Origin of the sequence: Stenotrophomonas sp. CCNWLW57, from assembly GCF_037203925.1 — a bacterium.
GTDB lineage: Bacteria > Pseudomonadota > Gammaproteobacteria > Xanthomonadales > Xanthomonadaceae > Stenotrophomonas > Stenotrophomonas rhizophila_A.
The window spans coordinates 165,504-219,594 of the sequence record NZ_JBBCBJ010000004.1 but is presented as its reverse complement, the minus strand read 5'-3'; the positions used below and the strand labels follow the sequence as shown (position 1 = coordinate 219,594).

General features: G+C 66.9%; 64 protein-coding genes (1 of these 64 running past the window's edge). 45 read left to right on the top strand and 19 right to left on the bottom strand.

The genetic code is table 11. The features are described from left to right. Window positions 1-492, bottom strand: the 5' portion of a protein-coding gene (locus tag V9K91_RS11495) for a type 1 glutamine amidotransferase domain-containing protein (RefSeq protein ID WP_306989546.1). 51 nt of this gene lie to the left of the window's left edge; 492 of the gene's 543 nt are visible here — the first part of the coding sequence; it begins with the start codon at window positions 490-492; its stop codon lies off the left edge, out of view. A 166-nt stretch (window positions 493-658) separates the two neighbouring features. Next, window positions 659-1,126, bottom strand: coding sequence for an SET domain-containing protein-lysine N-methyltransferase (locus V9K91_RS11490; protein WP_068854575.1), 468 nt, complete (start codon window positions 1,124-1,126; stop codon window positions 659-661). Between the two features lie 174 nt (window positions 1,127-1,300). Here V9K91_RS11490 and V9K91_RS11485 point away from each other — a divergent pair, with 174 nt between their 5' ends. The 5 genes from V9K91_RS11485 to V9K91_RS11465 all read left to right on the top strand — a co-directional run bounded on the left by V9K91_RS11485 (window position 1,301) and on the right by V9K91_RS11465 (window position 6,586). After that, on the top strand, window positions 1,301-1,753 hold the full coding sequence (locus V9K91_RS11485) for an SUF system Fe-S cluster assembly regulator (protein ID WP_068849911.1): 453 nt from the start codon (window positions 1,301-1,303) through the stop codon (window positions 1,751-1,753). Between the two features lie 16 nt (window positions 1,754-1,769). Then, window positions 1,770-3,245 (top strand): Fe-S cluster assembly protein SufB, encoded by a 1,476-nt coding sequence (gene sufB, locus V9K91_RS11480; RefSeq protein WP_210131767.1) that lies wholly within the window; start codon window positions 1,770-1,772, stop codon window positions 3,243-3,245. A gap of 61 nt (window positions 3,246-3,306) precedes the next feature. Continuing rightward, window positions 3,307-4,071, top strand: a complete 765-nt coding sequence (gene sufC, locus V9K91_RS11475) for a Fe-S cluster assembly ATPase SufC (protein WP_095363797.1) — start codon at window positions 3,307-3,309, stop codon at window positions 4,069-4,071. Next, a complete protein-coding gene (gene sufD / locus V9K91_RS11470) occupies window positions 4,071-5,333 on the top strand; it encodes a Fe-S cluster assembly protein SufD (RefSeq protein WP_095363761.1) in 1,263 nt (420 codons plus the stop codon). Before sufC ends, sufD begins: the two co-directional genes overlap by 1 nt. After that, entirely contained in the window at window positions 5,330-6,586 is a 1,257-nt protein-coding gene (locus V9K91_RS11465; protein WP_093533355.1) for a cysteine desulfurase, read from the top strand. Before sufD ends, V9K91_RS11465 begins: the two co-directional genes overlap by 4 nt. 444 nt (window positions 6,587-7,030) lie before the next feature. Here the strand turns inward: V9K91_RS11465 and V9K91_RS11460 are convergent, their stop codons facing one another. The 6 genes from V9K91_RS11460 to V9K91_RS11435 form a co-directional block, all read right to left on the bottom strand. Then, window positions 7,031-7,396, bottom strand: a complete 366-nt coding sequence (locus V9K91_RS11460) for a hypothetical protein (protein ID WP_141236251.1) — start codon at window positions 7,394-7,396, stop codon at window positions 7,031-7,033. Between the two features lie 269 nt (window positions 7,397-7,665). Beyond that, window positions 7,666-8,232: a hypothetical protein gene (locus V9K91_RS11455; RefSeq protein WP_095363757.1), complete on the bottom strand. Its 567-nt coding sequence runs from the start codon at window positions 8,230-8,232 to the stop codon at window positions 7,666-7,668. Then, window positions 8,229-8,753 (bottom strand): hypothetical protein, encoded by a 525-nt coding sequence (locus V9K91_RS11450; RefSeq protein WP_141236250.1) that lies wholly within the window; start codon window positions 8,751-8,753, stop codon window positions 8,229-8,231. The genes V9K91_RS11455 and V9K91_RS11450 overlap by 4 nt, the downstream gene beginning before the upstream one ends. 250 nt (window positions 8,754-9,003) lie before the next feature. After that, on the bottom strand, window positions 9,004-9,480 hold the full coding sequence (locus V9K91_RS11445; RefSeq protein ID WP_176472649.1) for a DUF4265 domain-containing protein: 477 nt from the start codon (window positions 9,478-9,480) through the stop codon (window positions 9,004-9,006). A 61-nt stretch (window positions 9,481-9,541) separates the two neighbouring features. After that, window positions 9,542-9,817, bottom strand: a complete 276-nt coding sequence (locus V9K91_RS11440; protein WP_176472648.1) for a hypothetical protein — start codon at window positions 9,815-9,817, stop codon at window positions 9,542-9,544. Between the two features lie 484 nt (window positions 9,818-10,301). Then, entirely contained in the window at window positions 10,302-10,703 is a 402-nt protein-coding gene (locus V9K91_RS11435) for a hypothetical protein (protein ID WP_141236249.1), read from the bottom strand. 84 nt (window positions 10,704-10,787) lie between these two features. Between V9K91_RS11435 and V9K91_RS11430 the strand changes: the two genes are divergently transcribed. After that, window positions 10,788-11,582 carry an energy transducer TonB gene (locus V9K91_RS11430; protein ID WP_095363753.1) on the top strand — a complete coding sequence of 265 codons (795 nt, stop codon included), beginning with the start codon at window positions 10,788-10,790 and terminating at the stop codon, window positions 11,580-11,582. Between the two features lie 17 nt (window positions 11,583-11,599). Here the strand turns inward: V9K91_RS11430 and V9K91_RS11425 are convergent, their stop codons facing one another. Then, complete coding sequence (locus V9K91_RS11425) at window positions 11,600-12,025, bottom strand: hypothetical protein (protein WP_095363752.1); 426 nt, start codon at window positions 12,023-12,025, stop codon at window positions 11,600-11,602. Between the two features lie 121 nt (window positions 12,026-12,146). On the opposite strand from V9K91_RS11425, the gene V9K91_RS11420 reads away from it, so the two are divergent. From V9K91_RS11420 to V9K91_RS11365, 12 genes are all read left to right on the top strand, one after another. After that, window positions 12,147-12,683 carry a GNAT family N-acetyltransferase gene (locus V9K91_RS11420; protein ID WP_095363751.1) on the top strand — a complete coding sequence of 179 codons (537 nt, stop codon included), beginning with the start codon at window positions 12,147-12,149 and terminating at the stop codon, window positions 12,681-12,683. Then, window positions 12,680-13,012, top strand: a complete 333-nt coding sequence (locus V9K91_RS11415) for a non-heme iron oxygenase ferredoxin subunit (RefSeq protein ID WP_068849893.1) — start codon at window positions 12,680-12,682, stop codon at window positions 13,010-13,012. Before V9K91_RS11420 ends, V9K91_RS11415 begins: the two co-directional genes overlap by 4 nt. A gap of 139 nt (window positions 13,013-13,151) precedes the next feature. Continuing rightward, the gene (locus V9K91_RS11410; protein ID WP_176472646.1) at window positions 13,152-13,550 is read left to right on the top strand and encodes a hypothetical protein; all 399 of its coding nucleotides are present in this window, start codon (window positions 13,152-13,154) and stop codon (window positions 13,548-13,550) included. 151 nt (window positions 13,551-13,701) lie between these two features. Then, complete coding sequence (locus tag V9K91_RS11405) at window positions 13,702-16,023, top strand: catecholate siderophore receptor Fiu (RefSeq protein WP_336442871.1); 2,322 nt, start codon at window positions 13,702-13,704, stop codon at window positions 16,021-16,023. Between the two features lie 18 nt (window positions 16,024-16,041). Further along, a complete protein-coding gene (locus V9K91_RS11400; protein ID WP_336442872.1) occupies window positions 16,042-16,728 on the top strand; it encodes a Fe2+-dependent dioxygenase in 687 nt (228 codons plus the stop codon). Between the two features lie 94 nt (window positions 16,729-16,822). Then, on the top strand, window positions 16,823-17,251 hold the full coding sequence (locus V9K91_RS11395) for a hypothetical protein (protein WP_336442873.1): 429 nt from the start codon (window positions 16,823-16,825) through the stop codon (window positions 17,249-17,251). Window positions 17,252-17,399: 148 nt separating this feature from the next. Beyond that, complete coding sequence (locus V9K91_RS11390; protein WP_336442874.1) at window positions 17,400-19,832, top strand: TonB-dependent receptor; 2,433 nt, start codon at window positions 17,400-17,402, stop codon at window positions 19,830-19,832. 209 nt (window positions 19,833-20,041) lie between these two features. Further along, the gene (locus tag V9K91_RS11385; protein ID WP_095363795.1) at window positions 20,042-20,683 is read left to right on the top strand and encodes a PepSY-associated TM helix domain-containing protein; all 642 of its coding nucleotides are present in this window, start codon (window positions 20,042-20,044) and stop codon (window positions 20,681-20,683) included. A gap of 35 nt (window positions 20,684-20,718) precedes the next feature. Next, complete coding sequence (locus V9K91_RS11380) at window positions 20,719-21,237, top strand: DUF2271 domain-containing protein (RefSeq protein WP_210131782.1); 519 nt, start codon at window positions 20,719-20,721, stop codon at window positions 21,235-21,237. 54 nt (window positions 21,238-21,291) lie between these two features. Further along, window positions 21,292-22,098 (top strand): DUF4198 domain-containing protein, encoded by an 807-nt coding sequence (locus V9K91_RS11375; RefSeq protein WP_068849875.1) that lies wholly within the window; start codon window positions 21,292-21,294, stop codon window positions 22,096-22,098. A gap of 2 nt (window positions 22,099-22,100) precedes the next feature. Then, window positions 22,101-23,075 (top strand): FAD:protein FMN transferase, encoded by a 975-nt coding sequence (locus V9K91_RS11370; protein ID WP_095363746.1) that lies wholly within the window; start codon window positions 22,101-22,103, stop codon window positions 23,073-23,075. After that, complete coding sequence (locus V9K91_RS11365; RefSeq protein ID WP_306989570.1) at window positions 23,072-24,682, top strand: sulfite reductase flavoprotein subunit alpha; 1,611 nt, start codon at window positions 23,072-23,074, stop codon at window positions 24,680-24,682. Before V9K91_RS11370 ends, V9K91_RS11365 begins: the two co-directional genes overlap by 4 nt. Here the strand turns inward: V9K91_RS11365 and V9K91_RS11360 are convergent. The 4 genes from V9K91_RS11360 to V9K91_RS11345 all read right to left on the bottom strand — a co-directional run bounded on the left by V9K91_RS11360 (window position 24,676) and on the right by V9K91_RS11345 (window position 27,738). Beyond that, a complete protein-coding gene (locus V9K91_RS11360) occupies window positions 24,676-25,281 on the bottom strand; it encodes a HutD family protein (protein ID WP_306989572.1) in 606 nt (201 codons plus the stop codon). The two genes, V9K91_RS11365 and V9K91_RS11360, sit on opposite strands and share 7 nt — an antisense overlap. Before the next feature lie 14 nt (window positions 25,282-25,295). Continuing rightward, window positions 25,296-26,021: a murein L,D-transpeptidase catalytic domain family protein gene (locus V9K91_RS11355; RefSeq protein WP_306989575.1), complete on the bottom strand. Its 726-nt coding sequence runs from the start codon at window positions 26,019-26,021 to the stop codon at window positions 25,296-25,298. Window positions 26,022-26,046: 25 nt separating this feature from the next. Continuing rightward, window positions 26,047-27,102, bottom strand: a complete 1,056-nt coding sequence (locus V9K91_RS11350) for a L,D-transpeptidase (protein ID WP_336442875.1) — start codon at window positions 27,100-27,102, stop codon at window positions 26,047-26,049. Between the two features lie 345 nt (window positions 27,103-27,447). Then, the gene (locus tag V9K91_RS11345; RefSeq protein ID WP_083214255.1) at window positions 27,448-27,738 is read right to left on the bottom strand and encodes a helix-hairpin-helix domain-containing protein; all 291 of its coding nucleotides are present in this window, start codon (window positions 27,736-27,738) and stop codon (window positions 27,448-27,450) included. A 238-nt stretch (window positions 27,739-27,976) separates the two neighbouring features. Between V9K91_RS11345 and V9K91_RS11340 the strand changes: the two genes are divergently transcribed. The 4 genes from V9K91_RS11340 to murU all read left to right on the top strand — a co-directional run bounded on the left by V9K91_RS11340 (window position 27,977) and on the right by murU (window position 31,587). After that, window positions 27,977-29,470: a M20 family metallopeptidase gene (locus V9K91_RS11340; protein ID WP_093533374.1), complete on the top strand. Its 1,494-nt coding sequence runs from the start codon at window positions 27,977-27,979 to the stop codon at window positions 29,468-29,470. Between the two features lie 66 nt (window positions 29,471-29,536). After that, window positions 29,537-29,806: a GlsB/YeaQ/YmgE family stress response membrane protein gene (locus V9K91_RS11335; protein WP_095363741.1), complete on the top strand. Its 270-nt coding sequence runs from the start codon at window positions 29,537-29,539 to the stop codon at window positions 29,804-29,806. Between the two features lie 57 nt (window positions 29,807-29,863). After that, window positions 29,864-30,889 (top strand): phosphotransferase, encoded by a 1,026-nt coding sequence (locus V9K91_RS11330; protein WP_095363740.1) that lies wholly within the window; start codon window positions 29,864-29,866, stop codon window positions 30,887-30,889. Next, window positions 30,886-31,587, top strand: coding sequence for an N-acetylmuramate alpha-1-phosphate uridylyltransferase MurU (murU, locus tag V9K91_RS11325; RefSeq protein ID WP_095363739.1), 702 nt, complete (start codon window positions 30,886-30,888; stop codon window positions 31,585-31,587). The genes V9K91_RS11330 and murU overlap by 4 nt, the downstream gene beginning before the upstream one ends. Before the next feature lie 75 nt (window positions 31,588-31,662). Here murU and hda read toward each other — a convergent pair whose 3' ends face one another. From hda to V9K91_RS11310, 3 genes are read right to left on the bottom strand one after another with little or no spacing between them, the layout of a single operon-like run. Next, a complete protein-coding gene (gene hda / locus V9K91_RS11320) occupies window positions 31,663-32,373 on the bottom strand; it encodes a DnaA regulatory inactivator Hda (RefSeq protein WP_068849849.1) in 711 nt (236 codons plus the stop codon). Further along, window positions 32,370-33,539, bottom strand: a complete 1,170-nt coding sequence (locus V9K91_RS11315; RefSeq protein ID WP_095363738.1) for an AI-2E family transporter — start codon at window positions 33,537-33,539, stop codon at window positions 32,370-32,372. Before V9K91_RS11315 ends, hda begins: the two co-directional genes overlap by 4 nt. Further along, entirely contained in the window at window positions 33,536-34,660 is a 1,125-nt protein-coding gene (locus V9K91_RS11310; RefSeq protein ID WP_083214254.1) for a DUF2066 domain-containing protein, read from the bottom strand. The genes V9K91_RS11315 and V9K91_RS11310 overlap by 4 nt, the downstream gene beginning before the upstream one ends. Before the next feature lie 138 nt (window positions 34,661-34,798). Between V9K91_RS11310 and purM the strand changes: the two genes are divergently transcribed. The 6 genes from purM to V9K91_RS11280 all read left to right on the top strand — a co-directional run bounded on the left by purM (window position 34,799) and on the right by V9K91_RS11280 (window position 38,964). Beyond that, window positions 34,799-35,824: a phosphoribosylformylglycinamidine cyclo-ligase gene (purM, locus tag V9K91_RS11305; RefSeq protein WP_336442939.1), complete on the top strand. Its 1,026-nt coding sequence runs from the start codon at window positions 34,799-34,801 to the stop codon at window positions 35,822-35,824. A gap of 18 nt (window positions 35,825-35,842) precedes the next feature. Further along, complete coding sequence (locus tag V9K91_RS11300; RefSeq protein WP_336442876.1) at window positions 35,843-36,301, top strand: hypothetical protein; 459 nt, start codon at window positions 35,843-35,845, stop codon at window positions 36,299-36,301. Between the two features lie 9 nt (window positions 36,302-36,310). After that, a complete protein-coding gene (locus tag V9K91_RS11295; protein WP_184125082.1) occupies window positions 36,311-36,748 on the top strand; it encodes a hypothetical protein in 438 nt (145 codons plus the stop codon). Next, window positions 36,745-37,431, top strand: coding sequence for a phosphoribosylglycinamide formyltransferase (gene purN, locus V9K91_RS11290; RefSeq protein ID WP_336442877.1), 687 nt, complete (start codon window positions 36,745-36,747; stop codon window positions 37,429-37,431). Before V9K91_RS11295 ends, purN begins: the two co-directional genes overlap by 4 nt. Window positions 37,432-37,498: 67 nt before the next feature. Continuing rightward, the gene (locus V9K91_RS11285; RefSeq protein ID WP_336442878.1) at window positions 37,499-38,278 is read left to right on the top strand and encodes a DUF3108 domain-containing protein; all 780 of its coding nucleotides are present in this window, start codon (window positions 37,499-37,501) and stop codon (window positions 38,276-38,278) included. A gap of 2 nt (window positions 38,279-38,280) precedes the next feature. Then, window positions 38,281-38,964: a DUF3108 domain-containing protein gene (locus V9K91_RS11280; RefSeq protein WP_093533332.1), complete on the top strand. Its 684-nt coding sequence runs from the start codon at window positions 38,281-38,283 to the stop codon at window positions 38,962-38,964. A 95-nt stretch (window positions 38,965-39,059) separates the two neighbouring features. On the opposite strand, the gene V9K91_RS11275 is transcribed toward V9K91_RS11280, so the two are convergent. From V9K91_RS11275 to V9K91_RS11265, 3 genes are all read right to left on the bottom strand, one after another. Next, a complete protein-coding gene (locus V9K91_RS11275; RefSeq protein ID WP_068849825.1) occupies window positions 39,060-39,371 on the bottom strand; it encodes a hypothetical protein in 312 nt (103 codons plus the stop codon). After that, the gene (murA, locus tag V9K91_RS11270; protein WP_095363733.1) at window positions 39,368-40,639 is read right to left on the bottom strand and encodes a UDP-N-acetylglucosamine 1-carboxyvinyltransferase; all 1,272 of its coding nucleotides are present in this window, start codon (window positions 40,637-40,639) and stop codon (window positions 39,368-39,370) included. The genes V9K91_RS11275 and murA overlap by 4 nt, the downstream gene beginning before the upstream one ends. A 73-nt stretch (window positions 40,640-40,712) precedes the next feature. After that, the gene (locus V9K91_RS11265; protein ID WP_068849819.1) at window positions 40,713-40,946 is read right to left on the bottom strand and encodes a BolA family protein; all 234 of its coding nucleotides are present in this window, start codon (window positions 40,944-40,946) and stop codon (window positions 40,713-40,715) included. Between the two features lie 53 nt (window positions 40,947-40,999). Here V9K91_RS11265 and V9K91_RS11260 point away from each other — a divergent pair, with 53 nt between their 5' ends. From V9K91_RS11260 to V9K91_RS11180, 17 genes are all read left to right on the top strand, one after another. Continuing rightward, window positions 41,000-42,001 carry a KpsF/GutQ family sugar-phosphate isomerase gene (locus tag V9K91_RS11260; RefSeq protein WP_068849816.1) on the top strand — a complete coding sequence of 334 codons (1,002 nt, stop codon included), beginning with the start codon at window positions 41,000-41,002 and terminating at the stop codon, window positions 41,999-42,001. 41 nt (window positions 42,002-42,042) lie between these two features. Beyond that, window positions 42,043-42,591: an HAD hydrolase family protein gene (locus tag V9K91_RS11255; protein WP_093533331.1), complete on the top strand. Its 549-nt coding sequence runs from the start codon at window positions 42,043-42,045 to the stop codon at window positions 42,589-42,591. Then, complete coding sequence (gene lptC, locus V9K91_RS11250) at window positions 42,588-43,148, top strand: LPS export ABC transporter periplasmic protein LptC (RefSeq protein WP_068849811.1); 561 nt, start codon at window positions 42,588-42,590, stop codon at window positions 43,146-43,148. The genes V9K91_RS11255 and lptC overlap by 4 nt, the downstream gene beginning before the upstream one ends. Window positions 43,149-43,213: 65 nt before the next feature. After that, entirely contained in the window at window positions 43,214-43,774 is a 561-nt protein-coding gene (gene lptA, locus V9K91_RS11245) for a lipopolysaccharide transport periplasmic protein LptA (protein WP_068849808.1), read from the top strand. Beyond that, window positions 43,774-44,493 carry an LPS export ABC transporter ATP-binding protein gene (gene lptB, locus V9K91_RS11240; protein WP_068849805.1) on the top strand — a complete coding sequence of 240 codons (720 nt, stop codon included), beginning with the start codon at window positions 43,774-43,776 and terminating at the stop codon, window positions 44,491-44,493. Before lptA ends, lptB begins: the two co-directional genes overlap by 1 nt. Before the next feature lie 41 nt (window positions 44,494-44,534). Beyond that, entirely contained in the window at window positions 44,535-45,980 is a 1,446-nt protein-coding gene (locus V9K91_RS11235; protein WP_184125073.1) for an RNA polymerase factor sigma-54, read from the top strand. A gap of 56 nt (window positions 45,981-46,036) precedes the next feature. Next, entirely contained in the window at window positions 46,037-46,360 is a 324-nt protein-coding gene (gene raiA / locus V9K91_RS11230) for a ribosome-associated translation inhibitor RaiA (protein WP_068849799.1), read from the top strand. A gap of 21 nt (window positions 46,361-46,381) precedes the next feature. Then, window positions 46,382-46,834, top strand: a complete 453-nt coding sequence (locus tag V9K91_RS11225; protein WP_068849797.1) for a PTS sugar transporter subunit IIA — start codon at window positions 46,382-46,384, stop codon at window positions 46,832-46,834. Continuing rightward, window positions 46,831-47,781 carry an HPr(Ser) kinase/phosphatase gene (gene hprK / locus V9K91_RS11220; RefSeq protein ID WP_068849794.1) on the top strand — a complete coding sequence of 317 codons (951 nt, stop codon included), beginning with the start codon at window positions 46,831-46,833 and terminating at the stop codon, window positions 47,779-47,781. The genes V9K91_RS11225 and hprK overlap by 4 nt, the downstream gene beginning before the upstream one ends. Further along, entirely contained in the window at window positions 47,778-48,665 is an 888-nt protein-coding gene (gene rapZ, locus V9K91_RS11215) for an RNase adapter RapZ (RefSeq protein ID WP_320458748.1), read from the top strand. Before hprK ends, rapZ begins: the two co-directional genes overlap by 4 nt. Before the next feature lie 75 nt (window positions 48,666-48,740). Next, window positions 48,741-49,133 carry a PTS fructose IIA subunit family protein gene (locus V9K91_RS11210; protein WP_068849788.1) on the top strand — a complete coding sequence of 131 codons (393 nt, stop codon included), beginning with the start codon at window positions 48,741-48,743 and terminating at the stop codon, window positions 49,131-49,133. Continuing rightward, entirely contained in the window at window positions 49,126-49,395 is a 270-nt protein-coding gene (locus V9K91_RS11205) for an HPr family phosphocarrier protein (RefSeq protein WP_068849785.1), read from the top strand. The genes V9K91_RS11210 and V9K91_RS11205 overlap by 8 nt, the downstream gene beginning before the upstream one ends. Before the next feature lie 2 nt (window positions 49,396-49,397). Continuing rightward, window positions 49,398-51,167, top strand: a complete 1,770-nt coding sequence (ptsP, locus tag V9K91_RS11200; RefSeq protein ID WP_245357167.1) for a phosphoenolpyruvate--protein phosphotransferase — start codon at window positions 49,398-49,400, stop codon at window positions 51,165-51,167. A gap of 146 nt (window positions 51,168-51,313) precedes the next feature. Then, window positions 51,314-52,675 (top strand): magnesium transporter, encoded by a 1,362-nt coding sequence (gene mgtE, locus V9K91_RS11195; RefSeq protein ID WP_068849782.1) that lies wholly within the window; start codon window positions 51,314-51,316, stop codon window positions 52,673-52,675. Between the two features lie 13 nt (window positions 52,676-52,688). After that, the gene (locus V9K91_RS11190; protein ID WP_249833859.1) at window positions 52,689-52,955 is read left to right on the top strand and encodes a hypothetical protein; all 267 of its coding nucleotides are present in this window, start codon (window positions 52,689-52,691) and stop codon (window positions 52,953-52,955) included. A gap of 67 nt (window positions 52,956-53,022) precedes the next feature. Then, window positions 53,023-53,823 carry an alpha/beta hydrolase-fold protein gene (locus V9K91_RS11185; RefSeq protein ID WP_336442879.1) on the top strand — a complete coding sequence of 267 codons (801 nt, stop codon included), beginning with the start codon at window positions 53,023-53,025 and terminating at the stop codon, window positions 53,821-53,823. A gap of 37 nt (window positions 53,824-53,860) precedes the next feature. Next, window positions 53,861-54,091: hypothetical protein (locus V9K91_RS11180; RefSeq protein WP_337308188.1), on the top strand; the 231-nt coding region annotated here is incomplete at its 3' end.

Genomic DNA, 54,091 nt, shown 5'->3' with positions numbered 1-54,091 from the left:
CGGCTTCCGGCTGGTGATCACGCCGTTGTCCACCACCACTTCCGCGTCGGTCCACTGCGCGCCCGCATTGCCAAGATCGCTTTTCAGCGACGGCCACGAGGTCACCTTGCGACCCTTGGCCAGGCCGGATTCCACCAGCAGCCAGGGACCGTGGCAGATCGCCGCGACCGGCTTCCCGGCCGCCGCAAACGCCTTGATGAACGCCACTGCCGGCGCCTGGGTGCGCAGCGTGTCGGGGTTGATCACCCCGCCCGGCAGCACCAGCGCGTCGTAGCTGGCGGCGTCGGCGCCGTCGAGCGACTGGTCCACCGGCACGCTGTCGCCCCAGTCCTTGTCCTTCCAACCCCGGATCTGGCTGGCGTCACCCGGTGCGATGACCGACACCTTGGCGCCCCAGGATTCCAGGAGGCGCTTGGGTTCCTGCAGCTCGGACTGCTCGAATCCATCGGTGGCGAGCAGGGCAACGCGCTTGCCGTTGAGGTCATGTGCCATGTGGGGGCTCCTTGAAAAAGTGAGCCCCTACCATGCAGATCCGCGCATTGGCGGAGAGTGACTGGCATGTGGACGTCGCGTGGCCGGTAGGTACCGACCGTTGGTCGGTACGCAATGTCACCCGACCAACGGTCGGGTGCTACCGCGGTAAAGCGCCGCAGGCGCTTTACCGCTTGGGCTGCAGCATCGTCCCGGTGCACTTCTTCGACCCGCAGCGGCATTCCCAGATCTTCTTCAGGCGTGCGGTGTGGCGCTCGGCCAGGGTGATGCCGTAGTTGTAGGTCAGCTCGTCGCCCGGCTTGATGTCCTTGATCGCCTCGATGAACACCTTGTCCTCGCGGCGGTTGTCGCCCTCGGCTTCCTCGATCACGGCCTCGCAGTTGGGGTCGCAGCTGTGATTCAGCCAGCGCGCATCGTTGCCCTTGTAGTTGGCATCGATGACGTAATCGTCGTTCAAGGTGAACAGGAAGGTGTGACCGCTTTCCACATCCCCGGTATCATCCGCATCCACGTCGGCGTGGCTGCGCAGCAGCCCCTTGTACTGGATCACCCGCTCGCCCTTCTTGAGCGGCGCCAGCGCGAACACGCCATTGCCGTGAATGGTCGACTTGCGGGCTTGGATCTTCTTGGGCATGTGGCTGGCCATTACGTTGGGATGGTCGATTCTCGCTTAATCTTTGTGATTGCCCAACCACGTCTGCACCGCGCCCCTGCTGGCGCCCCGCCTTGAGCACCTGAACAGGACGGGTTGGATGCCCGGGCATAAAAGCGTACAATTTCAGTCCGCTTTATGGTTCTGCCCTCCCCCATGCTCCGCGTCACCAAGCTCACCGATTACGCCACCGTCGTCCTGACCGTCCTTGCCGCTCGCCCGGGCGAGGTCCTCAGTGCGACCGAACTGGCCGAATTCGCCAGCCTCGAGCCGCCCACCGTCAGCAAGCTGCTCAAGCCCCTGGCCCAGGCCGGGCTGGTGGAAGGCCTGCGCGGCGTGCGCGGCGGCTACCGGCTGACCCGCCGCCCCGATCAGATCAGCCTGTTCGAGGTCGTCGAAGCCATGGAAGGCCCGCTGGGCCTGACCGAGTGCGCGCACGACCACAGCCAGTGCGGACGCGAGCTGCAATGCGGCGCGCGCAGCAGCTGGCGGATGATCAACGACGTGGTGTCCGACGCACTGCGCAAGGTCACCCTGGCGCAGATCCTGCCCCCTCTTCCCCTTGTTGACGCCCCCCGCCGCGTGATCGCGGCGGATGTCGTCTCCTGATCCACAGGCAGCCCCCATGGCCACCGATACCCTCGACACCGTCGCCCCCGGCGACACCCCCAACCGCGAGATCCACGAGCAGCTCGGCCGCAAGTATTCGGCCGGCTTCATCACGGACATCGAATCGGATTCGCTGCCGCCCGGCCTGGACGAGGACACCATCCGTGCCCTGTCGGCGAAGAAGGACGAGCCGGAATGGATGACGCAGTGGCGCCTGGACGCCTACCGCCACTTCCTGACCATGCCGATGCCGAACTGGGCCAAGCTGCAGATCGCCGCGATCGACCTGCAGGCGCTCAGCTACTACTCCGCGCCCAAGGGCCCGAAGTACGCCTCGCTGGATGAGGTGCCCAAGGAACTGCTGGACACCTACGACAAGCTGGGCGTCCCGCTGCATGAGCGCGCCAAGCTGGCGGGCGTGGCCGTGGACGCGGTGTTCGACTCGGTCTCGGTCGGCACCACCTTCCGCAAGGAACTGGCCGAGAAGGGCGTGATCTTCTGTTCCATGTCCGAAGCCATCAAGGAACACCCGGAACTGGTCAAGCAGTACCTGGGCAGCGTGGTGCCGGTGGGCGACAACTACTTCGCCGCGCTCAACTCGGCCGTGTTCTCCGATGGCAGCTTCGTGTTCATTCCCAAGGGCGTGCGCTGCCCCATGGAACTGAGCACCTACTTCCGCATCAACGCCGGCCATACCGGCCAGTTCGAGCGCACCCTGATCATCTGCGAGGACAAGGCGTACGTGTCCTACCTGGAAGGCTGCACCGCGCCGATGCGCGATGAGAACCAGCTGCACGCCGCGGTGGTCGAACTGGTGGCGCTGGAAGACGCCGAGATCAAGTATTCGACCGTGCAGAACTGGTACCCGGGCGACGAGAACGGCGTGGGCGGCATCTACAACTTCGTCACCAAGCGTGCCGAATGCCGTGGCGCGCGCAGCAAGGTCACCTGGACCCAGGTCGAAACCGGTTCGGCGATCACCTGGAAGTACCCGTCCTGCGTGCTGCTGGGCGATGACTCCGTTGGCGAGTTCCACTCCGTGGCGCTGACTCATCACCGCCAGCAGGCCGACACCGGCACCAAGATGATCCACATCGGCAAGCGCACCAAGAGCAAGATCGTCAGCAAGGGCATCAGCGCCGGCCGTGGCCAGAACACCTACCGTGGCCTGGTCAAGGTGGACCGCAATGCCGATGGCGCGCGCAACTACACCCAGTGCGATTCGCTGCTGATCGGCAAGACCTCCGGCGCGCACACCTTCCCGTACATCGAGGTGAAGAACCCGAGCGCGACGGTGGAGCACGAAGCCACCACGTCGAAGATTTCCGATGACCAGATGTTCTATTGCCGCGCGCGTGGCATCGACCAGGAAAACGCGGTCTCGATGATCGTGGATGGCTTCTGCAAGCAGGTGTTCCGCGAGCTGCCGATGGAGTTCGCGGTGGAAGCCAAGAAGCTGTTGGAAGTCTCCCTTGAAGGTTCCGTGGGCTGACCGGTCGCGCCTTCGTTTGATTTTTTTGCCACGCATGGCGTGGCACTACTGGATTCGTATCATGCTGAAGATTGACAACCTCCACGCCCGCATCGGCGACAAGGAAATCCTCAAGGGCCTGTCGCTGGACGTGAGGCCGGGCCAGGTGCACGCCATCATGGGCCCCAACGGCGCGGGCAAGTCCACGCTGGGCAACGTGCTGGCCGGCCGCGAAGGCTATGACGTCAGCGAAGGCGGCGTGCAGTTCGAAGGCCGCGACCTGCTGGAGCTGGCGCCGGAAGAACGCGCCGCCGCCGGCCTGTTCCTGGCCTTCCAGTACCCGGTGGAAATCCCCGGCGTGAACAACACCTACTTCCTGCGCGCCGCGCTCAATGCCCAGCGCAAGGCGCGCGGCGAGGAAGAACTCGATTCCATGCAGTTCCTCAAGCTGGTGCGCCAGAAGCTGGCCGTGCTGCACCTGAAGGATGAGCTGCTGCACCGTGGCGTCAACGAAGGCTTCTCCGGTGGCGAGAAGAAGCGCAACGAGATCTTCCAGCTGGCCGTGCTCGAGCCGAAGCTGGCGATCCTGGACGAGACCGACAGCGGCCTGGACATCGACGCGCTCAAGAGCGTGGCCGACGGCGTCAATGCGCTGCGCTCGCCGGACCGTTCGTTCCTGGTCATCACCCACTACCAGCGCCTGCTCGATTACATCAAGCCGGACGTGGTGCACGTGCTGGCTGACGGCAAGATCGTGCAGAGCGGCGGCCCCGAACTGGCCCTGGAACTGGAAGCCCATGGCTACCACTTCCTGAAGGACCGCGTGGTGCCGGAGGCAGCGGTCTGATGAGCGCCCTGCTCGATTCCCTCGCCGCCGGCTTCTGCGGCAGCGACGCCCGCCGCGCCGAGCTCGATGCCGCCCTGCAGGCTGGCCTGCCGGGCCCGCGCAGCGAAGCCTGGAAGTACACCTCGCTGCGCCAGCTCGAACGCCGTACGTTCCAGCCCGCGCCGCTGGCCGCGCCCGACATCGACCCTGCCCTGCTGGCCGACATTCCGTCGCCGCGGCTGGTGTTCGTCAACGGCCGCCCGTCCGCCGCGCACAGCGACGTGTCGGCGCTGCCGGCCGGCGTGCAGGTGCAGACCCTGTCCTCGGCGCTGGCCGCCGGCGAGGAAGCCCTGCGCTTCCTGGGCCGCCGCTTCGAGCGCAGCGAAGAAGTCTTCGCCCGCCTCAACGCCGCCCTCGCCGATGAAGGCGTGCTGGTGCGCGTGGACGACGGCGTGCAGGTCGAAACCCCGCTGCAGCTGGTCTTCATCAGCGCCGCCGGTGGCAGCGACCTGGCCTGGCATCACCGCCACCTGATCGAACTGCGTGCCGGTGCCGCGCTCGGCGTGGTCGAGCACCACCTGGATGCCGGCGATGCCGCGCACCTGGGCAACACCTTGGTGCACGTCCATCTGGCCCAGGACGCGGTGCTCTCGCACGCCCGCGTGCAGGCCGATGGCAGCCGCGCCACCGCCCTGCTGCGCACCGATGCCGTGCTGGCCCGCAACGCGCAGTACCGCCGCGTAGACCTGGAGCTGGGTGCCGCGCTCAGCCGCCACGAACTCAACGTGCGCCTGGAAGGCGACAACGCGCAGCTGACCGCCAACGGCGTGCTGCTCGGCAACGGCCGCCGCCATGTCGATACCCGCCTCGGCATCGAACACATCGCGCGCGATACCGCCTCGGAAATGGTGTGGCGTGGCGTGGCCGCCAACCGCAGCCGCGTGGTCTTCCACGGCGGCATCCACATCCGTGCCGGCGCCGATGGCACCGATGCCAACCTGTCCAACAAGAACCTGCTGCTGTCCGCCGACGCCGAAATCGATACCCAGCCCACGCTGGTGATCGACGCCGATGAGGTGAAGGCCGCACACGGCGCCACCGTCGGCCAGCTCGATGCCAACGCCCTGTTCTACCTGCGCTCGCGCGGTCTGCCGGCCCAGCAGGCCCAGCAGCTGCTCAGCGCCGCGTTCTGCCACGAGCCGCTGAACGTGCTCGACGCGCGCCTGACCGAGCAGCTGCGCCGCCAGCTGGACCTCGCGCTGGCCAAGGCAGGCGTGGCATGAACCTCTCCACCCCGCGCCCGGTGGCCGACACGGCCGCCGCTCCCGACTGGGACCGCGTGCGCCTGGACTTCCCGCTGCTGATGCGGGAAGTGCACGGCAAGCCGCTGGTGTACTTCGACAACGCCAACACCGGCCAGAAGCCGGTGCAGGTGATCGGCGCGGTGGATGAGTTCTACCGCCGCTACAACGCCAACGTCAGCCGCGCCGTGCACGCGCTGGGCACCGAGGCTACCGACGCCTACGAAGGCGCGCGCAGCAAGCTGGCGCGCTTCCTCAACGTGCGCGCCAGCGAACTCATCCTGTGCAGCGGCACCACCTTCGCCATCAACCTGGTGGCCTATTCGTGGGCCCTGCCGCGGCTGAAGGCCGGCGATGTCATCCTCGTATCGCGCATGGAGCACCACGCCAACATCGTGCCGTGGCAACTGGTAGCCCAGCGCACCGGCGCCACGATCCGCGTGGCCGAGATCACCCCCGAAGGTGCGCTCGACCTGGACGCCCTGCGCAAAGCCATGACCCCCGAGGTCAAGCTGCTTGCCGTGGCCCACGTCTCCAACGTGCTGGGCACGGTCAACCCGGTGCGCGAGATCTGCCGGGAAGCGCGCAAGCGCGGCATCATCACCGTGGTCGACGGCTCGCAGGCCGTGCCACACCGCAAGGTTGACATCGCCAACATCGGCTGCGACTTCTACGCCATCACCGGCCATAAGATGTGCGGCCCTACCGGCACCGGCGCACTGTGGGCCAAGCGCGAGCATCTCGATGCCATGCCGCCGTTCCTCGGTGGCGGCGAGATGATCAAGGAAGTGAGCTTCGAGGGCACCGTCTTCAACGACGCCCCGCACAAGTTCGAAGCTGGCACCCCGAACATCGCCGGCTTCATCGGCCTCGGCGTGGCGGTGGACTATCTGGAATCACTGGGCCTGGAGCACGTGGAAGCGCGCGAAAGCGAGCTGCTGGCGCACTTCACCGAAGAGCTGAACAAGATCGACGGCCTGCGCATCTTCGGCACCACGCCGGACAAGGCGGCGGTGGTCTCTTTCCTGATCGAAGGCGCGCACGCGCACGACCTGGCCACCCTGCTGGATCTGGAAGGCGTGGCCATCCGCTCCGGCCAGCACTGCGCGCACCCGCTGCTGCAGTACTACGGCGTGGCGGCCACCTGCCGCGCGTCTCTCGCGTTCTACAACACGCATGCGGAGATCGAGCGGTTCATTGCGGCGTTGAACAAGGTGCGCAAGCTGCTGGGCTGACGCCAGCCCCGTACGCTGACAAGAAGACGCCGCGGACAACCGCGGCGTTTTGCATGGCGCGCACCTTTTACATCGAGCCGGTAGCGCACGACAAATTCAACTACGGCCTCGCCTCCAACTGACCCTCATGCACATCGGCAACCTGCCCATCATCGTATTCAATGGTGTAGATCACGCCGTCTGGAAAGTCAGCAAAGTATGAGCCGACAGGTCGCTCTTCAAATATGCCGACCACCCAAGCGTCGTCCCCTGGCCTCAAGTGCGAGCCTGCGCCATGAATGACGCGGACTCGGTCGTCGTAGTTGAACAGCGGCATACCAAAAGACCTCAGGCTTGGCTTCCGGATCCAAAAGCTTCTCGGCTGAGCCCCCCGTCGGCAGCGCACGACCTTTAGTCACGCTGACGTGCCTCCAATTCATGACTTAGTGTCCAAGCCGTGACCGGTCAACAGCGAACCCTTACCTCGAAACTGGAGGTCAGCGTGAGTGATGCGTAGCCTGGAAGTTCAGCGAGCACAGTGTATACCTCCAAGAAGGAGAGAAAGCCACCTCGCACGAACAGAATAAACTCAACTCCAAAACCATCCGCCCCTGTAGCCGACAGACCCTCAATCTCAAAGTCCGCCTCACCTGAAAGCGGGATCGCGTCGCTCTCCAGAATAAAGTCGACGTACACGCCGACACGACTTTCCGATCGCACAATAGCAATGACGCGGCCCAATTGAGCACTGAGTTCTTCCGGTACACCCTCAGCCTCAAGCAGATGCTTGATTGCCGTTTGTTCCAGATCGGGAATATCAGAGAGCTTCATCAACGCTGCCCTCAGTTGCAGCTGCCGCTGGCGACGCTTTCATGCGCCGCGACGTTCGCACATCGGACAGTCCGGTGAGGCCCGAGCATAGACCACCGTCTTCGAAGACCAAGACACGACACGAGTACCCGTCGTGGCGATCCATCTCGTCTTCGGATCTGATCAGCTCCTTTGCAAGCGCAAGCGCCTGAACCATATGCCCTTCCTCAAAGAGGCGAACCCCGATCATGAATTTTTGATGGACCTTTCTCATTGGTCGTCCCTGACTATCACAGCGGCGCAAGCAGCCCATCAATGTAGGTACCGAGACCGACCACATCGTCTGCATCACCGATGAGATCGTCGTCCATCATCTTCCTGACTTCCGCCACCCCGCCCAACCTGTCCACCACGGATCGCATGAAGTCCAATTTTCCCAGGAACAGTGTCGTATCCTGATCCAGTCGAATGATCCATTGCTGGTCGAGAGAGAAGACATAGTGGTCGCGCAGGAAACTGTAATTCTCATCCCAGTACGTGCGAATGGATTCCATATCCGGCTTGATGTGGACGCCGCTCAACAGATCAGAGGCGTTCCTGTATCTGACTGCACCGAGTCCCGAAGGATACCCGGCCGCCTGGTTGTGCACCGCCATCCAGCATTCCCACACGTTATCCGGTGCCAGATCCTCATAGGAGGTTCGGTCAAAGGCCATTCCAGCCCAGCCCTGGATCGCGAAGGGCAGATCGGGGGGCATCGTCGGCAATACGATGGACTCGATGAAGTTCAGCCAAGCAGCCGTCGGGGAGAGCCCAAGGGCTTCTGGGAAATGATCAGCCATTCCATCCAAGGTCATCGGTCGGGCTCTAGGTTAAGGTCTGGCGGCACCCCTGATCCCTGGATCACCACGCTGAACTGTTTTTCGGCATTGTATCCATAGCAGTCCACGAGTATCACGACCCCAGCAGCTTCAGAGTGGAACAGGGCCGACTCACCAGTGGAGGCCGCAACCGCCACCATGGAGGTGACGGCAAACCCCCTCACGGGCGCGAATCCTAGATAGTCCTTCTCATGAAAGCCAATCTCGCCCTCAAGGGCACCCAGCCTGCGCTCGACGCAGCGCATGACCCTGAGTGCCTCGGCCAGGCCGACATAGGCTCGAACGAGACCCGGGGCATTGCGAATATCCTGCGGCCACACAATGTCCCAGTCGGATGACCTGGTCCGGAAGTCCTCGATACGCAGGCTGCAGGAAGCCGCTTCATTGATAGCCTGGACCAGAGCAGCGCCGTGGCGTAGCCGCAGATGCGCACGCTCCCTCTCTTCGGCCAGCAACATTCGCCGCTTACGCACCTCATCCCAGCTTTTGCTCTCCACGCGTAGCGTCCTCGGATCAAGCTGTTGTGACATCAACGCAGGGCGAGGTCAATAACCAAACGCCGGGCGAAACACATACCGAATCGCTACTACTTCAGATTCAGCCACCGATCGTTCTCGAGCCTGAAGATGGGGCCCCAAAACAATGAACAAACTCGTCTCGCAGACCCACTACCGGGAGGCCCATGTCGGGCCGTTACGCAACTCTTGAAGCCGCAGCACTGTTATCGCGCCCCAAAGTTCCGGGCAGTCACTCAACATCTACAGCCAAGACGTCCCCATCATCATGCTGGATGGATGCCTCTTCATAGTCCAGGACGCCCTGCCCGGCAAAGCGTTCCAGGAAATTCACCACAGCAGAAAAACTGACGTCCGGCGGAACATCGACGGAGAAGAAGGACGGGACATTACTCAACTCCGTTGCACAACCCAAGCCAGACAGCTTGCTTCTAAGCTCAGCTACCTGATCAACCTCGTATACGATCACCCTGACCGTAGAGTGTCCGCCTGCGGTCAGAACTTTTTGGAATGTCAACTGTCCGTCCACATGCAACGCAGCAACAACATCGCCGGAACTGATCAGCTTTACATAGAACGGAACGCTATCCACAAGATAGCTCCCATCACTGAGAGGGATTGCCCAAAGATTCTCCCAATCCACGGGAGGATACCCGTCATCCCCACGGGGCAACTTGAATGCCACTTTCGCGTACTCTGCTTTACTCATGGCAATCCATTGAAATCGAATCCCATGGCAGCACGACTCAGGACTTCCACATACGCTTGATTCATTCCCCCCTCCTGGGGTTGCGGGTACCCTTGGCCGAAAACCCATTGGAAGTCGCATTCGAATAGGTCATCGCGGACTCGGTGCCATCCAACTCGGTTTCGAGATTGTCTTCCACAAGAACTTCGTACGCACCCACCTGCGCAAACGCTACTACCTCTTCCTTCCGACCTTCCGCATTCCAGTAGTAGCCCGTCGCTTTGGTCGGATCGATCCTTAGACGCCCGCCCTCCCTTGAAACTCCCTGGCACAGGAAGTCCGCCGATGCCAGCATCACGAACCGCTTGTCGGGGTGACTACGGCGACCCCGACAGTGCTCGGCCCGTCTAGTGCAAACGACAATACGCTATCGACATCCCACCCCGCGCGTGATGCTTCCGGGACTGCCGGGGGGTCACACATCTCCAGTGCCGACCGGCCAACGCTGCCCAGGCAGGGTCCCACGAGCGGGTGCGGGATGCAGGTCCCGGCACCCAGCATCTTCTCCTGCGCGCCTGTCACTACATAGTAGATCTCATAGCTGGACGGCTGGCCTACCGTGGCGTCCCTCTGGACGAAATCGACCAGATGTATCCGGCACGCGCGTCCGTGCAGGCGGGGAATCACCTCTGTGGCGAACGTTCGCTCAAACGCCCGTGCATAGCCTTGTGCGATCGCGCGGCTTGGCTGATGGTTGGTGACGTACGGGCCCTCCGAGCGATCGCCACCGCATCCTGCCAGCAGCAACACGCACAGAAGACCAGTCCAGCAGCGGAGCCTGCTCATGTCTTCCTGCACTCAGCCAATGCCAGATCGACAATCTGCGCCGAGCAACGGGTGATGCTGCCTTCGCAGGTGCGCGCCTGAAGCAGCTCCTCGTTCGGCCCCTGAAGTGCATAGAACACGCGAGTGCGGTCTTTCTGCGATGCGGTCGGGATCAGGCTGCTCCCGATCAGATGGACACCGATGCTTCGCGAAGGATCGCCATGCTTTCCTGCAAGCCCATGCTCGATCTTCGACCAGTAATGCTGCGAAACTCCGCTGTGCGGATCCCTGGTGGATAAGGTGTAGGTGCACTGCGGGCGCTGGGCGCAACCAGCACCCAGCAGCGTCGACAACAATAGTCCGACGACGCCGATATGCCGCGCCGTTCTCCCTTCCCGGTGTTGCGTCTTCAGCCCCATCCTGCGCCCCATCCCTTTCCCCCGCCAGAGCATACGACGAAGCGCGTATGCCATAATGAGAACCCTTCTCATTAATGACACTGGATGTCGTCGATCGCCCCCAGTGCCGCGAGCCCCCAACCGCTGCACGCTTATCTGCAGTGCCCGCACCAGGGTGCCCCGGGCCGTGCGCGGGCACGCGCCTCGTTCACCGAACGCCATGCGCGCACGATCGCTGGCAGCCTGACAGTGCTGGCCCACGCTGCCGTCATCGCGCTGCTGCTCTGGACCCACGTTGCCAGCACGCCGGTGCTGCTGCCCCCGCCGGCCGATCGCACCCAGTTGGTACTGCTGCCGCCGCGCGCGCCGGAAGTACCGCTGGAAGACATCGTCGCGCCCACACCCAGCACGGCCGCCACGCGCCAACAGCAAAAACCGGAACCCCCGCGCGACCGGCCCAAGACGCCGCCCCGCGAGACGGCCCACTGGGTGATTCCGCCACCGACCCCGCCGCAGCCCAAGCCGGATTCGCCGGCGCCCCTGCAGCAGCAGGCCTCCGTTGCCGCCTCGCCGCCCAGCCCACCGCTGCCGCCCGGCCCCAGCGAGACCACGCCCGGCCGCGACAGCTGGGAAGGCCGGGTCATGGCGCGGCTGGAACGCTTCCGTCGTTACCCCCACGCCGCGCGGGCGCGCCGCCATGAGGGCGTCGTGCAGGTGCGGGTGAGCCTGGCCCGCGATGGCCAGCTGCTTGCGCTGGCGGTGGAGCAGAGCTCGGGCTACGCGATGCTGGACCAGGCTGCGCTTGATACCTTCCGCCGGGCCGCGCCGTTGCCGGCCGTGCCGGACGACCGGCCGGCACCGGTGGAACTGTCGTTCCCGGTGGAGTTCTTCATCCGCTGAGCGCCCGCGCAGGCGTGCTATTCGGTCAGCGCCGTGCGCATCTCGCGCTCGATCTGTTCGACCAGCAGCAGGTTGGCATGCTCCGGCTCGCGCTCATAGGCGCGCTTGGCCGCGTCCTGGGCTTCGGCCAGCAGACGGAAGCGCACCTCGGCACTCTCCGCCACCCGCGCGGAAGCGAAACGCGACGCCGCCTGGTAGTAGAGCTCCTGGACATCGCCCAGGTCGCGCGCGCGCTGCCGCCAGCGCGCGGCCGGCACGTCGTTGCCGGGGGTGGCTTCGTAGTGCGCGATGAGCCGCTTGATCGCCACCAGGTTGTCATCCTTGGCGGCGGCGGTCACCTCGGCCAACTGGCGGGGCGACAGGTAGCGGTCGTCCGTCGGGGGCCCTTCGCCGCAGCCGGGCAGCGCCAACAGAAACACGCAGGACAGGAAAATGGACTTCATAGCCCCACGATCCTGCCAGTGCCCGATCCGCACGGCCAACGCACCGTTCCTATCAAAAAGCGGCATTGCATAGGCAGCGCCACTGCTACCCGCCACCGGCGCCCCGCTCTAGAATGACGGCATGAGCACCCTGACCTTCCGTGCGGCCACGCTGGCCGACATTCCCGCCCTGATCACCCTGGTCACCTCGGCCTACCGCGGCGACGCCAGCCGCGCCGGCTGGACCACCGAAGCGGACATGCTGGACGGCGCGCGCATTGACGCAACCGGCCTGCAAGCCGATATCGAGCGCCCGCGCAGCACCGTCCTGCTGGCCGAACGCGACGGCCAACTGCTCGCCTGCGCGCATGTGGCCGACGACCACGGCAAGGGCTACTTCGGTATGTTTTCGGTGGACCCGGCCCAGCAGGGCGGCGGCATCGGCAAGCAGGTAATGGACGCGGCCGAAGCCCACGCCGCTCGCGAATGGGGCGTGCCGGTGATGCAGATGACGGTGATCGACATACGCGATGAGCTGATCGCCTTCTACGAGCGCCGTGGCTACCAGCGCACCGGCATCAAGAAGCCGTTCCCGTATGGGGACGAGCGCTTCGGCATCCCCAAGCGCGACGACCTGCGCTTCGAGATCCTGGAAAAGCCGCTGGCGGCCCACGCATGAGCGAGACCTGGACCTTCGTCTGCGCCACGGCCGAACTGCTGCCGGGCGAGATGAAGAGCACCTTCGACGAGGTTACCGGCACCCCGATCGTGGTGTTCAACCTGGATGGCGAGCTGTTCGCCCTGGAAGACCAGTGCACCCACGAGGAATTCGAACTGTCCTCGGGTACCTTCGATACCGAGGAAGGCAGCATCGAATGCGTGCTCCATAGCGCGCGTTTTGACGTGCGCGATGGCCGTGCCCTTTGCGCCCCGGCCTATACGGCGGTGCCGAAGTTCCCGGTGAAGCGCGAGTTCGACGGCGTCTGGACCCGCGACGACCGCGACTGAGTCTCACCGAGCCGATAGAAAACTTGAATCGGCCCCTGGCCGGTTCTGTGATGCCCGCCGCACGGCGGCGGATGCGAATCATTATCGTTTCTGTTAATTTATCGGTATTCGCCTTCCCGGCCTGACCGACTACCGCCTCATGGCTGCCGCCACTGATGCCACCGCCAACCGCTGCTCGACCCCATTGCTGCTGACCGCGGCGGTGCTGTTCTGCCTGCTGGCCGTCGTGGCTGAATTGGGCACTTCGCCGGGTTCGATGGATCGTGCGGGAACGGTGGCCGCGATGGTCGCTGGCGAATCGCTGCAGGTGTCCGGCATACCTGCACCAGACCGCGCCCCGGTCGCTGTCCACGCCTGCGCCGCAGCGGAAAAGGAAGCCGAGAACGGCCGCCCCGACCCTGCCGAACGTGCCACGTCGCTTCCGTCGTGCATGGCAGGCACGCGCACCGCAGCGTCACCCGCCGCGTGGGCCATGCCGGCCATCCAATCGCGCCCACTGCGTTCGCATCTGTCGCAGGCACCGCCCGCGCACGCCTGACCGCTGCTGCCCAGGCACCTCGCCACGCAGGGCGCCCAACGCCCCCTGCACATCGCATCTCTTTCGCTCGACCGTCCATGCCCCTGCGTGCGCGCCCCACCCGTGCGCGCTCGATGGCATTCCTCTTCCCGTTTCCAGGTCCATCACCACCATGATCAAGAGCCGCAAGCATTCCTCCCCCGCCCGCAGTGCCGCCAGCCTGGCCACCGCCAGCCTCGTCACCGGCCTCAGCCTGGCCATGCTGCCGGTGGCCGCCCAGGCCGAGTCGGCCAGTGACTCCCCGCGCACGCTGGACCAGGTGCAGGTGCAGGCCGCCCGCGGCTTCAAGGTCGACAAGGTCGCATCGCCCAAGTTCACCCAGTCCCTGCAGGACACGCCGCAGACCATCCAGATCATCAGCCGCGACCTGTTCACCCAGCAGGGCGCGACCACGCTGACCGATGCGCTGCGCAACAGCCCGGGCGTGGGTACGTTCTACGTCGGCGAGAACGGCAACACCAACACCGGCGACAGCATCTTCATGCGTGGGTTCGATACCTCCAGCAGCATCTTCGTGGACGGCGTGCGCGATGTCGGCTCGATCTCGCGCGATGTGTTCAATACCGAGCAGGTGGAAGTGTCCAAGGGCCCGGCCGGCACCGACAACGGCCGCTCCGCGCCCACCGGTTCGATCAACATGGTGAGCAAGCAGGCCAACCTGCATGACGCGGTGAGCGGCACCGTGTCGGTCGGCAGCGACAGCCAGCAGCGCGCGTCGGCCGACTGGAACCAGTCCCTCGGCGCCACCAGCGCGCTGCGCCTGAATGCCATGTGGCAGGACAGCGACCAGCCCGGCCGCGACCACGTGAACAACTCGCGCTGGGGCATCGCGCCGTCGCTGGCGTTCGGGCTGGGCACCAACACCCGCTACATCCTCAACCTGCTCTATGTGGACCAGCAGAACGTGCCCGACGGCGGCGTGCCGACCCTGGGCCTGCCCGGCTGGGCCCCGCAGCCCACGCTGGAACCGCTGGCTGGCCATCCGGTGAACCCGGAGAACTTCTATGGCACCCGCGCCGACCATGACGATGTCACCGCGAAGATGGCCACCTTCCGCATCGAGCATGACTTCAACGACAGCGTGCGCCTGACCAACACTGCCCGCTGGGGCCGTACCGACCAGGACTACATGCTCACCGCCTTCATGGGCACCGGCACGCGCGGCGCCAACGGTGCGCCGACCGGCAACATCCGCTACACCGACCGCAACAACCTGGACACCTACACCATCGCGCGCAGCCTGCCGACCTTCAAGGACCAGCAGAACACCATCCTCACCGACCAGCTCAACCTGCGCGGGGACGTCAGCACCGGTGCCATCGTGCACAACCTCAGCACCGGCGTGGAGTTCACCCGCGAAGAGCTCAAGAGCTTCGGGCAGGCGGCCACCAACGGCACCACCTGGTCGCCGGCCAACCTGTACAACCCGGACTGGAACGCCACCGGCCTGACCTGGGCACACAACGGCGCCGACAGCCGTGGCAAGACCACCACCTCGTCGGTGTACCTGTTCGATACGCTGAACTTCACCGACAGCTTCCTGGTCACCGCCGGCCTGCGTGCGGACCATTACAAGACCGAGTACCAGAGCGCGGTGGTGTGCGGCGGGCGCGGCCCGGCGTGCGGCAGCAACCCGGTGGGCACGGTGATTCCCAATCCGTCGCTGGAGCATTCCGACACCCTGCTCAACTGGAAGCTGGGCGCCGTGTACAAGGTCGGCGACATCGTCAGCCTGTACGGCAACTACGCGCTGTCCCAGCAGCCCCCGGGCGGCAGCAACTTCCAGCTGAGCAGCTCGGCCAGCAGCGCCGACAACCCCAGCCTGGACCCGCAGAAGGCCAAGACGCTTGAAGTGGGCACCAAGTGGGCCTTCCTCGACGATGCACTGGCCTTCAACGTCGCGCTATTCAAGACCGAAGTCAGCAACGAGATCAACACCCAGGTGCTGGACGATGCCGGCAACCCCACCCAGACCGGCAAGAAGTCGGTGCAGGGCATCGAGGTGTCCACGGTGGGCCGCATCACCGACAACTGGTCGGTGTCGGCCGGCTACAGCCACCTGGACACCGAAGTCGAGGAAGGCGCCAACGTGGCCGCCGATGGCACCCGCAACCTGACCTACACCCCGGGCGCGACCTTCACCGGCTGGACCAGCTATACCTTCCCGTTCGGCCTGACCGTGGGCGGTGGCGTGCGTTACGCCGGCCGCATGCACCGCGGTACCGATGGCGCGGTGGGCACGCCGGCGTTCACCAAGTCGTACACGGTGTACGACGCGGTGGCCTCGTATGAAATCAACGAGCACCTGGTGCTGCGCTTGAACGCCTACAACCTGTTCGACAAGGACTATGTGGCCGCGATCAACAAGAGCGGCTACCGTTACACCCCGGGCGCCCCGCGCAGCGTGCTGTTCAGCGCGGACTTCCGCTTCTGATCCACCAAGGACCCTGCCATGCTCCTGCACGTTCCCGATGTCCTCAACGCCGACGAACTGGCCCACCTGCAGCGCGCGCTTGCCGCGGCAGACTGGGCCAACGGCCGCGAGACCGTGGGCGTGCAGGGCGCGCAGGTCAAGCGCAACCAGCAGTTGCCTGACGCCTCACCGCTGAAGGCCGAGCTGGGCAGGAACGTGCTGGCGGCGCTGGAACGGCACCCGCTGTTCTTCGCCGCCGCACTGCCGCTGCGCATCCTTCCGCCGCGTTTCAACCGCTACCAGGGCGGTGGCGAGTATGGCTTCCATGTGGATGGCGCGGTAATGATCACCGACAGCCAGGGCGTGCGCAGCCACCTGCGTTCGGACGTGTCATGCACGTTGTTCCTCAATGCGCCGGAGGACTACGAAGGGGGCGAACTGGTCATCAGTGATACCTACGGCGAGCATGAGGTGAAACTGCCTGCCGGCGACCTGGTGCTGTACCCGTCCAGCAGCCTGCACAAGGTCAACCCGGTCACCCAGGGCGCACGGCTGGCGTCGTTCTTCTGGGTACAGAGCATGGTCCGCGACGATGGCGCACGGCGGATGCTGCTGGAGATGGATGGCGCGATCGAGACGCTGCGCGTGACCGGCGGCGATCCGGGGGCGGTGCTGCAGTTGACCGGCGTGTATCACAACCTGTTGCGTCGCTGGAGCGAGACCTGACGCTGTAAATCATTCCCATTTGCGTTTGTTACATACCCTCTCTACAATCCCCGCCGCGCCAGACCTGCTGACGTGCTCCGACAGGGATATCTCCTTGCGCCACCCCCACCGCCACCGCAGCTTTTCCCCCGCCATGCGCGGGCAGCGCCCGGCGTTGGCGACGGTGTTGGCGTGGCTGGCCCTGCTCTCGATGTTGCTGGGCACGCTGCCGCTGCTGGAACAGCGCCTGCCCGGCACCGCCGCGCTGGTGCTGCAGCAGCCCGCCGAAGAACGTCCCGGCGGCGAGAATCGCCTGCAGGAAGAAGCCCCGGCCAAGCCACGCCGGACGGCCAGTGCCCGCCCGGCGGCCACGCCGCCGCGCCTGCCCCAGCCGCCGCTGACCGATTCGCTGGATGCCCTGATGGCCACCCTGGCCGAGCTGCCGCCGCAGGTCATCCCCACCATCGATTCCGCCCCGGCAACACCGCTGCCGGCGGCCCCCGGGTTGCGCGTCCAGCGCGGCCAGGCGCCCCCGCAGGGCTGATCCCGCCCGCGTCCGCGTCGCTGCGCCTGCACGACCGCCGCCGAGCGCCGCTGCTGCCTGCACTGCAGGCCCCCTGACGATTTTTCGATTGCGCTGCGGCCGCCGGCCACGGCGTTCCCGCGTTCGCATCCTTTTCGAGGTACTTCCCATGGCCCAGCGCCATCGTCGTCGCACGTCCCTGTCCCGCTGCTCGTTGAGCGTTGCCCTGTTGGGCGCGCTCAGCGCCCCCGCCTTCGCCTTCGCCGCCGGCGATGTCGCGGGCGACCCCAAGACCCTGGACCAGGTGGTGGTCACCGCCTCGGGCTTCGAACAGAAGATCACCGACGCCCCGGCCAGCATCAGCGTGGTCAGCCGCGAGGAGCTGGCCAAGCGCCCGTACACCAGCCTGGTGGATGCGCTGCGCGACGTGGAAGGCATCGACGTGGGCATGGAAACCACCGACAAGAACGGCCGCGCCACCATCTCCATGCGCGGCATGCCGTCCGAGTACACGCTGGTGCTGATCGACGGCCGCCGCCAGAGCAATGTGGGCCAGCTGTACCCGAACAACTTCGGCGGCGGCCAGTTCGCCTACCTGCCGCCGCTGGATGCGATCGAGCGCATTGAAGTGGTGCGTGGCCCGATGTCCACGCTGTACGGCTCCGATGCCATGGGCGGGGTCATCAACATCATCACCCGTCGCAACCAGGGCAGCTGGCACGGCTCGGTCACCCAGGGCTTCACCGTGCAGCAGGACGACCAGTTCGGCGATGCACGCACCACCGACGTGTACCTCACCGGCCCGCTGGTGAAGGAACGGTTGGACGTAGCCGTGCGCGGGAGTTACTACGATGCCAAGGCCTCCAACCCGGAATGGGAAGCACTGACCCTGCCCGACGGCACGCTGTGGGAACGCAGCATCGGCTTCGGCGGTGGTGGCAAGGCGGTGGCCAACACCAACTGGAACACCGGCGTGCGCCTGAGCTGGTCGATCAACGACGACCACGACCTGTCACTGGACTACGACGTCTCGCGCCAGAAGTACGACAACAGCGAAGGCCAGACCGGCACGCTGGACAGCGCTGCCAGCCTCTGGCGCGTGGGCAATGCCACCATTCCGAACCCCAACGGCACCGGCACGGTCACCCGCCGCGTGGTGCAGCCGCGCGTGGGCTACACCGCCTACCAGCGCTACGAGCGCGACCAGCTGGCACTGAGCCACCAGGGCCGTTATGCATTCGGCACCTGGCAGACCACGCTGACCCATACCAGGAGCAACAACCTGGGGCGTTCGCTGCCGCTGACCCTGGACGAACGCGCCGACCTGCAGACGCTGTGGAACGACGTGTGCCGCCGCACCGGCGCGGCCAACAACTGCGCCGCCGGCGCCCGTAACGGTCTCGCCGCGCTGAACCCCGCCGAGATGGCACGCCTGGAAGCATTCCTGCCACGCCCGCTGCGCACCATGGAGCTGGAAGGCTACGTGCTGGACACCATGCTCGACATGAGCTTGGACGCGCACAAACTGACCGTGGGCGGCCAGTACACCGACACCGACATGCTCGACGGCGTGTTCGGCATGGACGGCGCCGGCTACCGCGACAACGTCAAGCAGAAGCACCGCATGTGGTCTGTGTTCGCCGAGGACAACTGGGCGCTGACCGATGCGCTGACCGCAACGGTGGGCGTGCGTTACGACGACCACAACATCTTCGGCAGCCACGTCAGCCCGCGCGCCTACCTGGTGTGGAACGCCAGCGACGCCTGGACCTTCAAGGGCGGGGTCAGCACCGGCTACAAGACCCCGCGCCCGGACCAGCTGTTCCCCGGCGTGACCGGCTTCGGCGGCCAGGGCGTGCTGCCGCTGGTGGGCTCGCCCAACCTGCAGCCCGAAACCAGCACGAACTATGAAATCGCCTCTTACTACGAGGGCGAGCGCTGGGGCTTCAACGTCACCGGTTTCCTCAACAAGTTCGACGACAAGATCGCCAGCGGCGGCACCTTCCCGAACTGCGAAGTGGCACCGGTCGGCGGCGGCTACTGCGTGGACGTGGGCCCGGGCTGGGCGGCGCTGGGCTACAGCACCTTCAGCCAGAGCGTGAACATCGATACGGCTGAAACGCGGGGCATTGAAGCGGCGGCGCACGTGGACCTGCTGCAGAACCTGCAGCTGCGAGGCAACTACACGTATACGAAGTCCGAGCAGACCAGTGGCGCCGCGAACGGCCAACCGATCGCCGGCAATCCCGCCAAGCACATGGCCAATGCCAGCCTGAACTGGCAGGTCAGTGAGGCGGTGAACCTGTCGTTGATCGGCGAAGGACGCTATGACCGGTACCGCGACACGCTGGTGAGCAACGTGGCCGGTGTGAGTTCGTCGCAGGTGCGGTATTACGACGATTACACGATCTTCCACCTGGGCGGCAGCTGGAACATCAACGAGTGGCTGACGGTGAACGCGCGGGTCAACAACCTGTTCGACAAGGACTTCGTCTCGCAGTCGTGCGTGTTGATCAGCGACAGTGAGTACAACTGCGTGGATGATTACGCGACGAAGGACCAGCGTCGGAGTTACTGGATTTCGTTGAACGCGGCGTTCTGAAGTCCCGGCGCTGCGCGCCGCCGCCCGACCAACGGTCGGGCGCTACCGGCTCCCACGCACACCGGGCGCCCCAGGCACACCGGGCGCCCCACGCACTGGTAGGTGCCGACCGTTGGTCGGCACACGCCGCAGACCGGCATCGCGCGACCAATAATTGCGAACCATTCTCATCAATGGTGTAATTGGCTATTCGTCTTCCTGCCGTGACCGTGGCCACCAGCGCTCCTTCTTCCGCCGTACAGCAACAGCAAAGCCGTGGCTTCTGGCTGCGCACCCTGCACCAGTGGCACTGGATCAGCTCGGCGGTGTGCCTGATCGGCATGCTGCTGTTCGCCGCCACGGGAATCACGCTGAACCATGCGGCAAAGATAGAGGCCACCCCGCAGGTGCTGAACCGCCAGCTGGAACTGCCGGCCGAGCTGCTGGGCCAGCTGGGCGACCGGACCGACGGCAACGCCCCGGTGCCACGCCCGGCGGTGCGCTGGCTGGACCGCGAACTGGGCATTTCCATCGGCCGTCGTCCGGCCGAATGGTCCGCCGGGGAAATCTATCTCTCCATGCCCAGCCCCGGCGGCGACGCCTGGTTGAGCATCGACCGCGAAAGCGGCGCGGTGGAATACGAAGCCACCTCGCGCGGCTGGGTGTCCTACTTCAACGACCTGCACAAGGGCCGTAACGCCGGCCCGGCCTGGGGCTGGTTCCTGGATGTGTTCGCCGTGGCCTGCCTGGTGTTCTGCATCACGGGCCTGTTCCTGCTGCACCTGCATGCGCGCCAGCGCCGCATGACCTGGCCGCTGGTGGGCCTGGGCCTGATGGTGCCGCTGCTGATCGCCCTGATCCTGATCCACTGACTTCCTTCGCCCTTCCCCTTCCCGGAGCCGCACCCATGCGCGTCACCCTCACCATCGCCCTGAGCGGCCTGCTGGCCACCTCGCCGGCCTATGCCACCACCCTGGACATCAACGTCGAGGTGCCCAAGCTCAACGTGGCCGAGTACCACCGCCCGTATGTGGCGGTGTGGCTGGAAGGCGCCGACCAGAAGGTCGCCGCCAACCTGGCGGTCTGGTACCAGCAGACCGGCAACAGCGAAGGCCATGGCACCAAGTGGCTGCCCGACCTGCGCCAGTGGTGGCGCAAGAGCGGCCGCGAGCTGAAGGTGCCGGTGGACGGCGTGACCGGGCCGACCCGACCGGTCGGCACCCACGCGCTGTCGTTCACCGACAAGCAGCCGGCACTGAAGGCGCTGGCACCGGGCAACTACACGCTGGTGGTGGAAGCGGCACGCGAAGTCGGCGGCCGCGAGCTGGTCAAGATTCCCTTTACCTGGCCGGCCACCGCGCCGCAGACCGGCAAGGCCCAGGGCAGCACCGAGCTGGGCCTGGTCACGCTGTCGTCCAAGCCCTGATGTTCCACTGCCCTCCCCGTCGAGGGCACCCTTAACCTGTACATGGAGTTGTTGATGAAGCGCTCGCTCGTCCTAGCCGCCGCCCTGGCCGCCGCCCTTCCGTTCTCCGCCCTGGCCCACAAGGCCTGGCTGCAGCCCTCGCAGACCGTGATCGCCGGTGACCATCCGTGGATCACCGTCGATGCGGCGGTGTCCAACGACCTGTTCTACTTCAACCACGTGCCGCTGCGCCTGGAAAGCCTGGTCATCACCGCACCGGACGGCAGCACCGTGCAGCCGCAGAACGCCTCCACCGGCAAGTTCCGCAGCGTGTTCGATGTCGAGCTGACCCAGCAGGGCACCTACCGCCTGGCCTCGGTCAACAACGGCCTGTCGGCCAGCTGGGAAGAAGACGGCAAGCCCAAGCGCTGGCGCGGCACCGTGGCGACCTTCGCCACTGAAGTGCCGAAGAAGGCCAAGAAGCTGCAGGTAAGCCAGTCGGTCAACCGCATCGAAACCTTCGTCACCAACGGCACCCCGAACAGCACCGCGCTGGCGCCGACCAAGTCGGGAATCGAGCTGGTCGCCGTGGGCCATCCCAACGACCTGGCCGCCGGCGAAGAAGCCAGGTTCCGCGTGCTGGTCGACGGCAAGCCGCGCGCCGGCCTGGCCTTCGAGATCACCCGTGGCGGCACGCGTTACCGCAACGCCCAGGAAGAGATCAAGGTCACCAGCGACAAGAAGGGCGAGTTCTCGGTCACCTGGCCCGAAGCCGGCATGTACTGGCTGGAAACAAGCAGCGAAGACAAGAAGACCACGCTCAAGCAGGCCAAGACCCGCCGCCTGAACTACGTCGCCACGCTGGAAGTGCTGCCGCTGTAATCATGTCCACCCTGCACGACATCGCCAGCCTCGGTGGCCACACCATGGGCACCACCTGGCAGGTCAAACTGACCACCACGCCCGGCCGCGATCTGCACCCGCTGCATGCGGGGATCCAGGCGCAGCTGGATGCGGTGGTCGCGCAGATGAGCACCTGGGAAGCGGCCAGCGACATTGCCGCGTTCAACCGCGCAGCGGCCGGCACGTCGCTGCCGCTGCCCGGCCTGTTCGCCGAGGTGATCGACTGCGCGCTCGATATCGCCCGGCGCAGCGAAGGGGCGTTCGATCCCACGGTCGGCCCGCTGGTCTCACTGTGGGGGTTCGGTGCGCACGCACACGCGCAACGCGTTCCCGATGCTGCCCGGCTGGCCGCCACGCAGGCACGCTGCGGTTGGCAGCGGCTGCACTGGCAGCATGGCCGCCTGCTGCAGCCGGGTGGACTGGAGCTGGATCTTTCGGCCATCGCCAAGGGCTTTGCGGTGGACCTGGTGAGCCGTTGGCTGCGCGGCGAGGGCATTGCGGCGGCACTGGTGGAAGTGGGCGGCGAGCTGCACGGCTATGGGCGCAAGCCCGATGGGCAGCCGTGGCGTGTCCTGGTCGAAGCAGGTCCCGAAGAAGAAGCAGAACTTGCGCATCCGCCGCGCGTGCTGGCATTGGACGATCTGGCCGTTGCTACTTCCGGTGATCGCTGGCACCAATTCGTCGAGGATGGCACGCACTACAGCCATACGCTGGATCCACGCGCGGGCGCGCCGGTCAGCCGCACGGCGGCCGCGGTGACCGTGGTCGCCCAGCACGCCATGCACGCCGATGGATGGGCCACCGCGTTGACGGTGATGGGCGCCCAGGAAGGGCTTGCGTTCGCCAATGCCAACGCGCTCGCCGCACGCTTCATCACCCGCACTGCGCAGGGCATCGAAGAACACTTGAGCACGGCGTTTACCGCGCTGCTCACCGAACAGGATGCCGCTGCATGAAAGGCAGCCCGTCGCGCGCGATAGTGGGCAATGTGCTGGTGGTGGCCCTGCTGGCCGGACTGGCGTGGTTGCTGTTGCGCCTGCATCTGCAGGAAGACTGGTGGTTGGCCACGCCACTGGCCTCGCACTGGCGTTGGGCGGCAGGCACCCTCACCGCCTACGCGGCGCTATGCGCGCTGCTGTGGTGGCGCGGCCGAACCCGCGACGATGTTGGCGGCGCCGCCGGCGCAGCACCGACGCTGCTGGTCTGGGCCAGCCAGACCGGGTTCGCCCAGCAGCTGTGCGAGCGCAGCGCCGAGGTCCTGCGCGCGGCCGGGGTGCCGGTGCGCGTGCGCGGCCTGCACCAGGTGGACGCCGCATTGCTGCAGCAGACCACCCGGGTGCTGCTGATCGCCAGCACCACCGGCGAAGGCGATCCACCGGACCACACCCTTCCCTTCCTGCGCCGCGTGATGCCGCAGGACATGGCACTGCCGCAGTTGCACTACGGTGTGCTGGCACTGGGCGACCGCAGCTACGGGCACTTCTGCGCGTTCGGCCACCAGCTCGATGCGTGGCTGCGCCAGCACGGCGCGCACCCGCTGTTCGACACGGTGGAAGTGGACAACGCCGACCCGGCCGCCCTGCGCCACTGGCAGCAGTTGCTGGGCCAGCTTGGCGGGAACGCCACCGAGCTGCCCGACTGGGCGCCGGCGCAGTACCAGCCCTGGCAGCTGCAGTCGCGCCGCCAGGAAAACCCCGGCAGCCCCGGCGCGGCGACGTGGCGGGTGAGCCTGGTGCCGGCCGATGGCGTGCTGCCGGCGTGGCAGGCCGGTGATGTGGCGGAGATTGGTCCGCAGCACAGTCCGGTCGAGGTCGATGCCTGGCTGGCCACGCATGCACGCGACGGCGCGGCGATGGTCGAGGGGCAGCCGCTGCGTGAGTGGCTGGCGCGCTCGCACCTGCCGGTACTGCCCGATGCGGTACCGGCCGATGACACGGCACTGGTGGCCACGCTCAAGCCGTTGCCGCACCGCGAATATTCCATTGCCAGCATGCCGGGCGAAGGCCACGTGCTGCTGCTATTGCGGCGGCTGCTGCGCCCGGATGGCACGCCGGGGCTGGGCAGCGGCTGGCTGTGCGATCACGCGGCGCTGGGTGGGCGCATCAACCTGCGCTTCCGCGGCAACCCGAATTTCCACGCACCCGCGCCGGACGCACCGCTGATCCTGATCGGCAACGGCACCGGCATTGCCGGGCTGCGCGCGCACCTTCGTGCGCGGGTGGACCTTGGCGCCGGTCGCAACTGGCTGCTGTTCGGCGAGCGTACCGCCGCGCATGATTTCTATTTCAAGGAAGACCTGCAGCGCTGGCAACGTGACGGCATGATCGCGCGGTTGGATACGGTGTTCAGCCGCGACGGCGGCGAGCACCGTTACGTGCAGGACCGCCTGCTCGCGCAGCTGGACACCCTGCGCCAGTGGGTCCGCGACGGCGCCACGATCCTGGTCTGCGGCAGCCTGCAGGGCATGGCCCCGGCAGTGGACGCGGTGATCGAACAGGCGCTGGGCCGCGAAGGCAAGGAAGCCCTGATCGTCGCCGGCCGCTACCGCCGCGACGTTTATTGACCGCGCTGGTCCAGGCGGATGGCGAGCAGCTCACCGCCACCACGCAACGCGTAGCGGCGGCGCGGCCCTGCCGCCAGCCACGCGGTGTCGCCCTGCTCCAGTGGCGGCAGTTCCGGCTCACCCTCGAACTCCGCCTGCCCCGCCAACAGATGGATCGCCCACGCCGTGCCCGGCTCGGTGAAGAAGAACATGCTGCCCACCAGCGGGCGGTGCAGCAGTTCGGCATCGACCTGGTCGCGCCGCCACATCAGGTTGAAATCATGGGTGAGCCCATCCACCAGCTCGCCATGGACCTCCGCTTCGCCGGCAAAGCGCAGGCGATCGTGTGGTGGCAGCAACGTATGCAGCGCGCCATCGGCAAAGCGCAGGCGCAGCCCTTCGCCGCGCAGCAGGACCAGTTCGCGGTCGATGCCGGGGAACGACGAGAACGCCGCATCCTGTTCGATCTCGGCAATCGACAAACGTACCAGCCACGCATCGCTGTCCGGCACGCGCAGGATTTCCCGCGTCCAGCCAAGACCATTTCGCCAGCGTTCGCGGCGGTATTCAAAGCTGGGAATGACGCGCGTGGCAGCGCTCAATGCGGTGGCGGTCGACATGCCGCCATTGTGCCTCAGCCGGGCTTGCCGCCGCAGTCCGCTTCCAGCAGCTGCGAGCGCGACAGCCACTCCTTGTCCGGGTAGTAGGCGAACACCATCGCGCCACCGCGCAGGCTGTCGATCAGCGGCCTCGCCACGGTCAGGCGTACCGCCGGGCAGCCCAGGCTGCGGCCGAGCCGGCCCTGCAGCCGGGCGATGGTGGGATTCACGTATGGCGCACCGTGGATGACGATGGCGCGGTCGCGCGCCTTGTCGTTGAAGCCCGGCTCCAGTCCCTCCAGGCGCAGCGAATAGCCGTTGCCGCCCATGTAGGTTTCCGTGGCGGTGAACGCGCCCAGGCTGGACATGAAACTGCCATCGCGGTTGGAGAAGCGTTCGGTGGCGTTGCCGCCGCTGTTGCGGCCATGGGCCACCCACTCCTCGAACAGCAGCTTCTGGTGGGCCAGGTCGAACACCCACATGCGCTGTTCGGTGGACGGGCGCGAGTAATCAATCACGCTCAAGCGGCCCGGATCAACGCCCAGCTCCGGCCGGCGCAGGGCGCAGGTCATCGCGTTGGCGGCCAGCTGCAGCACCTTGCGGTCCGCATTGGGCGCGGCGCGCGCCAGCATGTCGGCCAGCTGGGCCGGGGGCAGCGTGCGGGGTGGAGGCGTGGTCGCCGCACGGGCGCTGCCAGCCGGCGCGGTCAGCGCCAGCCCGCACAGGGCAACGGTGGCAATCGAAACGGGAATGGAACGCATCAACGCGGTACCGGCAGGGCCATCCCTACAAGGTGGCCCCGCCCGCGTCGGATTCCAAGACCGGCTGCAGGTTCTGTTCATCCGCCACCGGGCGAACCGCCGGCAGGCTGGTCACCAGCAGCGTGGTGCCCGGCACCAGCACCTTGTACAGCTGCGCGGCGAAGGACGGCGGCAGCGCCATGGGCAGGCTGGGCGTGGCCAGCAGGTCCGGGCTGGCGTTGCCAGCGCTCTGCCCCAGCAGCGGGTAGGCGGTCCACTTGTGCAGCTTCTGGGTCGCATCCAGCGGGCTGGCGGTGTCCGAATAGCCGTCCTGCATCACAAACAGCGTGGTGCCCTCGAACGCCGGCAGCGCCTTGGCTTCCAGCCGCGATTCGCCGATCAGCACGCCGTCGCGCAGCACGTACAGGCGCTGGTCGTGCAGGCTGACCAGGATGCCCACCTGGCCCGAGGGTGCGGCGCTGTCATTCCAATACTGGTCCGGCGCACCGGTGGTTTCCAGCAGGGTCTTGCCCACGCTGTTCACCGGGGCCAGCACCGCCGGGTAGGCCAGCGTCATCGGCGCGCTCTTGGCGTCGGCCACCACCACGGTATCGCCACGCTTGGTTTCGCCGAACAGCTTCTGCGCGAAGGCCTGGGGCAGGCGCACGCAGCCGTGCGACGCGGGATGCCCGGGCAGGTTGCCACCGTGCAGCGCGATGCCGTCCCAGGTCAGCCGCTGCATGTAGGGCATGGGCGCGCTGTTGTAGAGGTTGGATTTGTGGTCCTTGTCCTTCTGCAGGATGGTGAACACCCCGGTCGGCGTTTCATGCCCTGCCTTGCCCGAGCTGATCGTGCTCAGGCCGATGGCAATGCCGTTGCGGTACACGTAGGCGCGCTGCTCATCCAGGCTGACCACCAGCACGATGGGCCCGGCGGGCGAGATTTCCGGATGCCAGAGGAACTGGCCGGGCTTGAGATCGGTGGGGCCCGGCTCTGCCTGGGTTGCTGCGGGTGCAGGTGGAGTGGCGGCCAGCGCAGGAAATACAGCGGTGGCCAGCAGCGAAGCAAGTCCGAGGGTGAGCAGCGTGCGGCGTGGTGCCATGAAAAAGATCCCGGGGATTTGAGGGTGACGCTACACCCCCAGAAAAGAAATTGCCCGGTCACACATCCCTGTGCGGACCGGGCAATCGTCACGTCCTTGTCGGCATCCCGCCTTCCCCCTGTGCGTCCTGCCCAGTGTGGGTGCCGGCCATGCTCCATGCACTCGGCCGTATGTTGTTCCGCCATCCCTCCCCTTCCCGGGTATGGATGCCACCGTCCTGGTGGATCCGCGCCAATCCCTCCGCGCTGCGTCCCTGCGTGCCCCGTCCCTGCGGCTGTCGAGGTGGCCGGCTCCTGCCTGGCTACCGTGACCGGCGTCATGCCGGTCGCGACCCATCCTGTTGTGTCAGCGCCTTGGTACGGGTGCCGGCACTGCCCTCCTGGGCGGTGCCACCGTGGGCGCCGCCATAGCCCCCACCGTCATCCGTCGTCGATTCCGTTCGACCGTTGCTGTCCCTATCCCTTTCACCCGTGCCAGGTCCTCGACCCGGAGGAAAGGTCCGTGTTGTCGCCGGTACGCCACGATCGCCTGGGCCTTTTGGGGCCCTACGTTCGTCAATCCCTGCTGCAGCGTCGACGCATCTGCCGTATTGATGTTGATGCGGTCGGCCGCCGAAGCGGTTCCGGTCAACAGCAGTGCCAGCGCAAGCGCCTTCCACGAAAACCAAGGCCCCACCGTGTAGCTCCCTGTGACGTCGGACCGACTCCTGCCGGCATCCCGTCGGAGCAGTCAGTGTCCCTCGCCACATACACACAGCCTATCGTCCACATCACCTTCACACAGCCAGCCAAATACCTGACGTGATGTAGGGAAATCCCTACCCCCTGCTCAGGCGTAGAATGGCGGGATCAGCCACATGCATTCGGAGTACCAGATGGACAGCGCCAAGCTCGGCCAATTCGTCAGTGAAAAGTGGGACAGCGAGATTGTTCCGCAATTGGTCGAATACATCCGCATTCCCAACAAATCGCCGATGTTCGACGCCAATTGGGTCGAGAACGGGTACATGGAGCAGGCCGTCACCCTGATGGAAACCTGGGCCAAGGCGCAGAAGCTGCCGGGCCTGAAAGTCGAAGTGGTGCGCCTGGAAGGCCGCACGCCGCTGCTGCTGCTGGAAATTCCCGCCACCGGCGCCGAAACCGGCGACGACACCGTGCTGCTGTACGGCCACCTGGACAAGCAGCCGGAAATGACCGGCTGGGACGACGACCTCGGCCCGTGGGTGCCGGTGCTGCGCGGCGACAAGCTGTACGGCCGCGGCGGCGCCGATGACGGCTACGCCATCTTCGGCTCGCTGGCTGCGGTGCTGGCGCTGCAGGAACAGAACCTGCCGCACGCGCGCTGCGTGGTGCTGATCGAAGCCTGTGAGGAATCGGGCAGCTACGACCTGCCGGCCTACGTGGACCACCTGGCCGACCGCATCGGCAAGCCGTCGCTGGTGGTGTGCCTGGATTCGGGCTGCGCCAACTACGACCAGCTGTGGTGCACCACCTCGCTGCGCGGCCTGACCGGCGGCAACTTCTCGGTGAAGGTGCTCAACGAAGGCGTGCATTCGGGCGATGCCTCCGGCGTGGTGCCGTCCAGCTTCCGCCTGCTGCGCCAGCTGCTGTCGCGCATCGAAGACGAAAAGACCGGCCGCATCCTGCTCGACGGCATGCACGTGGAGATTCCGGAAGAGCGCCAGGCCCAGGCCAAGCGCGCTGCCGAGGTGGTGGATACCGAGATCTTCGAGAAATTCCCGATGGTCGACGGCCTCAAGCCGATGAACGACGACCTCACCGAACTGGTGCTCAACCGCACCTGGCGCCCGGCGCTGTCGGTGACCGGCGTGGACGGCATGCCGCCGTTGGCCTCGGCCGGCAACGTGCTGCGCCCGCATACCGCGGTGAAGCTGTCGCTGCGCCTGCCGCCGACCGCCGACGGCAAGGCCTGTGGCGAACTGCTGAAGGAAGCCCTGCTGCGCGACCCGCCGAACGGCGCGGAAGTGAAGCTGGACCTGGAAAAGGCCTCCTCGGGCTGGAACGCTCCGGCAATGGCGCCGTGGCTGACCCAGGCGATCGACGAGGCCAGCCAGACCTTCTTCGGCAAGCCGGCGATGTACATGGGCGAAGGCGGCTCGATTCCGTTCATGGGCATGCTGGGCGAGAAGTTCCCCGGCGCGCAGTTCATGATCACCGGCGTGCTCGGCCCGCATTCCAACGCGCACGGCCCGAACGAGTTCCTGCACATCCCGATGGGCAAGCGCGTCACCTCGTGCGTGTCCAAGGTGATCAGCGAGCACTATGCGGCCAGCCTGCGCGGTGAAACCAGCGGTTCGCCGGTGGCCGCCGACAGCGGCACCCGCCACGGCGGCCACGGCTGCTGCTGATAGCGACGATGACGGACGCAGCCTGCCCTTGGTAGGCTGCGTCAATCTTCTGCGGGAAACAGCGCAATGAATGGTCTGTTCGGCAGCACCAGCTGGCTCTACATCATCCTGGTCGGCTTCGTGGTCGGCCTGCTCGGGCGCTTCGTGATGCCCGGCAACAACCGCATGGGCTGCCTGCTGACCATCGTGCTGGGCATCGTCGGCGCACTGGTGGCCGGCTGGTTCGGCCAGTACATGGGCTGGTATGCGCGCGGCGAACCGGCCGGCTTCATTGGCGCGATCCTGGGCGCCATTGCAGTGCTGGCCCTGCTCCGCCTGTTAAGCAGCAAGCGCTGAACGCACTTCCCCCCTTCTTCCCGAGCGCCGCAGGGCGCCGCTTCGACGTACCTGTCCATGAACGATCCTGCTTCCGACCCACTGCGCGCCGAGCTTCGCCGGCAGTGGACCTGCGCCGCGCTGGGCGACCCCGACCTGCACCTGGACCGGGCGTCGGTGGACGCTGGGTTCCGCAGCTACTGGCGCGCCACCAGCGTGCACGGCAGCCACGTCGTGATGGATTCGCCGCCCGGGCTGGAGGATGTTCGCCCGTGGTTGCGCATGCATGACCTGCTGGAACCCAACGGCGTGCGCGTACCGCGCGTGCTGGCCCGCGACGAGGAACAGGGCTTCCTGCTGCTGGAAGATCTCGGTGGCCCGACCCTGGCCCGGCACATCGATGACGCTAATGCCGACGCATGGTTCGATGCCGCCTTCGGGCAGCTGATCCGCCTGCAGCAGATTCCCGTTCCCGAGGGCATGGGGTCGTTCGGCGAGGCCCTGCTGCAGCGCGATGCCGGGCTGTTCGACGAATGGTTCCTGCAGCGCCACCTGGGCCTGCAGCTGGACTGCGGTGAGCTTGAAACGCTGCAGCTGGCGCATCGCCGGCTGATGGACAACGCGCTGCAGCAGCCGCAGGTGCTGACCCACCGCGACTTCATGCCGCGCAACCTGATGCCCACCGAACCCGGCCCGGCCGTGCTGGATTTCCAGGACCTGGTGCGCGGACCGATTGCCTACGACCCGGTGAGCCTGTTCAAGGATGCGTTCCTGAGCTGGCCGCTGGCGCGCGTGGATGCCTGGCTGGCGCGCTACCACGCACAGGCGCTGGCGGCAGGCTTGCCGGTGCGGCCGTGGCCGCAGTTCCTGCGCGATGCCGACTGGATGGGCGTGCAGCGCCACCTGAAGATCCTGGGCCTGTTCGTGCGCCTGCGCGACCGCGATGGCAAGGGCCACTATTTCGCCGACGCGCCGCGTTTCATCCGCTACCTGGATGAAGTGCTGCCGCGCCATCCGGAACTGGCCGGGTTGAACACCCTGCTGCAGGAACGGATCAAGCCGGCGATGGCCGCGCTGGCATTGCCGGTGTCCAGCCGCGCATGAAGGCGATCATCTTCAGCGCCGGCAAGGGCGAGCGCATGCGCCCGCTCACGCTCACCACGCCCAAGCCGTTGCTGGTGGCAGGCGGCAAACCGCTGATCGTGTGGCACCTGGAGCGGTTGGCGGCGGCCGGTTTCAGCGAGGTGGTGATCAACACCTCGTGGCTGGGCGACCAGTTCGAACCCGCGCTGGGCAATGGGGATCGGTGGGGCCTGCGCCTGCATTTCATCGACGAAGGCGCGGTGCCGCTGGAGACCGGTGGCGGCATCCTCAATGCGCTGCCACTGCTGGGCGATGCGCCGTTCCTGGTGATCAACGGCGATGTGTGGACCGATGTGGATGTCGCCACGTTGCCACGGCAACCAAAGGGCGATGCGCACCTGGTGCTGGTCGACAACCCGGTGCAGCACCCGCGCGGGGATTTCATCCTGCGCGCGGATGGCACGGTCAGTGATGAAGGCGACGCACCGCGGCTGACGTACGCCGGCGTGGGGGTATTTCGCCCGGCGATTCTCGATGGATGGCGCAGCGTGATCGGCAACACCGAAGGCGCAGCTGCAACTCCGCCACAGTTTGGCCTGGCCCCGCTGATGCGCCACGCGATGGCAAGCAGCCGCGTAACCGGACAACATCATCGAGGAAGGTGGACCGACGTAGGCACACCAGAACGCCTGGCAGATCTGGACGCAACCCTGCGGTAGGGTTGGATTCCGATCAACCGCCGATACCGTCCATCGGTGCGACAGACGCATGACCACGGCCGAAGCCGCGCGTCATCACAACCGGTGCGACCCTTCTTCCACCACCTGCCGCAGAAACGGCACGGTAATGCGCCGCTGCGCGGCCAGCGACTCCCGGTCCAGCCAGTCCAACAGGCTCACCAGGCTGCCCAGCTCCCGCCCGGTGCGGGTCAGCAGCCACTCGATGGCCGCCTCATCAATCGACAACCCCCGCCGCGCCGCACGCTCACGCAGCACGGCCGCGCGGCCTTCGTCATCCAGCGGCTGCAGTACCACGCGCACGCACTGCTGCAGGCGCGAGCGCAGGTCGGGCAGTACCAGGCCCAGCTGGTCCGGCGCGTGCTGCGCGGTGTACATCAAGGTGATGCCCGCACTGCGCGCGCGGTTATGGAAATCGAACAGCGCCACTTCGTCGTCGCGGTTGCCGGCCACCGCATCCAGCCCATCCAGCGCCACCAGGTCGCGGCCTTCCAGCGATTCCAGCGCAGCGCGGGTGCGCCCCACCACCGCCTTCAGCGGCAGGTAGGTCGGCTGGCGCCCGGCCTGTTCGGCCAGCGAGCACATCGCCAGCGCCTGGTGGGTCTTGCCGGTGCCCGCCGCCCCTTCCAGGTACACCCAGTGCGGGTCGTCGCCCACGGCAATGGCGCGCAGCTGCGCCAGCGCGCCATCGGGCGCGCCGATGAAGGTTTCCAGTCGCTCGTCCTGCGGGTAGCGCAGGGCAAGCGGCAGCTGCGGCACTACGCTCACTTCAGGTCCGGGCCCTTCGGCGCATCGACGATCAGGGTCGGCTTGTCGATGTACGAATCAAGCACGATCGCGGTCTTCTCGCCGGCATACAGTTCGCTCTCGCGATAGCGCAGGTGCGCATAGCGCAGCAGCACGTTGCTCACCGCCGCCACCGGCAGCGCCAGCAGCATGCCCAGGAAGCCGAACAGCTGGCCACCGGCCATCACCGCGAAGATCACCGCCACCGGGTGCAGGCCGATCTTGTCGCCCACGATGCGCGGGGTGAGCACGTAGCTTTCCAGCAGCTGGCCCACGGTGAACACTACGCCGACCAGGATCAGCAGCTTCAGGTCGAAGCCCTGCGCCTGGACCAGCGCGGCCAGCACCGCCATGACGATGCCGGTGGTGGCGCCCAGGTACGGAATGAAGCTGATCAGGCCGGCGATCAGGCCGATCAGCAGGCCCAGCTTCAGGCCCACCAGCGACAGGCCGATGGCGTAGATCAGGCCCAGCGCGACCATCACCAGGAACTGGCCGCGGATGAACGCACCCAGCACTTCGTTGGATTCACGCGCCAGCTTGGTGATGGTGCCCACATGGTTGCGCGGAATGGTCGAGGCAACCCGCTCGACCAGCTTGTCCCAGTCGCGCAGGAAATAGAACGCCAGGATCGGCAGCAGCAGGATGTTGACCACCCAGGTCACCATCGCAAAGCCGGAGCGCGACACGTAGCCAAAGAAGGTCTTGGCGAAGCCGCCGGCCTGTTCCCAATGGCTGCGCACCCATTCGATCAGCCGGTCCGGTTCCAGCCACGGCATGATTTCCATGCCGGTCTTCTGCTCGAACCACGGAATGCCCTTCTCCATCAGCCACTGCTGGGCCTGCGGGATGGCCGCGATCAGGGTGGAAATCTGGCGTTCGATCATCGGCACCAGGATCAGCAGCGCGGCGGTGATCACCAGCACCATCGCCACGAACACCAGCACCACGCCGGTGTTGCGCGAGCGGCCGTTGGCCTCGATGCGGTCCACCAGCGGGTCGCCCAGCCAGGCCAGCGCCAGGGCAAGCACGAACGGGGTCAGGATCGGGGCCAGCAGCCACACCACCCAACCCACCGCCAGCGCGAACAGGATGTACTTGACGCGGCGCAGGAACTGCGCGATCTCGGCTTCCGGGGTGAGGATCATCGCAGGCGGTACTCGTTGCTGGCGGGCGGCGGCGGGGTGCCCGGGGCCGCGTCTTCATCGATCGGCACGGGCAGCGGGGCCAGCGGCACGATCACGCCGTTCTCGCCCAGCATGCGGTTCAGCCCGGCCAGGCCGGCGGTCATTTCCAGCGACAGTTCCAGGCGGTTGCCCGAGGCGCGCAGCGGGGTGATGTTGCGCACCACCGGGTTCTCGCGCAGGCCGGCCGCCAGGCGCATGTAGTCCTCGGCGCTGTCCACCCCGGTCACGGCGATGGTGTAGGTGCCGGCCGCGCCGGTGGCCGCACCGGCCTTGGCGTAGCGCTTGACCAGCGCGTCAGCCGCGCCATCGGCGCCGCTGGACATCGCGCGACGGGCGTCGCTGTCCTTCACGGTCCACTTGTTCAGTTCCTTGCCGCCGTCCACGAAGACCCAGTCCGCGACCCAACCGCCGGTGCTGTCGCGGTAGAGCTTGCCGACCAGCTGCATCGGCGGGGCGTAGCGCGAGGAGGCACGGGCCACGGCTGCGGTGTCCTGGCGCCAGATCGCGCCGACCACGGCCTGCTCGGCGGCGCTGCCGGTCGGCAGGCCGAGCTTGAAGCCGCGCTCGATGGCCCGGTTCAGCAACGGGCGGGCCGCATTGGCCTGCTGCACCGTGACCAACCGCGGGCCGGAGCCGTCATCGATGGCCAGCCAGATCACCGGCTTGGGCCGCGGCTGCGGCCACAGCGGCAGGCCCAGCGCGGAAATCAGCCCGTCCACGTCGTCCTGGCGGAACCGGGCCACCAGCATGGTGCGGTAGCTGGGGGCGCCGCTGGCCGAGGTGCTCTGGTCCTGGCGGTAGTCATAGCTGGCCACGTAGTTCTTCGCGTCGCGCAGGGCCTGCATCACGCCCGGGCGGGACAGCACGCTGCGGTCGCCCGACAGCTTGGTCAGCACGTTGCCCAGCGCGCGGGCCAGGGCCCCGTTGCGGTCGGACTCGCCTTGGCTGTTGACCGGCACTTCGGCCTCGTAGGCTCCGCTGGCCGTGGCCACGTCGCCTTCGGTACGCAGGCCGCTCTGGGCCATCGTGGCCACCGGCAGGCACAGCGCGAGGAACATCATTACAAAGAGGCTGCGGCGCATCAGGACTTCCATTGAGCGTATCCGGGGGGAATTGTTGCCCGAATAGGGCCTGCGCGCCAACGTGGCCTGTTAAAATCCCGCTTTCACCCCAGCGCAGCGCCGACGCCCGTGACCAATTCCCCGTCCAACCCCTCCCCCCTGACCTACCGCGACGCCGGCGTCGACATCGACGCGGGCAACGAACTGGTCGAGCGCATCAAACCGCTGGTGAAGCGCAGCTTCCGGCCCGAGGTGATGGGTGGCCTGGGCGGGTTCGGGGCGCTGTTCGACCTCTCCAGCAAGTACCGCGAGCCGGTGCTGGTGTCGGGTACGGATGGCGTTGGCACGAAGCTGAAGCTGGCACAACAGCTGGGCCGCCACGACACGATCGGCATCGACCTGGTCGCCATGTGCGTGAACGACGTGCTGGTGCAGGGCGCCGAGCCGCTGTTCTTCCTGGACTACTTCGCCACCGGCAAGCTGGACATCGACACCGCCGCGGCGGTCGTGGGCGGCATCGCCAACGGCTGCACCGAGGCCGGCTGCGCGCTGATCGGCGGCGAAACCGCTGAAATGCCCGACATGTATGCCCCGGGTGAGTACGACCTGGCCGGTTTCACCGTGGCCGGCGTGGAAAAGAGCGAGCTGAAGGACGGCGCCAGCGTCGCTGAAGGCGACGTGCTGATCGGCATCGCCTCCTCCGGCCCACATTCCAACGGCTACTCGCTGGTGCGCCGCATCTATGACCGTGCCGGCCAGCCGGCCGACCTGGAACTGGAAGGCGGGGTCAAGCTGGTCGATGCGCTGATGGCGCCGACCCGCCTGTACGTGAAGCCGATCCTGGCCCTGCTCAAGACCCATGGCGCGGCCATCCACGGCATGGCCCACATCACCGGTGGCGGGCTGACCGAGAACATCATCCGCGTGGTGCCCGACGGCCTGGGCCTGGACATCGATGCCTCGTCCTGGATCCTGCCGCCGGTGTTCCAGTGGCTGCAGAAAGAAGGCGCGGTGGCCGACAGCGAAATGTGGCGCACCTTCAACTGCGGCATCGGCTTCGTGCTGATCGTCGCCGCGGACCAGGTGGCCAGCGTGACCGCCGCCGTCGAGGCCCAGGGCCTGGCGCAGTGGACCATCGGCAAGGTCACCACGGCCGACGGCGCCGAACGCGTGCGGATCGGCTGACCGGCCAAGGAGACCTGCATGGACGCACCGCTCCCTCCCGCCCCTGCGCTGTCACTGGAAGACGCCTCGCACCTGCGATTGCTGTCGATCTTCCATTACGTCGTGGCCGGCCTGACCGCGCTGTTCTCGCTGTTTCCGCTGATCCATGTGGGCATCGGCATCGCTGCGCTTAGCGGCGCGATGCCCATTGAAAGCAATGGCGGGGCGGCGTCGCCTGATGAAACCCGGCTGTTCGGCTGGATGTTCATCGTGATCGGCTCGATCCTGATCCTGTGCGGGCTGACCCTGGCCGGCTTCATGGCGTATGCCGGGCGCTGCCTGGCCCGCCAGCAGCGGCATACGCTGTGCCTGGTCGTGGCCGCCTTGTCGTGCATGTTGATGCCGCTGGGCACGGTGCTGGGCGTGTTCACCCTGATCGTGCTGTTGCGGCCGGCGGTCAAGGCCGCCTTCGACGCTTCCCCCACTGCCCACGCCTGAGGCCTGCCGATGTCTTCCACCCCCCCGCCGCTGAACTTCCCGCGCGGCTGGACACCGCATCAGGTCGCCTCGCACCTGCATACCCTGAAGATCCTGTTCTACATCCTGGGCGTGCTGGAACTGCTGCTGGTGCCGATCCTGCTGCTGGGCGCCGCCGGCGGCTACATCAGCGAAAGCAACAGCGCCAACCCCAACGCCCAGCCGGCCCTGCTGGCGGCGATCATGGTTGGCGCCGGCGCGATCTTCGCCGGCCTGGGTACCTTGAACATCCTCGGCGCGCGGCGCATGGCCGAGCGCCGTTCGCACAAGCTGTGCAAGATCGCCGCCGGCGCGGCCTGCCTGGCCGGCGCGCTCGGCATCGCGCTGGGCGTTTACGCCCTGATCGTACTGATGCGCCCGGAAGTGGTGGCCAGCTTTGCTGCCACGGACGGCGCGGTCGCGGCATGACGTCGGCCGGCAACACCGCGTCAGCAGGGTCGCGCAGCCGCATCGCGGTGCTGGCCTCCGGCCGTGGCAGCAACCTGCAGGCCATTGTCGATGCGATCGCCGCCGGCACCCTCGACGCCGAGGTGGTGGCGGTGCTGTCGGACAAGCCGGAGGCCTCGGCACTTCAGAAAGTCGCGCCAGAGCGTCGCTGGGCGCGCTCGCCCAAGGACTTTGCCGACCGCGCCGCCTTCGACGCCGCGATGGGCGACGCGCTGGCCGCCTTCGCGCCGGACTGGGTGGTCTGCGCCGGTTACATGCGCATCCTCGGCGAAGCCTTCGTGCAGCGTTTTGCCGGCCGGCTGGTCAACATCCATCCGTCGCTGCTGCCGCTCTACAAGGGCCTGCACACCCACGCCCGCGCGCTGGAGGCCGGCGATGCCGAAGCCGGGGCCAGCGTGCACTTCGTGGTGCCCGAACTGGACGCCGGCACCGTGCTGGCCCAGGCGCGGGTGCCGGTGCTGCCCGGCGACAGCGCCGAACAGCTGGCCCAGCGCGTGCTGGCGGTGGAGCACCCGCTGCTGATCGCCAGCCTGCAGTGGCTGGTGGCCGGCCGCGTAACTGAACGCGACGGTCAGCTGGAGGTTGACGGCCACCCCCTGTTCAGTCCCCTGCGCCTAGATTGCGCCGGACAGCTGGCCCCCTGACTGCGGCGCACACGCGCCGCTGACCCGGCCGCTGGCATCCTCCTCCTTCCCCCGCATCCGCGCGCGCATGAAAACCTCTCTGTCCAAACCGCTGGTGCTGCTCGCCTCCCTGCTGTGCACGGTGGCGATCGCGCAGGCGCAGGAACCCACCCCGCCGGAACTGCCGGTGCTGCCGCCCCCCAGTACCTGGGAGGCACCCGCGCTGGAGCCGTTCACCGCCACCTACCAGGCCCTGTACAAGGGCAAGGAAGCCGGCGATGCGACCATGCGCGTCACCCACACCGGTGGCGACCAGTGGCGCGTGGACATGCAGGTGGTGGGCCGGCGCGGCTTTGCCAGCGTGCTGGGCCTGAACATTGAACAGAGCACCGTGTTCGAGAAGCACGGCACCACCTATGTGCCGCTGAGCCAGGCGACCGTGCGCAAGGGCCTGTTCATGGGCAAGAAGGTTACCGGCACCTACGACTGGAAGGCCGGTACCGCACAGTGGGTAGGCGACCTGAAGAAGGAACGCACCCAGCCGGTTCCGCTGCAGCCGGGCGACCAGAGCGCACTGCTGCTGAATCTTGCGATCATGCGCGATGCGCGCCCGGGTGGGCAGATGCATTACCGTTATGCGGATATGGGCCGGGTGCGCCAGCATGATTACCAGGCCGCACCGGACACCGAGAACGTCGAGGTCGGCGAGCTTTCCTACAACGCGCTGCGGGTGTATCGCACCAACGGCGGCAACGATGAAACCATCCTCTGGATCGCCAACGGGGTTCCCACCCCGGTGCGCATCCTGCAACGCGAAGACGGTCAGGATCGGATCGACCTGCGCCTGATCGAATACCAAGGAGTTTGAGCATGAGCATTCCGACCCGCCCGCTGACCTGGATCGCCGCTGGCGCACTCGCCGTCATCAGCCTGCCGGCGATGGCGATGGAGCCGTTCACCGCGCAGTACCAGGCCAACTACATGGGCGTGCAGGCCCCGGGCACCATGACCCTGGCCAAGGCCGACGGCAACACCTGGACGTACAGCCTGGACGTGCGCAGCCCGATGGCTACGCTCAGCCAGAACACCGTGTTCGAAGAAGCCAACGGCCGCCTGCGCCCGCTCAGCAGCAAGGACAGCTCGGTGCTGCTGGTGAAGAAGCGCAACGTGCAGGCCAATTACGACTGGACGAAGAACCAGGCCACCTGGACCGGCGACATCAAGCCCGACCGTGCCGGCCCGGTGGCGCTGAAGACCGGCGACATGGACGCACTGCTGATCAACCTGGCGATCGCCCGCGACCTGGCCGCCGGCAAGCCGCTGACCTACCGCATGGTCGACGAAGGCCGGGTCAAGCCGATGACCTACAAAGTGGTCGGCAAGGAACAGGTCAACGTGGGAGGCAAGGCCTACGACGCCACCAAGGTCTCGCGCGTGGACGGCAACAAGGAGCTGATTGCGTGGGTGGTCAAGGACTTCCCGGTTCCGGCGCGGCTGCTGCAGCGCGAAGGTGGCAAGGACGCGCTGGACCTGACCATCAAATCGTTCAAGTGATTCCACGGGTACCGACCAACGGTCGGTACCTACCGGTGGTACTGATACCTGCCGGTGGTCGATACAAAAAAACGCCCGCGACTGCGGGCGTTTTTTTATTTCGCGGGCGTTTCGGCCTGGAACACCGTCTTGCAGTCCACGCGGATCTGCTCGCCGGTCTTGCGCCAGTAGAACGAACGGCAATGGCGGTTGCCTTCCACGGTCGTGGTCACCCCGACCGCATAGAACGCCTGCAGCACCTCGGTGCGGCTGACCGTGCCATCGCCGTTCCAGTCCATGTCCTGCTGTTCCAGGCCCTGCGTGATGGCGATATCGGCATACCAGGCATAGCCCAGCCAGCCCAGCACCACCAGCACGAGGATCAGCAGCGCCTTGCGGCGGCGGGTGAACTGGCCGCGCAGGATCATGCGATGCGCCGGATGGTGGCGCCCAGCGACGACAGCTTCTCTTCGATGTTCTCGTAGCCGCGGTCCAGGTGGTAAATGCGGTCGATGGTGGTGTCACCGTCGGCCATCAGCCCGGCCAGGATCAGCGAGGCCGACGCGCGCAGGTCGGTGGCCATCACCGGCGCACCGCTGAGCTGTTCGGCACCGCGCACGATCGCGGTATGGCCTTCGACCTGGATGTCCGCGCCCAGGCGCAGCAGTTCGTTGACGTGCATGAAACGGTTTTCGAAGATCGTTTCGTTGATCACGCCCACGCCATCGGCGACGCAGTTGAGCGCCATGAACTGCGCCTGCATGTCGGTCGGGAACGCCGGGTACGGCGCGGTGGTCAGGTTGACCGCGCGCGGGCGCTTGCCCTGCATGTCCAGGGTGATGCTGTCGTCGGTGGTGTCGATCTTCGCACCGGCTTCGACCAGCTTGGCCAGCACCGCGTCCATCGTGTTCGGGCGGGCACGGTTGACCGTGACCTTGCCGCCGGTCATCGCCGCGGCCACCAGGAAGGTGCCGGTTTCGATGCGGTCGGGCAGCACTTCATGGCGGCCACCGGACAGGCGCTCGACGCCTTCGATCACCAGCCGGGCGGTGCCCAGGCCTTCGATCTTCGCGCCCAGCGCGATCAGGCAGTGCGCCAGGTCGGTGACTTCCGGCTCCATCGCCGCGTTGTCCAGCACCGTGGTGCCTTCGGCCAGCACGGCGGCCATCAGCACGTTCTCGGTGCCGGTCACGCTGACCATGTCGAAGGTGAAGTGCGCGCCCTTCAGGCGCTTGGCGTGGGCCTTGATGAAGCCGTTCTCGACCACGATCTCCGCACCCAGCGCCTGCAGGCCCTTGATGTGCTGGTCAACCGGGCGCGAGCCGATCGCGCAGCCGCCGGGCAGCGACACTTCGGCCGCGCCGAAGCGGGCCAGCAGCGGGCCCAGCACCAGGATCGAGGCGCGCATGGTGCGCACCAGTTCATAAGGGGCCACGTGCTGGTTGACCGGGCGCGGGTCGACCACGATCGCGCTGCCGCGCGACAGCGTGCCCTGGTCGATGGTGACCTTGGCCCCCAGCTCGCTGAGCAGCTTCACCGTGGTCACCACGTCGTGCAGGTGCGGCACGTTGGTGATTTCCACCGGCGCATCGGCCAGCAGGGTCGCGCACAGGATGGGGAGGACGGCGTTCTTGGCGCCGGAAATGTTCACTTCACCGTGCAGCGGCTTGCCGCCGGTCACTACGATCTTGGCCATGGAGTCTACTTGGGGTGTGGTAGCGCCGACCGATGGTCGGCTGGATGGTCGAAGGCAACGGGTACTTCGGCGATCAACCGGCCACTTCGGCCGGGGTCACCGTCTTCAGCGCCAGGGCGTGGATCGCCCCGCCCATGAGATCGCCCAGGGTGGCATAGACCATCCGGTGGCGCGCCAGCGGCATTTTGCCGGCAAAGGCGTCGCACACCACGGTGGCCTCGAAATGCACGCCGTCATCGCCCTGCACGTCCGCGCGGGCGCCCGGCAGGCCGTCTTCGATCAATTTGCGGATGGTCTCGGCGTCCAACGGGCTTTCCTAATAAAATGTGCGCTCATTCTACTCTTCCGCGTGGCGCCCGCATGGCTGTATCGCCCCTGCCCCCCTCATCGGCCGACCCGGCCGCGCTGGTTGCCAGCGGCCGCCGCGTGTTCGAGATCGAGCGCGATGCCCTTGCCGCAGTAGCCGAACGCCTGGGCGAGGGGTTCAGCCAGGCCTGCCAGCTGGTGCTGGAAAGTCGCGGCCGGGTGGTCGCCACGGGCATGGGCAAGTCCGGCCATGTGGCCCGCAAGATCGCCGCCACGCTGGCCTCTACCGGCACCCCGGCGTTCTATGTGCACCCCGGTGAGGCCGGCCACGGCGACCTGGGCATGATCACCGAGGCCGATGTGGTGCTGGCCCTGTCCTATTCGGGCGAATCGGACGAAGTGCTGATGCTGCTGCCGGTGCTCAAGCGCCAGGGCAACCGGCTGATCGCCATGACCGGCCGCCCCGGCTCGTCGCTGGCGCTGGCCGCCGACGTGCACCTGGACGTGAGCGTGCCGGCCGAAGCCTGCCCGCTGGCCCTGGCCCCGACCTCCAGCACCACCGCCTCGCTGGCGATGGGCGATGCGCTGGCGGTGGCCCTGCTGGACGCGCGCGGCTTCACCGCCGACGATTTCGCCCGCTCGCACCCGGCCGGCAGCCTGGGCCGGCGCCTGCTGCTGCACATCACGGATGTGATGCACAGCGGCGACGAGCTGCCCCAGGTGGGCGAGAACGCCAGCCTGAGCGAGGCGCTGGTGGAAATGAGCCGCAAGCGGCTCGGCATGACCGCCGTGGTCGATGCCGGCCAGCGCCTGGTGGGTCTGTTCACCGACGGCGATCTGCGCCGCGCCCTGGACAGCGACCTGGATGTGCGCAGCGCGCGTATCGTCGACGTGATGACCCGCACCCCGCGTACCATCGGCGCCGACCAGCTGGCCGTGGAAGCGGCCAGGGTCATGGAAACCCAGCAGATCAACGGCCTGATCGTGGTCGATGGCGAGGGCCGCGCGGTTGGCGCCCTCAATATTCATGACCTGTTGCGGGCCCGGGTGGTTTAAACCACAGTGACACTCCTCCATTCAGCTGACCTGCGCTCCTGATGCCCTACTCCCCGCTGCCCGGTTTCCCGTCCCACCTGCATGCCGTTGCCGGCCGTATCCGGCTGGCCTGTTTCGACGTGGACGGCACACTCACCGACGGTCGGCTCTACTACGACCGTGATGGCAACGAGAGCAAGGCGTATTACGTGCAGGACGGACTTGGCCTGAAACTGCTGCAGCAGCACGGCATCCACCCCGTGTTGATCACCGCGCGCAACAGCCTGTCGGCGCAGAAGCGCGGCGCCGACCTGGGTATCGACACCCAGATCGCGGTCGGCGACAAGCTGGCCAGCGTGCGCGCCCTGTGCGACCAGCACGGCATCGGCCTGGACCAGGTGGCCTTCATGGGCGATGACCTGCCCGACCTGGCCCCGCTGTGCGCGGTCGGGCTGGCGGTGGCGCCGGCCAATGCCCATCCCTGGATTGCCGAACGCGTGCACTGGCAGACCCGTCTGGACGGGGGCCGCGGTGCCGCACGCGAGCTGTGCGACGTGCTGCTGGCCGCGCAGGGTCACGTGGATGCGGTCCTGGCGAGGTTCGGCGCATGAACTGGCGTACCGCACTGGGTGGCCTGCTGCTGGTGGCTGCGTTGTTCAGCGGCTGGTCCCTGCTGCGCGATCGCGACAAGGCCGAGATCGTCGCGGGCGACGATGCCAGCAAGGATTACGTGCTGCACGATTTCCAGATCATCGCGCTGGACGAACAGGGCCGCGAATCGACCACGCTGCGCGCACCGCTGCTGGAACGCACCCGCAGCGACGAGACCATGACCATCCAGACCCCGCTGTTCCTGCTGCCCGACCGCGACGGCAACCACTGGGAACTGCGCAGCGACACCGGCTGGGTCAGCGCCACCGGCGACAAGCTGCGGCTGTCGGGCAACGTCAGCGGCGACAGCCCGCGGGTGCCCAGCATTCCACCGACCACGTTCCGCACCGAGCAGCTGGACGTGTTCCCCAAGGAAAACCGCGCCACCTCCGATGGACTGGTGACCCTGACCCGACCGGGCATGACCCAATCCGGCGTCGGCTTCGCGCTGAACTCCAGCGACAAGACCTACCAGTTCCTGAGCCAGGTCAAGAGCCGTTACACGCCCCGTCAGTGATGCGCCACCACACTTCAACAACGGCCTTGGCCGTTTCCCCGAATCCGGCAGGAAAGCCCCACGTCATGAAAACCCTCCACGCTGTTGCCCTCGCCCTCAGCCTGATGGTGCCCGCCGTCGGCGTGCAGGCCAAGACCTCCGACCGCAACCAGGAAATGACCATCGACGCCGGGGCACAGTCCGGAACGCTGGTCGGCGATGGCGTCACCACCCTGTCGGGCGGCGTCACCATCACCCAGGGCACGCTCGACATCCGCTCCGCCCAGGCCGACATCCACATGAAGGACGGTGAAGCGGTGCGTGCGGTGTTCACCGGCAAGCAGGCCAAGATGAAACAGCAGCTCGATGACGGCACCTGGATGGAAGCCCAGGCCGACAAGATCGACTACGACATCAAGAAGGAAATCATCGTGCTCACCGGCAACTACACGGTCAAGAGCGCGCAGGGCACCAATTCGGGTGGCACGATGACCTACAACACCGCCACCGGCCAGATGAACAGCGGCGGCGACGGACAGCGCGTGCGCACGGTCATCCCGCCCAAGAACAAGGGCGCCGCCCCGGCCGCCAAGCCGGCCGCTGCCCCGGCCAAGACCACCGTCCCCACCGCCGGGAGCAAGAAGTAATGCTCGTCGCCAAAGGTCTGCGCAAGCGCTACAAGCAGCGCGAAGTGGTGAAGGAATTCGGGCTGACCCTGGACGCCGGTGAAGTGGTCGGCCTGCTCGGCCCCAACGGTGCCGGCAAGACCACCTGCTTCTACATGATCGTGGGCCTGGTCGAGGCCGACGCCGGCAGCATCGTGCTGGACGGCAAGGACATCACCGCCGACCCCATGTACACCCGCGCCAAGCAGGGCGTGGGCTATCTGCCGCAGGAACCGTCGGTCTTCCGCAAGCTCACCGTGGCCGACAACCTGCGCCTGGTGCTGGAACTGCGCGAGGACCTGGACAAGGCCGGCCGCGAGAAGGAGCTGAATTCGCTGCTGGACGAGCTGCAGATCAACCACGTGGCCGACCAGCTGGGCGCCAGCCTGTCCGGCGGTGAGCGCCGCCGCTGCGAAATCGCCCGCGCGCTGGCCGCCAAGCCGCGCCTGATCCTGCTGGACGAGCCGTTCGCCGGCGTCGACCCGATCTCGGTCGGCGAGATCCAGCGCATCGTCCTGCACCTCAAGCAGCGTGGCATCGGGGTACTGATCACCGACCACAATGTGCGCGAAACCTTGGGAATCTGCGACCGCGCGTATATCCTCAACGAAGGCAGCGTACTGGCGCAGGGGGCACCAGACGCGATCCTGGAAAACGCAGACGTCCGCCGCGTGTACCTTGGAGAGACCTTCAAGCTCTGACCGCCGGCCGCTGCAGCGCCTTCCCTCCGTTCGGCACAGGCATGAAAGCACGGCTGCAGACATCGCTGGGACAACAACTGGTCATGACGCCGCAGCTGCGTCAGGCCATCAAGCTGTTGCAGATGTCCAGCGCCGAACTGGAACTGGAAATCGCCGAGGCGGTGGAAACCAACCCGCTGCTGGACTGGGCCGAGAACGCCGAACCCACCCTGGATGCCGCGCCGGACAGCGATGAGCGACCGCCCGAAGTGGCCGAACGCGACAACGGCGGCGACGCCGATTCCGCCCCCTCTGGCGCCGATGACTGGGCACCCGGCGAAGGCGACTGGAGCAGCGGCAGCAGCGGCGGCTCGTTCGACGATGACGACAACGGCAGCGCCGCCGAGCGCGTGGCCGAGACCGAAAGCCTGGCCGACCACCTGCTGTGGCAGCTGCACCTGTCGCACCTGTCGCGCCGCGACCGCAGCATCGGCGCCGCGCTGATCGACGCGTTCGAGGACGACGGTTACCTGCGCGAACCGCTGTCGGCCATCGCCGAAACCCTGCTCCCGGCCATTCATGCCGATGAAGCCGAGATCCTCACCGTGCTGCACCAGATCCAGCGCTTCGACCCGATCGGGGTCGGCGCGCGCAGCCTGGGCGAATGCCTGCAGCTGCAGCTGGACGTGCTGGACCCGCAGACCCCCGGCCTGGCCCTGGCCCGGCGCATTGCCGATGGGCCGCTGGAGCGCCTGCCGCGCAGCGGCGTGGCCGGCATTGCCCATGAACTGCGCGAACCGGTGGAGGCGGTGGACACCGCCGTGCAGCTGCTGCGCTCGCTGGACCCGCGCCCGGGCACCCAGATCGGCGAACTGGCCCACGACAGCTACGTGGTGCCCGACTGCGTGGTCTGGCGCCAGAACGGCAGCTGGCGGGCCGCCCTGGCCGGCCATGCCGGGCCCAAGGTGGTCATCCACCGCGGCTATGAACAGATGATCCGCCGCTGTGGCGAAAGCGACGCCGGCTACCTGCGCAGCCACCTGCAGGAGGCGCGCTGGCTGCTCAAGGGCCTGGAGGCTCGTGGCGAGACCCTGCTGCGGGTGATGCGCTGCCTGCTGCAGCAGCAGGCCGCCTTCCTCGAGTTCGGCGCCCAGGCCCTGCGCCCGCTGACCCTGCGCGAGGTGGCCGGCGAGCTCGGCCTGCACGAATCGACCATTTCCCGGGCCATTGCCCGCAAATACGTGCGCACCCCGCGCGGCACCCTGGCGCTGCGCGCCTTCTTCGCCTCGGGGATCGACACCGACAGCGGCGGCGAGGCCTCCAGCACCGCCATCCAGGCCATGATCCGGCGCCTGATCGACGACGAGAACCCGCGCAAGCCGCTTTCTGACGCCAAGCTGGCTGACCTGCTCAAGACCTCTGGAATACCGGTGGCGCGCCGCACCGTGGCGAAGTATCGTGAAGCCATGAACATTTCCGCCTCGCACGAACGAGTACGCATCGCCTGACGCTCACACGCCTGGCGGCAAGGTTCATTGGCTCATCCGAACAAAGGAGAAACCCGATGCGCATCGAAACGTTTGGCAAAGATGTCGAAGTCACCCCGGCCCTGCATTCCTACGTAGAGGAGAAGCTGGCACGGATCGGCAAGCACTTCGATCAGCATTGCGACGCGCGGGTCACACTGAAGCTTCAGAAGCCCGACCACCACGTCGACGCCAGCGTGAACATCCCCGGCCAGACCCTCCACGCCGAAGCCAACGGCCAGACCATGTATGCGGCCATCGATGTGCTCGCCGACAAGCTGGACCGGCTGGTGATCAAGCACAAGGAGAAAAAGCACCAGCACGCCCCGGTTCCGGCTCCCTTGGGCGACAATGACGCCTGACGCCCCCGCTCCCCCCTTTCCATGCCTTTGAATGATCTACTGGCGGCCGTGCGCACCCAGGTGCTGCCGGCCGCCGATCGTGACAGTGTGCTCAAGGCAGCCGCCCGGCTGCTGGCCTGCCGCGAAGCCAACGCTGAGCTGCTCTATACCAACCTGCGCGAGCGCGAGACGCTGGGCAGCACCGCCATCGGCCACGGCATCGCCATCCCCCACGGCCGCGCGCCGCTGCTGGAACGCCCCCGCGGGGCGCTGCTGCGGCTGGAGACCCCCGTGGACTTCGGCGGCGATGAACCGGTGGACCTGGTGTTCGCCATCGCCGTGCCCAGCCACTACACCCATCAACACCTGATGCTGCTGTCCGAGCTGGCCGAGCTGTTTTCGGAGCCGGCCATCCGCCAGGCGCTGCGCGAAGCGCGCGATGCGGCGGCACTGCGCCAGGTGATCGAATTTCCCCCGCCGGCGAGCGCCGCATGAATACCAGCATCACCGCGCGTGAACTGTTCGAACAGCAGCGTGACCGCCTGAGCCTGCGCTGGGTGGCCGGGCAGAAGGGCGAGCGGCGCGAGCTGGAGGCCGGCAACACCGTTTCGCGGCGCCCGTCGCTGGCCGGCTATCTAAACGCCATCTACCCCAACAAAGTGCAGATCCTGGGCACCGAAGAGCTGTCCTGGCTGGATTCGCTGGATTCGCGCCAGCGCTGGGAAACCATCGAGCGGATCATGCAGTCGCACCCGCTGGCGCTGGTGATCACCCGCAACCAGCCCTGCCCGGAAGACCTGCGCGCGGCGGCCGATGAATCGCAGACCCCGCTGTGGATCTCGCCCAAGCGCGGCCACGAGCTGCTCAACCACCTCTCCTACCACCTGGCCCGGACCCTGGCCCCCCGGGTGATCCTGCATGGCGTATTCATGGAGATCTACTCCATCGGCGTGCTGATCACCGGCGAAGCCGGTTCGGGCAAGAGCGAACTGGCGCTGGAACTGCTCAGCCGCGGCCACCGCCTGGTGGCCGACGATGCGCCTGAGTTCACCCAGATCGCCCCGGACGTGCTCGACGGCACCTGCCCCGAGCTGCTGCAGGACCTGCTGGAGGTGCGCGGGCTGGGCGTGCTCAACGTACGCGAGATGTTCGGTGACACGGCGGTAAAGAAGAACAAGTACCTTCGGCTCATCGTGCACCTGACCAAGCCCATGACCGAACCCACACCCCATGGTTACGAGCGCCTGACCGGCGATTCCGGAACCCGCCACGTGCTGGACCTGGACGTGCCGCTGATCACCCTGCCGGTGATGCCCGGCCGCAACCTGTCGGTGCTGACCGAGGCGGCCACCCGACTGCACATCCTGCGCACCAAGGGCATCGACCCGGCCGCGATGTTCATCGCCCGCCACAGCAACCTGCTGGAACGCCGTACCCCATGACCGCCGCCGCCGAAACCACCGCCGCCACCCTGATCATCGTCAGCGGGCTGTCCGGCTCCGGCAAGACGGTGGCGCTGAAGACCTTCGAAGACCTCGACTACTACTGCTCGGACAACCTGCCGATCAACCTGCTGCCCGACTTCGTGCGCAGCCTGCTGGCCGGCCACGATGCCGACGCCCCGCGCCGCCTGGCCGTGGGCATCGACGTACGCGGCCAGAGCGACCTGAGCCAGCTGTCGCACTGGCGCGAAGATGCCCAGGCGGCCGGGCTGGACGCGCAGCTGCTGTTCTTCGATGCCACCGATGAAGCGCTGCTCAAGCGCTACGCCGACACCCGCCGCCGACACCCGCTGAGCCAGCTGGGCCTGTCGCTGCCCGAAGCGATCGCGCGCGAGCGCGAACTGACCGCCCCGCTGCGCCGCGCCGCCGACGCGGTGATCGACACCACCACCCTCAACGTGCACCAGCTGCGCCGCAAGGTGGTGACCGAGTTCGCGCTCAGTCACGGCAACAAGCTCTCGCTGCTGTTCGAATCGTTCGCCTACAAGCGCGGCGTCCCGGCCGAGGCCGACTTCGTGTTCGACGCCCGGGTACTGCCCAACCCGCACTGGAACCCGGAGCTGCGGCCGATGTCCGGGCGCGAAGCACCGGTGCGCGAGTACCTGGACAGCCAGCCGGACGTGCAGAAGTACGTGGACCAGCTGATCGACTTCCTGGATACCTGGCTGCCCCGCCTGGGCAACGACACCCGCAGCTACGTCACCGTGGCCTTCGGCTGCACCGGCGGCAAGCACCGTTCGGTGTACCTGGCCGAACGCCTGGCCCGGCACGCGCGCGACCAGGGCTGGCCGGAAGTGGCTACGTTCCACCGCGAACTGGATTGATCAAAGCCAACGGACCAACGGTCCGTTGCTACCGTGGTGTATCCCCAATTCATGTTGGGATGTTAACGTTCGACAATGACCTGTGGCATTCTCCTTGTAACGCATCCCGGCGTCGGTACGTCCCTGCTGGACGTGGCGACCCGACTCCTGCGGCACCTGCCGCTGAAGACCGAAGCTTTCGAAGTACCGTTCGACGCAGACATGGATGCCCTGCTCCCGCTCGCCTCGGCCGCCCTCCGGCGCGTGGACAGCGGTGAGGGCGTTTTGATCCTGACCGATCTGTATGGCGCCAGCCCGAGCAATCTGGCAGCGCAGCTGGCCCGCCTGGGCACCCCGGCACGCCGGGTCTCGGCGCTGAGCCTGCCGATGTTGTTGCGAGTGATGAATTATCCGGAACAGGGACTGGATCAACTGCCCGCCACTGCGGCGGCGGGCACTCGCAATGGAGCGATTGTCGACGATGCTTGAACGTGAACTCACCGTATCCAACCGCCTGGGCCTGCACGCCCGCGCCACTGCAAAGCTGGTGCAGGTGCTGGCGCCCTTCCGCTGCAACGTGACCATGGCCGCCAAAGGCCGTGAGATCAACGCCAAGAGCATCATGGGCGTGATGCTGCTGGCCGCCGGCCAGGGCACCCCGGTCACCGTGCGCATCGACGGCGAAGACGAAGCGGCCGCCATGGACGAAGTGGTGGCCCTGTTCGAGCGACGCTTCGACGAGGACAGCTGAGCATGCCGGGGCCACCGTCGCGACCGGGTTCCAGCACACCGGCACGGACCGCGTCCGGTGCCCTGCTGCTGGCCGGGCACGGGGCCTCGCGTGGCAATGCCCTCGGCCGCGCCCGGGTGCGCCTGCCGCATGCCCTGGAAGTCGCCGAACAGCGCATCGCCCCGGCCCAGGTGGCGGCCGAACTGCAGCGCCTGCACCTGGCGGTGGACGCGGCCCGCGCCGAAATGCACGACCTGCGCCAGCGGCTGCAGGGTGCACTGAACCAGGAAGTGGGCGAATTCCTCGACCTGCACGCGCTGCTGCTGGACGACCCCGAACTGCTGTTCGGCCTGGACGAGCTGATCCGCAGCGGTCCGTACAGCGCCGGGTATGCGCTGCGCGTCCAGCGCGACCGCCTGGCCAAGGTCTTCGATGGCATGGACGATGCCTACCTGAAGAGCCGCATGGACGACCTGGACCATGTGATCGGCCGCATCCATGCCTTCCTGCAGAAACGCCCGCCGGACGTGAAGGGGCTGGCCGGTGAAATCCTGGTCTGCGACAACATCGCGCCTTCCGAGCTGGCCCAGCTGCAGGCGCATGGGGTGGTCGGCATCGTCACCGCCGCCGGCAGCGCGCTCTCGCACAGCGCGATCCTGGCGCGCAGCCTGCACCTGCCGCTGATCGTCAACGTTCCCAACCTGCTGCAGAAGATTTCCGACGGCGACGTGCTGGGCATCGACGGCAGCACCGGCCAGATCACCGTCAACCCGCTGCCGCCGGACCTGCGCGATTACCGCGCCCGCCTGCGCGACCAGGCCCGCGAACAGCGCGAGCTGGGCCGCCTGCGCAGCAAGCCCAGCCGCACCCGCGACAAGGTGGAGATCGCGCTGCTGGCCAACGCCGAATCGCGCGAAGACGTCACCGAGGCGCATGCGCTGGGCGCGCACGGGCTGGGCCTGTACCGCACCGAATTCCTGTTCCTGCAGCGCGACGAGCTGCCCGACGAACAGGAGCAGTTCGAAACCTACCGCGATGCGGCGCTCGGCATGAGCGGGCGACCGGTGACCATCCGCACCCTGGACCTGGGCGCGGACAAGGCCGACCGCACCGGCCTGACCCTGAGCAACGAAGAAAACCCCGCGCTGGGCCTGCGTGGCGTGCGCCTGTCGCTGGCCCGGCCGAAGGTGGCCGATACCCAGCTGCGCGCGATCCTGCGGGCGTCTGCCTACGGCAAGCTGCGCATCCTGCTGCCGATGGTCAGCACCCGCGAGGAGCTGCTGGCGGTCCGGCGGCGGTTGAACAAGCAGGCCGAGCTGCTGCGCGCCGAGGGCCACGAAGTGGCCGAGCACATCCCGTTCGGGGCGATGATCGAAGTACCGGCTGCGGCGATCGCGCTGGAAAGTTTCATCGACCTGGTCGACTTCCTGTCGATCGGCACCAACGACCTGGTGCAGTACCTGCTCGCCGCCGACCGCAACAATGAAGCGGTGGGCGAGCTGTATTCGCCACTGCACCCGGCGGTGCTGCGCCTGCTGGCGCACATCCTGCGCACCGGCCGCGAACACCAGGTGCCGGTGGCGGTGTGCGGCGAGATCGCCGGCGACCCGCGCATGACCCGCATGCTGCTCGCGCTCGGCCTGACCGAGTTCAGCCTGCACCCCGGCACGCTGCTGGAGGTGCGGCGCGCGGTGCGCGACAGCGATCTGTCCGCACTGCAGGCCGCAGCACCGAAGCTGCTGGCCGCACGCGACCGGCGCAGCATCGAGCGCTGGATCGACACAAACCAATGAACAGCCCGGCAGGTCACGACCGTTGGTCGTGACGCGCTGACCTACCGGTTTGTCATGCATCCAAGCGATAATGACGCGGTGACCACCCCCTCTGCCGCATCCTGTCCGGGATAGCGGCCTTTTTTCTTTTGCCGCGGGAGCTGTGCATGGCCGAAGCCGTACGCCACGACAAGACGGCGCGCCAGTTGCGACTGTTGTCCGATGCACTGGACAGCGGGCGGCTGGGTCCGGTGCGCCGGCTGGTCAATACGCTGGCGCCGGCCGAGATCGGCAACCTGTTGGAATCGCTGCCGCCGGGCAAGCGCGAAGTGGTGTGGGGGCTGGTCGACCCGGAAGACGATGGCGAGGTGCTGGTCCACGTCGGCGAGGAAGTGCGCGAAAGCCTGCTGGCCGACATGGACCCGGACGAAATCATCGCCGCGGTCGAAGACCTGGACATCGATGACCTGGCCGACCTGGTCGAAGACCTGCCCGATACGGTCATCGACGAAGTGCTCAAGTCGATGGACCGCGAGAACCGCGAGCGGCTCGAGCAGGTCCTGTCCTATCCCGAGGACAGCGCCGGCCGCCTGATGAACCCGGACGTGGTGACCGTGCGCGCCGACGTCAACGTGGACGTGGTGCTGCGCTACCTGCGCCTGCGCGGCGAACTGCCCGACCACACCGACCACCTGTTCGTGGTCAGCCGCCGCCACCAGTACCTGGGCCGGCTGTCGCTGGCCTCGCTGGTGACCCACGAGGACAGCACCCCGATCAACCGCCTGATCGACGACGAGCAGCCGGCCATCGACGTCGGCGAAAGCGCCGACGAAGTGGCCCGGCAGTTCTCCGACCATGACTGGGTGTCGGCGCCGGTGGTGGACGACAACAACATCCTGCTCGGCCGCATCACCATCGATGACGTGGTCGACATCATCCGTTCGCAGGCCGAGCACCAGGCCTTGGGCGCGGCCGGCCTGGACGAAGAAGAAGACCTGTTCTCCCCGATCAAGCGCGCCGTGCGCGGCCGCGTGGTGTGGCTTGGCATCAACCTGTGCACCGCGTTCCTGGCGGCCACGGTGATCGGCCAGTTCGAGCTGACGCTGCAGAAGGTGGTTGCGCTGGCGGTGCTGATGCCGATCGTGGCCGGCGTCGGCGGCAACGCGGCGGTGCAGGTGCTGACCCTGATGGTGCGCGGCATCGCGCTGGGCCAGGTGGGCCAGAGCAACGCGCGCATCCTGCTGTGGAAGGAATCGCGGGTGGCGCTGATCAACGGCACCCTGATCGGCACCGTGGTCGGCATCATTGCCTACCTGTGGTTCCACAGCTTCCTGCTGTCGCTGGTGATCACCCTGGCGCTGATCATCAACTTCTGTGCCGCGGCGCTGGCCGGCGTGCTGCTGCCGCTGCTGCTCAAGCGCATGAACGTGGACCCGGCCGTGGCCGGCACCGTGGTGGTCACCGCCGTCACCGACGTCATGGGCTTTTTCAGCTTCCTGGGCCTGGCCACCCTGATCCTGCTGCACTGACCGGTTCACCGACATGGCCCTGACCCTCGACAACTACTTCGCCGCCGGTTGGCGCGACCAGACCCACACCTGCCCCGCCTGCGAATGGCAGGGCACCTCGCGCGAGATGAGCATGGAACTGCACGAGGACGAGGCCGAGTTCGATTGCCCGCAGTGCGAGAACCCCATCCTGCTGGTGGTCCACCCCAGCCTGGCCCAGGTGCAGGCAGCTGCCGCCGAGGGCCACCCCGAGGCGATCGAACAGCTGGAGATCCTGGCTTCGGTGCCGCGCCCGGACTGATGCACTGCAAGATGCCTGCGCCGACGTCCGCGCCTAGACTGAAAACGATTTCAGCCGAGGAAAGACAATGGCACGACAGCGCGCGGCGTGGTGGATGTGGGTGGTGGCGGTGCTCGTCCTGAGCGGCTGTGCCACGACCCGCGTTGCGGACAAGGGGCACTTCGTGGAGCGCAGCGTCACCGTGGACGGGCGCGCGTCGCGCTACCAGGTATTCGTGCCGCGCGATGCCAAGGCGCAGCGCGGCGCATTGCCCGTGGTGTTGTTCCTGCATGGGTCGGGCGAGCGTGGCAGTGACGGCCATCGCCAGACCACCGCCGGGCTGGGCCCGCACCTGCGCGACCACGCGCGCGACTTCCCGGCACTGGTGGTGCTGCCACAGGCGCCGGAAGACCAGGAATGGTCGGGCATCAACAACCGCATCGCGCTGGCCGCGCTGGATGCCACCATCGTCGAGTTCGGCGCCGATCCTGCGCGGCAGTATCTCACCGGCATGTCGATGGGCGGCTACGGCAGCTGGAACATCGCGCTGGAACACCCCACCCGTTTCGCCGCGATCGTGCCGGTGTGCGGCGCGGTGCTGGCGCCGCGCGCGGTGCGGGCGTCATTGTTCGTGGAGTCCGTGGCGAACGAAGCCGATCCCTATGCCGCCATCGCCGAGCGCCTCAAGGCCACGCCGATCTGGATGTTCCATGGGGCACTGGACGATGTGGTGCTGCCCGCCGACGACAGAAAATTGAAGGCCGCGTTCGATGCCGCCGGCGCCGGCGACGTGCGCTACACCGAGTACCCGCAGGGCAACCACAACGCGTGGGATGCAACGTACGCGGACGCGGCGATGTGGGAATGGCTGTTCGCGCAGAAGCGGTAGCGCCGGCCGTTGGCCGGCTGCTTTTCGATCCGGGGTCATGGACGTCTGGTGGGTGGCTTCGGATCGTGTAAACGCCGGATGGATTATCGGTGGCGGTGATGATGCCGCCTTCGGATGCTTGGGCCGCGCTGCGCGCGGTGTCCGGCCAACGGCCGGGGCTACGAATTTTTACGGGCCCATTGGGATTGGGATCAATCAAACGTGGGCTTCGGATCGTTTAAACGCCGGATGGATTATCGGTGGCGGTGATGATGCCGCCTTCGGATGC

Coding starts and splice junctions, on each gene's coding strand:
- V9K91_RS11490 (WP_068854575.1), bottom strand. CDS start 1,126: ATGCCCAAGAAGATCCAAGCCCGCAAGTCGACCATTCACGGCAATGGC.
- V9K91_RS11485 (WP_068849911.1), top strand. CDS start 1,301: ATGCTCCGCGTCACCAAGCTCACCGATTACGCCACCGTCGTCCTGACC.
- sufB (WP_210131767.1), top strand. CDS start 1,770: ATGGCCACCGATACCCTCGACACCGTCGCCCCCGGCGACACCCCCAAC.
- sufC (WP_095363797.1), top strand. CDS start 3,307: ATGCTGAAGATTGACAACCTCCACGCCCGCATCGGCGACAAGGAAATC.
- sufD (WP_095363761.1), top strand. CDS start 4,071: ATGAGCGCCCTGCTCGATTCCCTCGCCGCCGGCTTCTGCGGCAGCGAC.
- V9K91_RS11465 (WP_093533355.1), top strand. CDS start 5,330: ATGAACCTCTCCACCCCGCGCCCGGTGGCCGACACGGCCGCCGCTCCC.
- V9K91_RS11460 (WP_141236251.1), bottom strand. CDS start 7,396: ATGAAGCTCTCTGATATTCCCGATCTGGAACAAACGGCAATCAAGCAT.
- V9K91_RS11455 (WP_095363757.1), bottom strand. CDS start 8,232: ATGACCTTGGATGGAATGGCTGATCATTTCCCAGAAGCCCTTGGGCTC.
- V9K91_RS11445 (WP_176472649.1), bottom strand. CDS start 9,480: ATGAGTAAAGCAGAGTACGCGAAAGTGGCATTCAAGTTGCCCCGTGGG.
- V9K91_RS11435 (WP_141236249.1), bottom strand. CDS start 10,703: ATGGGGCTGAAGACGCAACACCGGGAAGGGAGAACGGCGCGGCATATC.
- V9K91_RS11430 (WP_095363753.1), top strand. CDS start 10,788: ATGTCGTCGATCGCCCCCAGTGCCGCGAGCCCCCAACCGCTGCACGCT.
- V9K91_RS11425 (WP_095363752.1), bottom strand. CDS start 12,025: ATGAAGTCCATTTTCCTGTCCTGCGTGTTTCTGTTGGCGCTGCCCGGC.
- V9K91_RS11420 (WP_095363751.1), top strand. CDS start 12,147: ATGAGCACCCTGACCTTCCGTGCGGCCACGCTGGCCGACATTCCCGCC.
- V9K91_RS11415 (WP_068849893.1), top strand. CDS start 12,680: ATGAGCGAGACCTGGACCTTCGTCTGCGCCACGGCCGAACTGCTGCCG.
- V9K91_RS11410 (WP_176472646.1), top strand. CDS start 13,152: ATGGCTGCCGCCACTGATGCCACCGCCAACCGCTGCTCGACCCCATTG.
- V9K91_RS11405 (WP_336442871.1), top strand. CDS start 13,702: ATGATCAAGAGCCGCAAGCATTCCTCCCCCGCCCGCAGTGCCGCCAGC.
- V9K91_RS11400 (WP_336442872.1), top strand. CDS start 16,042: ATGCTCCTGCACGTTCCCGATGTCCTCAACGCCGACGAACTGGCCCAC.
- V9K91_RS11390 (WP_336442874.1), top strand. CDS start 17,400: ATGGCCCAGCGCCATCGTCGTCGCACGTCCCTGTCCCGCTGCTCGTTG.
- V9K91_RS11380 (WP_210131782.1), top strand. CDS start 20,719: ATGCGCGTCACCCTCACCATCGCCCTGAGCGGCCTGCTGGCCACCTCG.
- V9K91_RS11375 (WP_068849875.1), top strand. CDS start 21,292: ATGAAGCGCTCGCTCGTCCTAGCCGCCGCCCTGGCCGCCGCCCTTCCG.
- V9K91_RS11370 (WP_095363746.1), top strand. CDS start 22,101: ATGTCCACCCTGCACGACATCGCCAGCCTCGGTGGCCACACCATGGGC.
- V9K91_RS11365 (WP_306989570.1), top strand. CDS start 23,072: ATGAAAGGCAGCCCGTCGCGCGCGATAGTGGGCAATGTGCTGGTGGTG.
- V9K91_RS11360 (WP_306989572.1), bottom strand. CDS start 25,281: ATGTCGACCGCCACCGCATTGAGCGCTGCCACGCGCGTCATTCCCAGC.
- V9K91_RS11355 (WP_306989575.1), bottom strand. CDS start 26,021: ATGCGTTCCATTCCCGTTTCGATTGCCACCGTTGCCCTGTGCGGGCTG.
- V9K91_RS11350 (WP_336442875.1), bottom strand. CDS start 27,102: ATGGCACCACGCCGCACGCTGCTCACCCTCGGACTTGCTTCGCTGCTG.
- V9K91_RS11340 (WP_093533374.1), top strand. CDS start 27,977: ATGGACAGCGCCAAGCTCGGCCAATTCGTCAGTGAAAAGTGGGACAGC.
- V9K91_RS11335 (WP_095363741.1), top strand. CDS start 29,537: ATGAATGGTCTGTTCGGCAGCACCAGCTGGCTCTACATCATCCTGGTC.
- V9K91_RS11330 (WP_095363740.1), top strand. CDS start 29,864: ATGAACGATCCTGCTTCCGACCCACTGCGCGCCGAGCTTCGCCGGCAG.
- murU (WP_095363739.1), top strand. CDS start 30,886: ATGAAGGCGATCATCTTCAGCGCCGGCAAGGGCGAGCGCATGCGCCCG.
- V9K91_RS11315 (WP_095363738.1), bottom strand. CDS start 33,539: ATGATCCTCACCCCGGAAGCCGAGATCGCGCAGTTCCTGCGCCGCGTC.
- V9K91_RS11310 (WP_083214254.1), bottom strand. CDS start 34,660: ATGCGCCGCAGCCTCTTTGTAATGATGTTCCTCGCGCTGTGCCTGCCG.
- V9K91_RS11300 (WP_336442876.1), top strand. CDS start 35,843: ATGGACGCACCGCTCCCTCCCGCCCCTGCGCTGTCACTGGAAGACGCC.
- V9K91_RS11295 (WP_184125082.1), top strand. CDS start 36,311: ATGTCTTCCACCCCCCCGCCGCTGAACTTCCCGCGCGGCTGGACACCG.
- purN (WP_336442877.1), top strand. CDS start 36,745: ATGACGTCGGCCGGCAACACCGCGTCAGCAGGGTCGCGCAGCCGCATC.
- V9K91_RS11285 (WP_336442878.1), top strand. CDS start 37,499: ATGAAAACCTCTCTGTCCAAACCGCTGGTGCTGCTCGCCTCCCTGCTG.
- V9K91_RS11280 (WP_093533332.1), top strand. CDS start 38,281: ATGAGCATTCCGACCCGCCCGCTGACCTGGATCGCCGCTGGCGCACTC.
- V9K91_RS11275 (WP_068849825.1), bottom strand. CDS start 39,371: ATGATCCTGCGCGGCCAGTTCACCCGCCGCCGCAAGGCGCTGCTGATC.
- murA (WP_095363733.1), bottom strand. CDS start 40,639: ATGGCCAAGATCGTAGTGACCGGCGGCAAGCCGCTGCACGGTGAAGTG.
- V9K91_RS11260 (WP_068849816.1), top strand. CDS start 41,000: ATGGCTGTATCGCCCCTGCCCCCCTCATCGGCCGACCCGGCCGCGCTG.
- V9K91_RS11255 (WP_093533331.1), top strand. CDS start 42,043: ATGCCCTACTCCCCGCTGCCCGGTTTCCCGTCCCACCTGCATGCCGTT.
- lptC (WP_068849811.1), top strand. CDS start 42,588: ATGAACTGGCGTACCGCACTGGGTGGCCTGCTGCTGGTGGCTGCGTTG.
- lptA (WP_068849808.1), top strand. CDS start 43,214: ATGAAAACCCTCCACGCTGTTGCCCTCGCCCTCAGCCTGATGGTGCCC.
- lptB (WP_068849805.1), top strand. CDS start 43,774: ATGCTCGTCGCCAAAGGTCTGCGCAAGCGCTACAAGCAGCGCGAAGTG.
- V9K91_RS11235 (WP_184125073.1), top strand. CDS start 44,535: ATGAAAGCACGGCTGCAGACATCGCTGGGACAACAACTGGTCATGACG.
- raiA (WP_068849799.1), top strand. CDS start 46,037: ATGCGCATCGAAACGTTTGGCAAAGATGTCGAAGTCACCCCGGCCCTG.
- V9K91_RS11225 (WP_068849797.1), top strand. CDS start 46,382: ATGCCTTTGAATGATCTACTGGCGGCCGTGCGCACCCAGGTGCTGCCG.
- hprK (WP_068849794.1), top strand. CDS start 46,831: ATGAATACCAGCATCACCGCGCGTGAACTGTTCGAACAGCAGCGTGAC.
- rapZ (WP_320458748.1), top strand. CDS start 47,778: ATGACCGCCGCCGCCGAAACCACCGCCGCCACCCTGATCATCGTCAGC.
- V9K91_RS11210 (WP_068849788.1), top strand. CDS start 48,741: ATGACCTGTGGCATTCTCCTTGTAACGCATCCCGGCGTCGGTACGTCC.
- V9K91_RS11205 (WP_068849785.1), top strand. CDS start 49,126: ATGCTTGAACGTGAACTCACCGTATCCAACCGCCTGGGCCTGCACGCC.
- ptsP (WP_245357167.1), top strand. CDS start 49,398: ATGCCGGGGCCACCGTCGCGACCGGGTTCCAGCACACCGGCACGGACC.
- mgtE (WP_068849782.1), top strand. CDS start 51,314: ATGGCCGAAGCCGTACGCCACGACAAGACGGCGCGCCAGTTGCGACTG.
- V9K91_RS11190 (WP_249833859.1), top strand. CDS start 52,689: ATGGCCCTGACCCTCGACAACTACTTCGCCGCCGGTTGGCGCGACCAG.
- V9K91_RS11185 (WP_336442879.1), top strand. CDS start 53,023: ATGGCACGACAGCGCGCGGCGTGGTGGATGTGGGTGGTGGCGGTGCTC.